The organism is Photorhabdus sp. CRCIA-P01, from assembly GCF_003545805.1.
GTDB lineage: Bacteria > Pseudomonadota > Gammaproteobacteria > Enterobacterales > Enterobacteriaceae > Photorhabdus > Photorhabdus antumapuensis.
This window is the reverse complement of sequence record NZ_NMQR01000013.1, coordinates 1-57671: the sequence shown is the minus strand read 5'-3', so window position 1 is coordinate 57671 and position 57671 is coordinate 1. Positions and strand designations below refer to the sequence as shown.

61 protein-coding genes and 3 pseudogenes (1 of these 64 running past the window's edge) are annotated in these 57671 nt (G+C 41.5%); 34 read left to right on the top strand and 30 right to left on the bottom strand.

Going from position 1 to position 57671, the window contains the following annotated elements:
* The 10 genes and pseudogenes from D3222_RS10275 to galE all read left to right on the top strand — a co-directional run.
* Positions 1-376, top strand: the 3' end of a protein-coding gene (locus tag D3222_RS10275) for a WavE lipopolysaccharide synthesis family protein (protein WP_118986071.1). The gene continues 656 nt to the left of window position 1, outside the view; the window shows 376 of its 1032 coding nt (coding positions 657-1032); its start codon lies beyond the left edge, outside the window; the stop codon is at positions 374-376.
* Positions 377-380: 4 nt separating this feature from the next.
* The gene (locus tag D3222_RS10270; RefSeq protein WP_118986070.1) at positions 381-1196 is read left to right on the top strand and encodes an ABC transporter permease; all 816 of its coding nucleotides are present in this window, start codon (positions 381-383) and stop codon (positions 1194-1196) included.
* Complete coding sequence (locus tag D3222_RS10265; RefSeq protein WP_118986069.1) at positions 1193-1915, top strand: ABC transporter ATP-binding protein; 723 nt, start codon at positions 1193-1195, stop codon at positions 1913-1915. The genes D3222_RS10270 and D3222_RS10265 overlap by 4 nt, the downstream gene beginning before the upstream one ends.
* Positions 1916-1931: 16 nt before the next feature.
* Complete coding sequence (locus tag D3222_RS10260; protein WP_118986068.1) at positions 1932-2570, top strand: hypothetical protein; 639 nt, start codon at positions 1932-1934, stop codon at positions 2568-2570.
* Positions 2567-3211, top strand: coding sequence for an HAD family hydrolase (locus tag D3222_RS10255; protein ID WP_118986067.1), 645 nt, complete (start codon positions 2567-2569; stop codon positions 3209-3211). Before D3222_RS10260 ends, D3222_RS10255 begins: the two co-directional genes overlap by 4 nt.
* Positions 3208-4272 (top strand): nuclear transport factor 2 family protein, encoded by a 1065-nt coding sequence (locus D3222_RS10250; protein WP_118986066.1) that lies wholly within the window; start codon positions 3208-3210, stop codon positions 4270-4272. Before D3222_RS10255 ends, D3222_RS10250 begins: the two co-directional genes overlap by 4 nt.
* A 104-nt stretch (positions 4273-4376) precedes the next feature.
* Positions 4377-5215 (top strand): IS5 family transposase gene (locus D3222_RS10245; RefSeq protein ID WP_255417026.1). Its coding sequence is split into 2 segments (ribosomal slippage): positions 4377-4719 and positions 4719-5215, totalling 840 coding nucleotides; the frame shifts between segments, so codons are not numbered across the junction.
* Between the two features lie 29 nt (positions 5216-5244).
* Positions 5245-5509 (top strand): annotated as a pseudogene (locus D3222_RS10240) (transposase); the annotation flags it as partial.
* 153 nt (positions 5510-5662) lie between these two features.
* Complete coding sequence (locus D3222_RS26695) at positions 5663-6775, top strand: acyltransferase family protein (protein WP_118986065.1); 1113 nt, start codon at positions 5663-5665, stop codon at positions 6773-6775.
* A gap of 231 nt (positions 6776-7006) precedes the next feature.
* On the top strand, positions 7007-8026 hold the full coding sequence (gene galE / locus D3222_RS10230) for a UDP-glucose 4-epimerase GalE (protein ID WP_118986064.1): 1020 nt from the start codon (positions 7007-7009) through the stop codon (positions 8024-8026).
* A 69-nt stretch (positions 8027-8095) separates the two neighbouring features.
* Here the strand turns inward: galE and D3222_RS10225 are convergent, their stop codons facing one another.
* Both D3222_RS10225 and D3222_RS10220 read right to left on the bottom strand, forming a co-directional pair.
* On the bottom strand, positions 8096-8242 hold the full coding sequence (locus D3222_RS10225) for a type II toxin-antitoxin system YafQ family toxin (protein WP_118986063.1): 147 nt from the start codon (positions 8240-8242) through the stop codon (positions 8096-8098).
* Positions 8236-8493, bottom strand: coding sequence for a type II toxin-antitoxin system RelB/DinJ family antitoxin (locus D3222_RS10220; RefSeq protein ID WP_118986062.1), 258 nt, complete (start codon positions 8491-8493; stop codon positions 8236-8238). Before D3222_RS10220 ends, D3222_RS10225 begins: the two co-directional genes overlap by 7 nt.
* Positions 8494-8670: 177 nt before the next feature.
* On the opposite strand from D3222_RS10220, the gene trmL reads away from it, so the two are divergent.
* Positions 8671-9159 carry a tRNA (uridine(34)/cytosine(34)/5-carboxymethylaminomethyluridine(34)-2'-O)-methyltransferase TrmL gene (trmL, locus tag D3222_RS10215; protein ID WP_118986061.1) on the top strand — a complete coding sequence of 163 codons (489 nt, stop codon included), beginning with the start codon at positions 8671-8673 and terminating at the stop codon, positions 9157-9159.
* Between the two features lie 600 nt (positions 9160-9759).
* On the top strand, positions 9760-10458 hold the full coding sequence (locus tag D3222_RS10210) for a class I SAM-dependent methyltransferase (RefSeq protein ID WP_118986060.1): 699 nt from the start codon (positions 9760-9762) through the stop codon (positions 10456-10458).
* Positions 10459-10681: 223 nt separating this feature from the next.
* On the opposite strand, the gene cysE is transcribed toward D3222_RS10210, so the two are convergent.
* From cysE to D3222_RS10185, 4 genes are all read right to left on the bottom strand, one after another.
* A complete protein-coding gene (cysE, locus tag D3222_RS10200) occupies positions 10682-11503 on the bottom strand; it encodes a serine O-acetyltransferase (RefSeq protein WP_118986059.1) in 822 nt (273 codons plus the stop codon).
* Between the two features lie 44 nt (positions 11504-11547).
* Positions 11548-12570 (bottom strand): NAD(P)H-dependent glycerol-3-phosphate dehydrogenase, encoded by a 1023-nt coding sequence (gene gpsA / locus D3222_RS10195; protein ID WP_118986058.1) that lies wholly within the window; start codon positions 12568-12570, stop codon positions 11548-11550.
* The gene (secB, locus tag D3222_RS10190; protein WP_118986057.1) at positions 12570-13046 is read right to left on the bottom strand and encodes a protein-export chaperone SecB; all 477 of its coding nucleotides are present in this window, start codon (positions 13044-13046) and stop codon (positions 12570-12572) included. Before secB ends, gpsA begins: the two co-directional genes overlap by 1 nt.
* Before the next feature lie 69 nt (positions 13047-13115).
* Positions 13116-13553 carry a rhodanese-like domain-containing protein gene (locus D3222_RS10185; RefSeq protein ID WP_118986056.1) on the bottom strand — a complete coding sequence of 146 codons (438 nt, stop codon included), beginning with the start codon at positions 13551-13553 and terminating at the stop codon, positions 13116-13118.
* Between the two features lie 356 nt (positions 13554-13909).
* On the opposite strand from D3222_RS10185, the gene envC reads away from it, so the two are divergent.
* The gene (gene envC / locus D3222_RS10180) at positions 13910-15217 is read left to right on the top strand and encodes a murein hydrolase activator EnvC (protein WP_118986055.1); all 1308 of its coding nucleotides are present in this window, start codon (positions 13910-13912) and stop codon (positions 15215-15217) included.
* A 4-nt stretch (positions 15218-15221) separates the two neighbouring features.
* Positions 15222-16133 carry a divergent polysaccharide deacetylase family protein gene (locus D3222_RS10175; protein WP_232832468.1) on the top strand — a complete coding sequence of 304 codons (912 nt, stop codon included), beginning with the start codon at positions 15222-15224 and terminating at the stop codon, positions 16131-16133.
* A 136-nt stretch (positions 16134-16269) separates the two neighbouring features.
* Here D3222_RS10175 and tdh read toward each other — a convergent pair whose 3' ends face one another.
* Both tdh and kbl read right to left on the bottom strand, forming a co-directional pair.
* Entirely contained in the window at positions 16270-17295 is a 1026-nt protein-coding gene (gene tdh / locus D3222_RS10170; RefSeq protein ID WP_118986053.1) for an L-threonine 3-dehydrogenase, read from the bottom strand.
* A 9-nt stretch (positions 17296-17304) separates the two neighbouring features.
* Positions 17305-18501 carry a glycine C-acetyltransferase gene (gene kbl / locus D3222_RS10165; protein ID WP_118986052.1) on the bottom strand — a complete coding sequence of 399 codons (1197 nt, stop codon included), beginning with the start codon at positions 18499-18501 and terminating at the stop codon, positions 17305-17307.
* A 233-nt stretch (positions 18502-18734) separates the two neighbouring features.
* Between kbl and rfaD the strand changes: the two genes are divergently transcribed.
* Genes rfaD through rfaC form a run of 3 tightly spaced genes read left to right on the top strand, consistent with a single transcriptional unit; the run spans position 18735 to position 21698 of the window.
* Positions 18735-19673 (top strand): ADP-glyceromanno-heptose 6-epimerase, encoded by a 939-nt coding sequence (gene rfaD, locus D3222_RS10160; RefSeq protein WP_118986051.1) that lies wholly within the window; start codon positions 18735-18737, stop codon positions 19671-19673.
* A 10-nt stretch (positions 19674-19683) separates the two neighbouring features.
* Complete coding sequence (gene rfaF, locus D3222_RS10155) at positions 19684-20733, top strand: ADP-heptose--LPS heptosyltransferase RfaF (RefSeq protein ID WP_118986050.1); 1050 nt, start codon at positions 19684-19686, stop codon at positions 20731-20733.
* Complete coding sequence (gene rfaC, locus D3222_RS10150) at positions 20733-21698, top strand: lipopolysaccharide heptosyltransferase RfaC (protein WP_118986049.1); 966 nt, start codon at positions 20733-20735, stop codon at positions 21696-21698. The genes rfaF and rfaC overlap by 1 nt, the downstream gene beginning before the upstream one ends.
* A gap of 351 nt (positions 21699-22049) precedes the next feature.
* On the opposite strand, the gene D3222_RS10145 is transcribed toward rfaC, so the two are convergent.
* The 4 genes from D3222_RS10145 to rfaQ all read right to left on the bottom strand — a co-directional run bounded on the left by D3222_RS10145 (position 22050) and on the right by rfaQ (position 26695).
* A complete protein-coding gene (locus D3222_RS10145; RefSeq protein WP_118986048.1) occupies positions 22050-23009 on the bottom strand; it encodes a polysaccharide deacetylase family protein in 960 nt (319 codons plus the stop codon).
* Positions 23010-23403: 394 nt separating this feature from the next.
* Positions 23404-24507 carry a glycosyltransferase gene (locus D3222_RS10135; RefSeq protein ID WP_118986046.1) on the bottom strand — a complete coding sequence of 368 codons (1104 nt, stop codon included), beginning with the start codon at positions 24505-24507 and terminating at the stop codon, positions 23404-23406.
* Complete coding sequence (locus D3222_RS10130; RefSeq protein WP_118986045.1) at positions 24504-25634, bottom strand: glycosyltransferase family 4 protein; 1131 nt, start codon at positions 25632-25634, stop codon at positions 24504-24506. The genes D3222_RS10135 and D3222_RS10130 overlap by 4 nt, the downstream gene beginning before the upstream one ends.
* Entirely contained in the window at positions 25631-26695 is a 1065-nt protein-coding gene (gene rfaQ, locus D3222_RS10125; protein ID WP_118986044.1) for a putative lipopolysaccharide heptosyltransferase III, read from the bottom strand. The genes D3222_RS10130 and rfaQ overlap by 4 nt, the downstream gene beginning before the upstream one ends.
* A gap of 229 nt (positions 26696-26924) precedes the next feature.
* Between rfaQ and waaA the strand changes: the two genes are divergently transcribed.
* Genes waaA through coaD form a run of 3 tightly spaced genes read left to right on the top strand, consistent with a single transcriptional unit; the run spans position 26925 to position 29458 of the window.
* Entirely contained in the window at positions 26925-28202 is a 1278-nt protein-coding gene (gene waaA / locus D3222_RS10120; protein WP_118986043.1) for a lipid IV(A) 3-deoxy-D-manno-octulosonic acid transferase, read from the top strand.
* Complete coding sequence (locus D3222_RS10115) at positions 28203-28976, top strand: glycosyltransferase family 2 protein (RefSeq protein WP_118986042.1); 774 nt, start codon at positions 28203-28205, stop codon at positions 28974-28976.
* On the top strand, positions 28976-29458 hold the full coding sequence (gene coaD / locus D3222_RS10110; RefSeq protein WP_118986041.1) for a pantetheine-phosphate adenylyltransferase: 483 nt from the start codon (positions 28976-28978) through the stop codon (positions 29456-29458). The genes D3222_RS10115 and coaD overlap by 1 nt, the downstream gene beginning before the upstream one ends.
* 75 nt (positions 29459-29533) lie before the next feature.
* On the opposite strand, the gene mutM is transcribed toward coaD, so the two are convergent.
* Complete coding sequence (gene mutM / locus D3222_RS10105; RefSeq protein WP_118986040.1) at positions 29534-30343, bottom strand: bifunctional DNA-formamidopyrimidine glycosylase/DNA-(apurinic or apyrimidinic site) lyase; 810 nt, start codon at positions 30341-30343, stop codon at positions 29534-29536.
* A 243-nt stretch (positions 30344-30586) separates the two neighbouring features.
* Between mutM and rfaL the strand changes: the two genes are divergently transcribed.
* The gene (gene rfaL, locus D3222_RS10100) at positions 30587-31804 is read left to right on the top strand and encodes an O-antigen ligase RfaL (RefSeq protein WP_198672783.1); all 1218 of its coding nucleotides are present in this window, start codon (positions 30587-30589) and stop codon (positions 31802-31804) included.
* 33 nt (positions 31805-31837) lie between these two features.
* On the opposite strand, the gene D3222_RS10095 is transcribed toward rfaL, so the two are convergent.
* From D3222_RS10095 to radC, 7 genes are all read right to left on the bottom strand, one after another.
* Positions 31838-33013 (bottom strand): glycosyltransferase family 4 protein, encoded by a 1176-nt coding sequence (locus D3222_RS10095; RefSeq protein WP_118986038.1) that lies wholly within the window; start codon positions 33011-33013, stop codon positions 31838-31840.
* The gene (locus tag D3222_RS10090; protein ID WP_118986037.1) at positions 32994-34112 is read right to left on the bottom strand and encodes a glycosyltransferase family 4 protein; all 1119 of its coding nucleotides are present in this window, start codon (positions 34110-34112) and stop codon (positions 32994-32996) included. The genes D3222_RS10095 and D3222_RS10090 overlap by 20 nt, the downstream gene beginning before the upstream one ends.
* Positions 34093-35115: a glycosyltransferase family 9 protein gene (locus D3222_RS10085; protein WP_118986036.1), complete on the bottom strand. Its 1023-nt coding sequence runs from the start codon at positions 35113-35115 to the stop codon at positions 34093-34095. The genes D3222_RS10090 and D3222_RS10085 overlap by 20 nt, the downstream gene beginning before the upstream one ends.
* A gap of 187 nt (positions 35116-35302) precedes the next feature.
* A complete protein-coding gene (locus tag D3222_RS10080; protein WP_118986035.1) occupies positions 35303-36424 on the bottom strand; it encodes a glycosyltransferase family 4 protein in 1122 nt (373 codons plus the stop codon).
* A 172-nt stretch (positions 36425-36596) separates the two neighbouring features.
* On the bottom strand, positions 36597-36764 hold the full coding sequence (gene rpmG / locus D3222_RS10075) for a 50S ribosomal protein L33 (protein WP_010847629.1): 168 nt from the start codon (positions 36762-36764) through the stop codon (positions 36597-36599).
* A gap of 11 nt (positions 36765-36775) precedes the next feature.
* Entirely contained in the window at positions 36776-37012 is a 237-nt protein-coding gene (rpmB, locus tag D3222_RS10070) for a 50S ribosomal protein L28 (protein WP_011148921.1), read from the bottom strand.
* A gap of 239 nt (positions 37013-37251) precedes the next feature.
* A complete protein-coding gene (gene radC / locus D3222_RS10060) occupies positions 37252-37944 on the bottom strand; it encodes a RadC family protein (RefSeq protein WP_118986034.1) in 693 nt (230 codons plus the stop codon).
* 195 nt (positions 37945-38139) lie between these two features.
* Between radC and coaBC the strand changes: the two genes are divergently transcribed.
* From coaBC to slmA, 3 genes are all read left to right on the top strand, one after another.
* A complete protein-coding gene (gene coaBC / locus D3222_RS10055; RefSeq protein ID WP_118986033.1) occupies positions 38140-39357 on the top strand; it encodes a bifunctional phosphopantothenoylcysteine decarboxylase/phosphopantothenate--cysteine ligase CoaBC in 1218 nt (405 codons plus the stop codon).
* Positions 39335-39793, top strand: coding sequence for a dUTP diphosphatase (gene dut, locus D3222_RS10050; protein WP_118986032.1), 459 nt, complete (start codon positions 39335-39337; stop codon positions 39791-39793). Before coaBC ends, dut begins: the two co-directional genes overlap by 23 nt.
* Positions 39794-39905: 112 nt before the next feature.
* Positions 39906-40505, top strand: coding sequence for a nucleoid occlusion factor SlmA (gene slmA, locus D3222_RS10045; protein WP_112877832.1), 600 nt, complete (start codon positions 39906-39908; stop codon positions 40503-40505).
* Between the two features lie 60 nt (positions 40506-40565).
* Here slmA and pyrE read toward each other — a convergent pair whose 3' ends face one another.
* Positions 40566-41207 (bottom strand): orotate phosphoribosyltransferase, encoded by a 642-nt coding sequence (gene pyrE, locus D3222_RS10040; RefSeq protein WP_118986031.1) that lies wholly within the window; start codon positions 41205-41207, stop codon positions 40566-40568.
* 85 nt (positions 41208-41292) lie between these two features.
* On the bottom strand, positions 41293-42021 hold the full coding sequence (gene rph / locus D3222_RS10035) for a ribonuclease PH (RefSeq protein ID WP_118986030.1): 729 nt from the start codon (positions 42019-42021) through the stop codon (positions 41293-41295).
* Positions 42022-42146: 125 nt separating this feature from the next.
* On the opposite strand from rph, the gene D3222_RS10030 reads away from it, so the two are divergent.
* The 3 genes from D3222_RS10030 to D3222_RS10020 all read left to right on the top strand — a co-directional run bounded on the left by D3222_RS10030 (position 42147) and on the right by D3222_RS10020 (position 43728).
* Positions 42147-43010 carry a YicC/YloC family endoribonuclease gene (locus D3222_RS10030; RefSeq protein ID WP_118986029.1) on the top strand — a complete coding sequence of 288 codons (864 nt, stop codon included), beginning with the start codon at positions 42147-42149 and terminating at the stop codon, positions 43008-43010.
* Between the two features lie 308 nt (positions 43011-43318).
* Positions 43319-43540 (top strand): type II toxin-antitoxin system Phd/YefM family antitoxin, encoded by a 222-nt coding sequence (locus D3222_RS10025; RefSeq protein ID WP_118986028.1) that lies wholly within the window; start codon positions 43319-43321, stop codon positions 43538-43540.
* A complete protein-coding gene (locus tag D3222_RS10020; RefSeq protein WP_118986027.1) occupies positions 43537-43728 on the top strand; it encodes a hypothetical protein in 192 nt (63 codons plus the stop codon). The genes D3222_RS10025 and D3222_RS10020 overlap by 4 nt, the downstream gene beginning before the upstream one ends.
* A gap of 27 nt (positions 43729-43755) precedes the next feature.
* Here the strand turns inward: D3222_RS10020 and D3222_RS10015 are convergent, their stop codons facing one another.
* Positions 43756-44706 carry a hypothetical protein gene (locus D3222_RS10015; RefSeq protein ID WP_118986026.1) on the bottom strand — a complete coding sequence of 317 codons (951 nt, stop codon included), beginning with the start codon at positions 44704-44706 and terminating at the stop codon, positions 43756-43758.
* Positions 44707-45019: 313 nt separating this feature from the next.
* Between D3222_RS10015 and D3222_RS26690 the strand changes: the two genes are divergently transcribed.
* The 3 genes and pseudogenes from D3222_RS26690 to D3222_RS26680 form a co-directional block, all read left to right on the top strand.
* Complete coding sequence (locus D3222_RS26690) at positions 45020-45538, top strand: DNA translocase FtsK (RefSeq protein ID WP_339367461.1); 519 nt, start codon at positions 45020-45022, stop codon at positions 45536-45538.
* Positions 45535-46035, top strand: a complete 501-nt coding sequence (locus D3222_RS26685; protein WP_339367460.1) for an FtsK/SpoIIIE domain-containing protein — start codon at positions 45535-45537, stop codon at positions 46033-46035. The genes D3222_RS26690 and D3222_RS26685 overlap by 4 nt, the downstream gene beginning before the upstream one ends.
* Positions 46036-46223: 188 nt before the next feature.
* Positions 46224-46361: pseudogene (locus D3222_RS26680) on the top strand (MarR family transcriptional regulator); the annotation flags it as partial.
* Here D3222_RS26680 and D3222_RS10005 read toward each other — a convergent pair.
* Both D3222_RS10005 and D3222_RS10000 read right to left on the bottom strand, forming a co-directional pair.
* Complete coding sequence (locus tag D3222_RS10005) at positions 46362-47579, bottom strand: MFS transporter (RefSeq protein WP_118986025.1); 1218 nt, start codon at positions 47577-47579, stop codon at positions 46362-46364.
* Positions 47580-47626: 47 nt separating this feature from the next.
* Complete coding sequence (locus tag D3222_RS10000) at positions 47627-48547, bottom strand: carbohydrate kinase family protein (protein WP_118986024.1); 921 nt, start codon at positions 48545-48547, stop codon at positions 47627-47629.
* Positions 48548-49436: 889 nt separating this feature from the next.
* Between D3222_RS10000 and D3222_RS09995 the strand changes: the two genes are divergently transcribed.
* A complete protein-coding gene (locus D3222_RS09995) occupies positions 49437-50204 on the top strand; it encodes a transferase (protein WP_118986023.1) in 768 nt (255 codons plus the stop codon).
* A 46-nt stretch (positions 50205-50250) separates the two neighbouring features.
* On the opposite strand, the gene fdhD is transcribed toward D3222_RS09995, so the two are convergent.
* A complete protein-coding gene (fdhD, locus tag D3222_RS09990; RefSeq protein ID WP_118986022.1) occupies positions 50251-51081 on the bottom strand; it encodes a formate dehydrogenase accessory sulfurtransferase FdhD in 831 nt (276 codons plus the stop codon).
* A gap of 181 nt (positions 51082-51262) precedes the next feature.
* Here fdhD and fdnG point away from each other — a divergent pair, with 181 nt between their 5' ends.
* From fdnG to fdoI, 3 genes are read left to right on the top strand one after another with little or no spacing between them, the layout of a single operon-like run.
* Positions 51263-54310, top strand: a complete 3048-nt coding sequence (gene fdnG, locus D3222_RS09985) for a formate dehydrogenase-N subunit alpha (protein ID WP_118986021.1) — start codon at positions 51263-51265, stop codon at positions 54308-54310.
* An 11-nt stretch (positions 54311-54321) separates the two neighbouring features.
* Positions 54322-55251 (top strand): formate dehydrogenase subunit beta, encoded by a 930-nt coding sequence (gene fdxH, locus D3222_RS09980; protein ID WP_118986020.1) that lies wholly within the window; start codon positions 54322-54324, stop codon positions 55249-55251.
* Positions 55248-55889, top strand: a complete 642-nt coding sequence (fdoI, locus tag D3222_RS09975; protein WP_118986019.1) for a formate dehydrogenase cytochrome b556 subunit — start codon at positions 55248-55250, stop codon at positions 55887-55889. The genes fdxH and fdoI overlap by 4 nt, the downstream gene beginning before the upstream one ends.
* 63 nt (positions 55890-55952) lie before the next feature.
* On the opposite strand, the pseudogene D3222_RS25920 reads toward fdoI, so the two are convergent.
* From D3222_RS25920 to D3222_RS09955, 4 genes and pseudogenes are all read right to left on the bottom strand, one after another.
* A pseudogene (locus tag D3222_RS25920) lies at positions 55953-56212 on the bottom strand (hypothetical protein); the annotation flags it as partial.
* Positions 56213-56382: 170 nt separating this feature from the next.
* On the bottom strand, positions 56383-56613 hold the full coding sequence (locus D3222_RS09965) for a hypothetical protein (protein ID WP_118986018.1): 231 nt from the start codon (positions 56611-56613) through the stop codon (positions 56383-56385).
* The gene (locus D3222_RS09960; protein WP_118986017.1) at positions 56610-57353 is read right to left on the bottom strand and encodes a hypothetical protein; all 744 of its coding nucleotides are present in this window, start codon (positions 57351-57353) and stop codon (positions 56610-56612) included. The genes D3222_RS09965 and D3222_RS09960 overlap by 4 nt, the downstream gene beginning before the upstream one ends.
* Before the next feature lie 27 nt (positions 57354-57380).
* Positions 57381-57671, bottom strand: a 291-nt coding sequence (locus D3222_RS09955; protein ID WP_157975314.1) for an integrase core domain-containing protein, incomplete at its 5' end; no start/stop codon positions are given.

The window sequence follows — 57671 nt, the reverse complement described above, 5'->3', positions numbered from 1 at the left end:
TCAATGTATTAGTAAGGTTAGAGGGGCGCCTGTTTATAACGGGAATGGGTGCTATAATGAACAGATAATACAATTATCTGAGAAGTATTATGTGAATAATTTTATTCCATTTTCTGCAGCCGAATTAAATTTCCATTGGCCGAAGCATAAAATCATTTACAATAGTAAAGGGCGATACAGTGTGTATACCACCAATGATTGGAAGTTTCTATATAATTATTATAATTTGAATTATTTTAGAATTAATAGGAAAGCTATTTATTTTAAAGCTGCTGTTACACGATTAATGTATTTTTATTTTTTTTTCAGGACATGGCTGCTTCAGATTCCGTTTGTACGTAATTTCGCTGTAAGAATGTTCCGTAAAAGAGGCTAGGTAAATGCCAAGAATTGTATCTTCGAAAAAGAGTAAAACTTCGCTCAGAGAGATAATTGACTCAAGATATATTATTTTGCAATTGGTGAAAAGAGATTTCTCTGTTCGATATAAACAAACATCATTAGGCTGGCTCTGGGCTGTCATTAATCCCCTTGCTAACTTTATTTTATTTGCTGTTGTTTTTGGTTTGTTAGTTAGAGTCCCTACACCAGAATATGCCGCACCCTATTCAGCTGTTCTAGTTGTAGGTATCATATACTGGAATTTTTTTTCAGCATGTATGAGTTCTGTTAGTGACTCGCTAATAAACAATATACATTTAATTAAAAAGGTCTATTTCCCTAGGATAGTTTTTGGCTTATCCAGTACCTTTGTAGCTGTTGTCGATTTTATTATTGCCTTTGTTTTTTTTATTCCGGTTTTGATTTACTTGAAGGTTAATATAAATATAACAAAACTATTGTTAATCACACCTGTTGCAGTATTTACAACCATTCTTTTTGCATGGGGACTAGGTTGTTTTATGTCTATTTTAAAGGTTAGATATAAAGATTTTAGACATTTTATACCTCTTTTTATGCAAATTCTTTTTTATATTTCTCCCATTGTCTATACTGCAAGTATTATTCCCGATGAATATCAATTCTATTATCAAATAAACCCTCTTGTTCATATTATTGAGCTAGCGCGTTATGGGTTCTTAGGAGGGAATGATGTACCGAGTATCGCAATTACCTTCACTGCATCAGTTCTGGTAGCTGTACTTGGGGGAATGTATTTTATCTATAATGAAAGGAAAGTGGTAGATCTCGAATGATTAGGTTCGACAAAGTATCTAAAATCTATGACACACATCGGAATCATGATTCCTTAAAAGATTTATTCTCATTCAGAAAAAATAGAGTTGATCGTGGAGAACAGTTTACCGCTGTAGATGATGTTAGTTTTCATATTGAAGAAGGATCTTCAGTTGGTCTAATGGGGAAAAATGGTGCAGGAAAGTCAACTATTCTGAAATTGATGACACGGATCATTTTACCAACCACTGGGAAAATATGCATTTGTGGTAATTTTTCAAGTCTTCTCGAGGTAGGAGCAGGGTTTCATCAGGATCTATCTGGATATGAAAATATCTACCTTTCTGGTGCGATCTTGGGGATGAGTAGGAAGCAGGTTAAGCAAAAGTTTGACGATATCGTTGAATTTTCTGAAATTGGCGAGTTCATCGAAACTCCGGTTAAATACTATTCATCCGGGATGTATTTAAGATTAGCATTCTCAATTGGTGTCAGTCTCAGTTCAGATATTCTTGTTATTGATGAAGCTGTATCGGTTGGCGATGCTAACTTTCAAAGTAAATGTATCAATAAAATAAATGAAATAAAAAAACAGGGTAAAACAATAGTATTTGTTAGCCATGATAAAAACCAAATTTCATCAATATGTGAAAAAGTTATAATTCTTGAACACGGGAAAAAGACATTTGATGGAAAAACCAATGAAGGTTTTGATTATTACGATAGTTTAATTGGTTGATGAATCGGAGATAAGTATGGAAATTATATCCCACCGTGGTTATTGGTTTTCTGAACGTGAAAAAAATACTGCAACCGCTTTCGAACGTTCTTTCTCACTAGGTTTCGGAACTGAAACAGATATCCGTGATTATAAAGGTGAATTAGTTATTAGTCATGATATCGCAAGTTCGGATTGTATTACCTTCAAAGAGTTTATTTCTATTTATAAAAAAAATATTGGTAATAATAACGGAACATTAGCTTTAAATGTAAAAGCTGACGGGTTACAAGAAAAGGTGAGATTGATCCTTGAGCAAGAGAATCTTTCAAATTACTTTTTCTTCGATATGTCTATACCTGATATGCTTGGGTATTTCTCTTTAGGGCTCTCAACATTCGCTAGATATAGCGAGTATGAGTCAATAAATTCTTTATATGATCGTGCTGAAGGGATTTGGCTCGACGGCTTTAGTCAAGATCTCGTTACCGCTGATCTATTAAATAAGTTTTTATCTTCAGGCAAAAAAGTTTGCATAGTTTCTCCAGAGTTACACCATCGAAACCACATTGAATCATGGAAGAAATATAAAACTTTCCCCCACAATCTTATTAGTGATCGAAATTTAATTCTTTGTACTGATCTGCCTGAAGATGCAACGGAGTTTTTCTTATGAATAAAAAAATTAAAGCTGTTATTTTCGATATGGATGGAGTACTAATTGATGCCAAGGATTGGCATTATGATGCCTTAAACAAAGCATTAGGTCTCTTTGGCCTGGAAATAACAAGGCAAGAACATTTAACTACATATGATGGTTTACCTACAAGAGACAAATTGATAATGCTAAGTAAAGACAAGGGATTATCGCCGTCTTTACACGGGTTTATTAATGAAATGAAACAGCAATATACAATGGATATTATTCATAACCTTTGCAAGCCAATGTTTCATCATGAGTTTGCGTTAGCTTCGTTACATAAGGAAGGATATAAGCTTGCTGTCGCTTCTAACTCCATAAAAACTTCCATTGAAGTTATGATGGAAAAGTCTCACTTATCAAATTATTTAGAATTCTTTATTTCTAACCAGGATGTTGTACAAGGCAAACCCGACCCAGAAATGTATAATCTTGCAATATCGAAATTAGGCTTAAAACCTCATGAATGTGTAATTGTTGAGGATAATGAAAATGGAATAAAAGCAGCAAAAGCTAGCAGTGCGAATGTGTTAGAAGTCGAAACTATTTATGATGTAAATTACGAGAACATCAAAAATTTCATTAATAAGATTGAAAAGCCAGAGGTGGAAAAATGATTAATATTATTATTCCTATGAGTGGGAAAAACTTATATGAAACCTCAAATGATTTCATCTACCCTAAACTTTTGACTGAAGTTTCAAACCGAACACTATTAGAATACTCACAAGAGATTTTTACGTCTCTACAAGAGAAATACAAAATTATATATGTCGCTCCAATTGAAAAACTGAATAAACTAAGTCTCAAAACCATAATCAATATAATCTCAAATGGAGAAGGTAAAATCGTTCCATTGCAAGGTATTACAAAGGGGGCAGTATGTAGCAGCCTTATGGCAATTGACGAGTTAAACCTTGATTCTGAGCTGATTATCGCGTCTGCTGACCACTATATAAATGATAATCTCCAGGAGATTGTCAATGATTTTCGTGCTAGCGATTCAGATTCCGCCGTTTTAACTTTCGAATCTGTCCACCCTAAATGGTCTTTTGTAAAAATTAATGATGAAGGTAATGTAGTGCAAGCCGCAGAAAAAAACGCAATCAGTCGAAATGCGATTGCTGGTTTATATTATTTTAAAAAAGCAAATGACTTCATTTCAGCTGCTAAAAACCTTATCAGGAAAGGTGGTACTATCGATGGTAACTTTTATCTTTCTTCTTGCCTTAATGAACTGGTTTTGATGGGTAAAAAAATAACGTGTAGGCCATTGGCCGATTCCGTTTATCATAATTTTTATGATGCTCATGCAGTAAAATCCTTTGAAATGAGTCATCGTAAAACAACCGGCCCGATACGTAGCTTAACTGAAGCTTACATTAAAGCATTTGATAAAAAATCATTACGTGAAGTGATGGAACTGTTTGATCGTAATGCTTCTCTGATTGATCCTGGCAATCATTTAATCGGTGACGATAGTATTCGAGAAATGTTGATACAGCTTTTCTCTTCACATAAGAAACTTTCCTTTGTAGCAAAATCCATTCTCACAGAAGCTTCAAAATCAATGATCGAATTTGAACTTACTTTGGATGAAAAAGTTTTCCGGGGCGTAGATATCATAGAATGGAATCCTAAAGGTAAGATTGTAACATTAGATGCTTACCTTTACTGATTAATACTTATACAATTTAATTAAATAGTCCAATTCTAGGCTGTGTCCCGCAATAGATTGAGATAGGATAATCATCTGGCTCTGACTTTCGGACAAAACATGTTATGGCTCGTTACGACCTTCCTGATGAAGCATGGGAGTTACTGCTCCCCTTATTGCCCCCTGAACATTCTCAACGGGCAGGACATCCTTATGTTGAACATCGCCGGGTTATCAACGGTATGTTTTGGGTGCTATGTTCCGGTGCCCCCTGGCGGGATTTACCCGAACGTTATGGTTCCTGGAGGACCGTCTATAACCGCTTTAATCGGTGGTCAAAATCAGGAATAATTAATCTCATTTTCAATAAGTTATTGTCAATACTGGATGAGCAAGATTTAGTTGATTGGTCCGCCATATCACTGGATGGCAGTAACATTCGTGCGGCACATTGTGCGGCGGGCGCCCAAAAAAACATCCCGATATCACCGGAGACCATGGCCTGGGTCGCTCTCAGGGTGGTTATGGTTCCAAAATCCATCTGGCGGTCGATGGAAAAGGACACCCATTGAATGTGGTACTCAGTGCCGGTCAATGTCACGAAAGTCAATATGCAATACGCCTGTTGGATGGTCTGGGTATTCAGCGTAAAAACGGTTTTATGAAACGGCGTTCAAAAGCGGTGATTGCTGATAAAGGTTACGCCAGCCACTCATTACGCAACCGGTTAAAACGTCAGGGAATAAAAGTGATAATTCCCTATAAATCAAACGAAAAAGCCCGAACAGATGGACGGGTTAAATTCGACCATGAAACCTATCGAAGAAGAAATGTTGTAGAAAGAGGTTTTGGTCGACTCAAAGAGTATCGTCGCATTGGCACACGTTATGAAAAAACCGCAAGAAACTATATAGCTATGGTGAAATTAGGTTGTATCCGTTTATTTCTTAAGACGATTATTTAATTGAAGGACACAGCCTAGAAGCCAAATGAGGAGAGCAGTATCCAGTGGTTACCCAATCTTGACGCAAAAAGTGGGTGAATCTGTCAGCGTATTTTCGTTATCCAGCTGGTATCAGAAAGGTGATTTATACCACCAATCATAGAATCAATGCGCCGCCAGTTCAGGAAGCTGACGAAAACCAAAGGAGCTTTCCCGAACGAAAAAAATTTGTTGAAGCTGCTTTATCTGGGGCTAATGAATGCACAGGCAAAATGGACAATGCCCATTCAGAGTTGGAATTTGACATTGTCCTAGTTAGCCATTTATTTTAACGGGCGACTGAAAACGTGATGACGCTGTAATATTTTTAACGTGACACAGAATTCTGAACGTTCTCGACAAATCACTAAAAAAATATATATCATTGCCACCCAATGAGCAATTAAATACATATATACAGGATTAATAATGCTCTTATCCATTCAATATCTTCGAGGTGCGGCTGCCATACTGGTGCTACTTGTTCACATGTCACCTATACTTGATGGAGTTTATACACAACAAAATATTGGCCATCTTCTTTTTGGTCAATTCTTTTTCGGCGTGGATCTTTTCTTTGTGATCAGCGGGTTCGTCATCTGCCTTTCAACAGAAAAAAATGAACATCATGGATGGTTAAAATACATTATCCGCAGATCCTTTAGACTTTACCCATTAATACTTATCTGCGTTGCTATCTGTTCGATGCTTGCTATTAAAATGAATATAACTGATTACGGTGAACCAAATCTTCATAACGTCATTAAATCGATATTACCACTTCACATCAACTACCTCTCACCCCCACCGTTCTTTGGTTACAATATATTAGCACCAGTATGGACTCTCAGTTATGAAGTGATGTTCTATATACTCTTTCTAGTTGCAATTATTATATCTCGCAAATATCGAGTGGTAGCTGGAATAACTCTGATATTCACGACTATGCTCGTGTTACAGTTAGTATTTTCAGGTTCGGTGTCTATAAATGCATACAGAACAATGAACTATCCAGAAGGGATTGAGAGACCGTTCATCGCTCTGTTATCGTCGCCAATGATGATTGACTTCATCTATGGTATGTTCGCTTACTTAATTCATAAACATGTAACGCTGCCTGTTTCAGAACTTATCAAGGTCTTGTTGTTATTTATATTCCTAGCATCAGTATGCGTACTTTGTTCCGGAGGGCTAATTCCATCAGGTAGTACTGCGCCACCATTTAAACTTCTACACGGACCCAATAATTGGGGAATAATTTCCTTCCTTATGGTATCAACCTTTGTACTGTACGAAAAAACCTTTGGTATCGATAAGTGCGAATTCATGAATATGCTTGGAAATATTTCGTACTCAGTTTACCTAACTCAGTTTATTTTGTTTCGGTTGCTTTCCGAGTTACATTTTTTCCGGAAAATTAGCGGATTCTCGAAATTTTTCTTTACTGGATTGATAATCATTTTTATATCGTACCTAACCCACTTATTAATAGAGAAACCATTTATAGCAATATCACGAAGGTTGATTAGTAAGATGAAGTAGAACTATTTTCACTTAATACTATAAGTTATAAAGGATTACTTATACTTATAAAAAACTCATTAGTATTAAAAGAATCTGTTGAATATTTAATACTAAATCCTGGAGTAAAGAAAAACATGAGAGTAGAAAAGAAAAAATTTACAAATGAAGATTTTTAACATAGAAAGTGTTATAAATAGGTACCTAGAAAACTTACATTAAATAGTGCACTCCTAATCTTTTACCCTACTTATGTCAATCCTAATCACCGGCGGAGCCGGCTATATCGGCTCACATACAGTATTAGCTCTTCTGGAAAGAGGAGCTGATGTTGTTGTTATTGATAATCTCTGCAATTCATCACCTGAATCTCTTCGTAGAGTTGAAAAACTTACTGGCAAATCAGTGAAGTTTTATCAAGGTGATGTACTTGATCTAAATTTACTGAATAAAATCTTCCAAGAAAACAAAATAGGCACAGTTATTCATTTCGCAGGTTTAAAAGCAGTTGGTGAATCTACCAGAAAGCCACTTGAGTATTATCAAAACAATGTCACTGGTACCCTAGTTCTGTTGCAGGCCATGCGTGCCAATGGCGTACATCAACTGATTTTCAGTTCATCTGCAACGGTTTATGGTGATCCTGAATTTGTACCTCTAACTGAAAATGCGAAAGTAGGCGGCACCACCAACCCTTATGGCACTTCTAAACTGATGGTTGAGCAAATTCTAAAAGATTTTGCCGCTGCCGAATCAAGTTTCAAAATCACCAGCCTGAGATATTTCAACCCTGTTGGTGCACACCCATCAGGTATGATTGGCGAAGACCCTAACGGTATTCCCAATAACCTATTACCTTATATCACTCAGGTTGCTATTGGTCGTCTGGAATGTTTATCAATTTATGGCAACGATTATCCAACCAAAGACGGTACCGGTGTTCGTGATTATATTCACGTAATGGATTTGGCTGAAGGCCATATTGCCGCTATTGACTATCTGGATAAACAACAATCTTATGAAGTTTTCAATTTAGGAACAGGTGCTGGCTATTCTGTACTTGAACTACTTTATGCTTTTGAAAAGGCATCAGGTAAAGATATTCCATATAAAATTACAGATAGGCGTCCTGGGGATATTGCTGAATGTTGGTCTGATCCGTCCAGAGCTCACAATATCCTTGGCTGGCAAGCAACACGTAATATTGACGATATGATGCGCGATAGCTGGAACTGGCAAAAGAATAACCCCAATGGTTTTCGCTCTAATTAAGGTATATGTCTACATTGTTTGATTCCTTAAAAGAAGTAAAATTCAGAATAAATCTGAACGACTACCTATTCAATATAGTTTCAATTCAGTATTTGTGCGCTGATAAATAAGCAAAATATCTGGCGCTCCGTGGCATTCAAGGTAGCCAATATATTGGCCTGCTAATGAATGTTCACGGTAACGCTCTGGTAAACAATCTTTAGCATTATTTACCATCCAAGATCACGCTTTAGTTCATCTATCGTATCAACTCGGTGAACACCTACGCCATTTTCCAGATCTCGAATAGCCTGTAATGTATCCTGATTAAGTTGCAGCAACTCAGCAGGTAATTCTGGCTCAACAGCCAGACGATTAACCACCATACGAATTATAGTGGAAAGACTCAGCCCTAAAGCTTTCGCATTAGCCATCGCCGCCGCTTTGGATTTAGGATTAACACGGGCACGTACAACAGTATCAGCCATAAGAAACCTCCCTCAATGTTTGTCTATATAATAGCCATATTGTAGCCACAAACAAATGAATATATCCGAGTGATAAGCAATCTCTGAAGGATTTTCCAACAGATAAACCAGAGATGAAATCCCCCTGCACCCCCTCCTGATTTCTGCTAATCTGTGCCCCTTGTTTCTGGGGGGCATATGCTAAACATCGTCTTATTTGAACCTGAAATCCCACCTAATACCGGTAATATTATTCGCCTTTGTGCCAATACTGGCTTCCAATTGCATCTGATTCAGCCTCTGGGTTTTACCTGGGATGATAAAAGGCTACGTCGAGCCGGACTGGATTATCATGAGTTTGCCAATGTTAAACAACATCATGATTATTTTGCTTTTTTAAAGAATGAAAAGTTAATAGAAGAATCTTCTGCTCGTTTGTTTGCTCTCACAACAAAAGGCACACCGGCACATAGTGCGGTAAGTTATCAAGCAGGAGATTATTTAATGTTCGGGCCGGAAACCAGAGGGCTACCACCTTACGTATTGGATAATATGCCGCCACAACAAAAAATCCGTATCCCAATGCTGGCAAATAGCCGCAGTATGAATCTCTCCAATTCAGTTGCTGTTGTCGTTTTTGAAGCCTGGCGACAATTAGATTATCAAGGCGCTATCATAAAAAATTAGTGTGTCATTAAATAAGCGTGACGAATATCGCTGCACTTTTTTACAATAACTCGACGCGTTATTTATCGTATCGCGGCAATTTTTTCTTCTTTAATGTGGGTCTGGTGCAGAGTAGTCTTCTACACTGCACCAAAACCAGGCAACCATTTTCATCATGTTCTCGGATGAAGTGTGGTACGTAAAACAATTAACCACGATGGTTATCAACTCAGGAATGTAGCAATCTGTCATCACAGGAGCATATTGAATGAGATGCATAAGCATTGGCATATTGCTATTTAAACCCAGCAGGTAAACTTTCCAGCCGCCAATACCATATCCGACAAAAGAATGGGTAGAGGACAATAGGAAGACATTAGATGTAGTTTTTATCCTGGGGTTTTCTTAACAAGTTTTTGAGTTAAATCATCGTTTATTACAGAGCGTAGGTGCTATGATTAGTATAGAATAACCATATTGGGGGATTTTATCTCTTCATAAATTTATTTAGATCACTAAAACCGGGCTAATTCCCTCAAATGATCTACTATTTAGATCATAATAATTTAATATAGTTAATATTAAGACAACTCATTTTCATTGATAGATATTGGTTACTCTATGAAAGCAAAAAACTCAAAAGAATTTCTCCAAGATGTCATAGAATGGGACATATATAATTGGAGACATGCCTTAAAATATTGGCAAGATAATTCTGGCTTAGAATTAAAATCAGCTAATATTCTAGAAATAGGAAGTGAACATGGTGGGTTATCATTGTGGGCTGCATTGAATGGGGGAAATGTTTTATGTACCGACCTAAATGGCCCTACAACAAAGGCATTGGAGAAACATAAGCGTTATAATATAGAAGATAACATTCAATATGAAAAATTGAGTGCATTGGATATTAAATATAAGAACCATTTTGATATCGTTATGTTTAAATCAGTATTAGGCGGCATCGGCTATAACTCAAACAAAACAGCACAAAAAGAGGCTATTAATCAAATATTTCATTCACTAAAAAAAGATGGTGAGTTTTGGTTTGCAGAAAATTTAGTTGCATCACCATTGCATAAATTTCTCAGGAAAAATTATATTAAGTGGGGAAATGCTTGGGGTTATGTCACCGTCAATGAAATGACAGATTATCTATCAGCATTTTCAAATGTTAATTATACAACTTTAGGATTCCTTGCTACTCTTGGTAGGAATGAATTTCAAAGAAAATTTTTAGGGGTGTTAGATAATAAAATTCTAAATAAAGTCGTTCCTAAACATTGGCACTATATTATAATAGGTGTAGCAAAAAAATAATTTATAGAAGATTAAATAAATTAAGTATGCCAGATCATATTTTCACATTTAATATGTGAAAATATGACGAAGATTATTAATACCTATACCTAATAGATTTCGAGTTGCAGCGCGGCGGCAAGTGAATGAATCCCCAGGAGCATAGATCACTATGTGACTGGGGTGAGTGAAAGCAGCCAACAAAGCAGCAGCTTGAAAGATGAAGGGTATATATTTCGAGAAATCAAATCCCATCACCATACTCAAAGCCGTGGTTGATACCATTAAAGTGCTGGTTCATATCCAGTGATGGCTTTTCGCTTTCTGGTTTACCGACAATACGGGCTGGCACTCCAGCAGCTGTTGTGTGTGGCGGAACAGAGCGAAGTACAACTGAACCCGCACCAATTTTTGCCCCACGACCAATTTCGATATTACCCAGTATTTTCGAACCTGCGCCAATCATCACCCCTTCCCTGACTTTTGGATGACGATCACCCCCTGTTTTACCAGTACCGCCAAGGGTGACGGATTGTAGGATAGATACGTCATTCTCCACTACCGCCGTTTCACCAATTACAATGCCTGTAGCATGGTCAAGCATAATGCCACAGCCAATCTTTGCCGCCGGATGAATATCAACGCCAAAAGACATCGAGATTTGGTTTTGCAGATAAATAGCCAGTGCTTTACGTCCTTCTCCCCATATCCAATGGGCAATACGATAGGCTTGTAGAGCATGAAACCCTTTGAGGTACAGCAGAGGAGTTGAATACTTATCTACGGCAGGATCACGTAGACGTACCGCTATGATGTCGCGGGCAGCAGAAACAATCATTTTTTGATCTGAGCCATAAGCCTCTTCTACGATCTCTCTAACAGCAATAGCCGGCATAATCGGCGTAGCCAGCTTATTAGCCAACATATAACTTAAGGCACTACCAAGATTTTCATGTTTGAGTAACGTTGCATGAAAAAAACTGGCTAACATCGGTTCACATTCAGCCAGCGCTCTCGCTTCTGTTTTTATGTTCTTCCAAACTTCGTCCAATTCCTCTAGCGACATATTTTTTACTCTCACATTTAGAACCTATCTCATTAGATTTTTATTCAAGAGCGCACGTCATCGCTCTCATCCTTTCTGGCTCTTCCTAATAATGCCTGAGCAGCTTCTTTCACATTTTTATTGCAATAGAGTATCTGATAGATTTGTTCTGCAATCGGCATTTCTACATTGGCACGATTAGCCAACGCACGTACTTCTTTGGTATTGCGGTAACCTTCAACAACCTGTCCAATCTGATATTGGGCTTCTTCGACACTAATTCCCTGCCCCAACATCATGCCAAAACGACGGTTACGTGATTGATTATCAGTACAAGTTAAGACCAAATCGCCCAATCCCGCCATGCCCATAAAGGTTGAAGGATCAGCACCAAGCGCTGTACCAAGGCGACTCATTTCCGCCAATCCACGGGTAATCAAGGCAGTACGAGCATTAGCACCAAAACCCATACCATCAGATATTCCCGCACCAATGGCAATCACGTTTTTTACGGCACCACCGAGCTGAACACCAATAAAATCAGGATTTTTATAAACCCGGAAGCTTTTGCCACAGTGGAATAATTGCTGAAGTTCATCGCCAAAAGCAGATTCCGTCGCGGAAATAGCAATCGCAGTAGGCAAACCAGCCGCTAACTCTTTAGCAAATGTTGGCCCAGAGAGCACCGCTAGCGGTATTTCATTGCCTAATATCTCACGGGCCACATCCTGTAGTAACCGACCGGTATCAGCTTCCAAACCTTTAGTTGCCCAGACGATACGTGAATCAGGCCGTAGATGTGGTTTTACCTGCTTCAGCACTTCACCAAACACATGGCTAGGTACCACAACAAGAATATCGCGGCTCGCTGTTAGTGCTTTTATTAGGTCTGTTTCAAGCAATAAACTATCAGGAAAGGAAACATCCGGCAGAAATTTCTGATTACAACGCGACTGTTGCAATGCCCCAACATGCTCTGGATTATGCCCCCAAAGTACAACATTATGACCATTACGAGCCAGCGTAATGGCTAATGAGGTGCCGTATGAACCGGCACCGATCACTGTCATAGAAACAGTACTATTCATTAAGCTTCCTGTTCAGTTTGTTCACCGCCCTGAGACTGTTCTGCCTGCTGTTGCAGGTAGTTCATGAACAGAGCGTCAAAGTTTACTGGAGCCAGATTCAGTTGTGGGAAGGTACCACGGCTAACCAAGTTAGTGATGCATTCACGAGCATATGGGAACAGGATATTCGGACAATATGCCCCCAAGCAGTGAGCGAGTTGAGTTCCTTCGATACCGTCAATAGAGAAAATACCCCCTTGCTGTACTTCACACAGGAATGCCGTCTCTTCTCCCAAAGCTGCGGTTACAGTCACACGCAGAACAACTTCATAAACCCCTTGAGCCAACTCACTGGAAGCTGTATCCAGATCCAGTTTTACTTCCGGCTGCCATTCCTGCTGAAACACTTGCGGTGCGTTTGGTGCTTCAAAAGAGATATCTTTGGTGTAAATACGTTGGATCTGGAAAGCCATTTCTGTATTGCTTTGTTCTGACATAATAATTGTTACCTTTAGATGTCCTTATTAAATTTTTTATGTGAATGTCACCATTCACGCCCAAAATGATTACTTTTTACCACACGCTAATGGCAAGTTTTCGCCTGTCCAACCCACCAAACCTTCTTTCAAGGAACATACGCGTTCAAAACCAGCATGAATAAGATTCTCTGCCGGCGTACGAGATTCAGTGCCATTCGCAGAAACAACAATTACAGGCTGCTTTTTATGTTTTTCCAACTCAGCAAAATTGTTGTCTTTAATTTCAGAGGGAGTCAGGTTTACTGAACCAATAATATGCCCTTTGCGGAAATCTTCACGGGAACGTAAGTCCACGACAATGGCTTCTTCTTTATTGATCAGATTAATAGCTTGCGCACGAGTTATCTCTTTGGTTCTAGAGAATAAACCTCTCGTTGTAGTCACAATAACGGCAACCAGCAGTGCAATCCAAATGAGGCTTAAGGTCATATGCTGGTTAATAAATTGCATGATTTCTTGCAGCATGGGGGCAAAAACTCCCGTTGGTTAATAACAAATATCTAAGGTTCCAGAGTATACCTTTGTGTTGCGTCAATTACAGCCAAATAGCACAAGCTCGGTGCAAATTTTGCGGAGAGTTTCGAGAAAAAATAAAAATACCCTAAAAATGGAACACGTTAAGTGCATTATCAGCATCTGTTCTGTCACACTGGATGCATGCAGGAATTTCAACGATAAATAGGCTAATATGTTTATTATTATCCGATTTCGATGTTAAGACAGCATCATCTGAAAGTGTAAAAAATCAGCGTAGCATCTGGTAACGCTTTGTTCATCATGAAATAATCTAGTGCATACAGTAGCAAGGTATATTTACAGAAATGGCTGACAACAAGGAAATGCATAGCCGTAATTATCGGCGCAATCAGAACTCACGGCGGAATAATATCTGTGCCTTATTGTTCTATGCTTTCCTGTTGGCTATTTTCAGCTTTAATACCTTTGCGAATCAAATTATCGCCAATAAAAATCAGCTGAAAGATCTCCAACAAAACATCGCGGAGAAAGAGAAAAGCGTGCAACAACAGCAGCAAAAACGGAGTTCTTTGCTAAATCAACTGAAAGATCAGGAAAATACCATTTCCAAAATTGGTCAATCTCTACACAACACCCAAACTCAACTCAGTAAGCTGAATAAAGAGATTACCGCTCTAGTCTCCAACATCAAAAAACTGGAAAAACAACAAAAAGCGCAACGAGATATGTTGGCACGCCAATTGGATGCTGCATTCCGTCAAGGGCAACATCAAGGGCTTGAACTCATGTTCAGAGGAGAGGAGGGTAAGAGGGATGAGCGCATACTCGCTTACTATAGCTACCTTAATCAAGCCCGTCAGGACACCATTGTTAAACTTGAGCAAACAACAGTGGATTTAACTGAACAGAAAAAACTCGAACAACAGAAACAGAAAGAGCAAAAACAAGTTCTGACTGAGCAACAACAACAGAAGCAGCAGATGGAAGTGGCCCGTAGCGCCCGACAAAAAACCCTAACTGAACTGGAATCCTCCTTAAAGAAAGACCAGAAAAATCTCGCTGAACTAAAACAAAATGAAACCCGTCTGCAAGATAAAATTGCCAAGGCAGAACGAGAAGCGAAAGCACGTGCTGAACGAGAAGCCAAAGAAGCGGCCCGTGTCCGTGCTCAGATTGCAGCGAAACAGAAACAAGCACAGCAAAAAGGCTCCAGCTATAAGCCAACTGAAGATGAACGCGCATTGATGGCACGTACCGGGGGCCTTGGCCGTCCGGCTGGTCAGGCAATCTGGCCTGTCCACGGTAAGGTGATACATCAGTTTGGTGAAGCGCTGCAAGGCGAATTACGCTGGAAAGGCATGGTGATTTCAGCCACGGAAGGCACTGAAGTCAAAGCGATATCCGATGGCCGGGTGCTGTTGGCTGACTGGTTGCAAGGCTATGGGCTGGTTGTCGTTATAGAGCACGGTAAAGGTGATATGAGTCTCTATGGCTATAATCAGAGTGCCCTGGTCAGGGTCGGCCAGCAAGTTCGTGCCGGACAACCTATTGCATTGGTCGGAAACAGTGGCGGTCAGCAGCAACCCGCACTCTATTTTGAAATCCGCCGTCAGGGAAGAGCGGTAAACCCACAACCGTGGCTTGGGAGATAATCAGGTGAGACAACGCAAGTTCGCAAAACGCATTGGTACTACCGCCCTATTACTTTTGAGCCTACAAGCCAGTGCTGCCCGTTTGGCTATCGTTATCGACGATTTTGGCTATCGTCCTCATAATGAAAACAAAATATTGCAGATGCCTGTTGCAATCTCTATCGCCATTCTGCCGGATTCACCACATGGCAGGGAAATGGCTGAAAAAGCATACAAACAAGGGCGGGAGATCTTAATCCACCTGCCAATGGCACCTTTAAGCAAACAACTGCTAGAACCGGATACTCTCCAACCAACCATGAGCAGTGAAGAAATTGACCGCATCATCCAGCGCGCAATACAAAAAGTCCCTTATGCTGTAGGAATCAATAACCATATGGGCAGCGCGATGACTTCGAGCTTACCGGGAATGCAGAAAGTGATGCGCTCACTGTCTGGTTATAACCTCTATTTTCTCGACAGCGTGACGATTGGCAATACTCAGGCAACAAAGGCAGCACAAGGCACGCCTGTACGCGTTATCCGTCGTCATGTTTTCCTGGATGATGTGCAATCAGAAGCAGAAACTCGCCATCAGTTAAACCGTGCAATTTCCATTGCCCGTAAGAATGGTTCCGCTATTGCTATCGGCCATCCTCATCCAACAACCATTCGCGCCCTACAACAGATGCTGCCAACGCTTCCCACTGATATTGAGTTAGTCAGCCCAAGTAGGTTGTTAAGTGGCAAACCTGTTGGTGATAATCACCATAAATGGGGCAAGCTGTGTGAAATAAAAGAATCACCCGTCACAGTTACCAGCCAAGATTATCTGGCCGTTATTGGCGATACTCTGGTTGATAATCCTATTGTGAATACGGTGAGTCGATACATTCAGAAACTGGCCGGAAATAAATCTCAGGATAAAACAGAATAGAAATTCATCTTAAGAAATGGCTAATTATTTTATTATTTCTATTGATCGATGATAGCTTGCAATATTGCTAATGCCTCAAATAGGCGCTCAAGAGCTAAAAGCGCCTATCAATTTTAGTGATAACTGACTCGGTCGGTTAATCCCAGTTCAGAATAACTTTACCAGACTGCCCTGAACGCATGATGTCAAAACCTTGCTGGAAATCATCAATAGAGAACTGGTGAGTGATAATGGGGGTCAGATCCAAACCAGACTGAATCAATGTAGCCATTTTGTACCAGGTTTCAAACATTTCACGGCCATAAATACCTTTGATAAACAAGCCTTTGAAAATCACCTGACTCCAATCAATTGCCATATCCGATGGTGGAATGCCCAACAACGCCACACGCCCGCCGTGATTCATGGTATTCAATAAGGTACGGAATGCCGCCGGTGCACCGGACATTTCCAAACCAACATCAAAACCTTCCGTCATACCCAGTTCCGCCATGACATCAGTCAGATTCTCCTGGCTAACGTTCACCGCACGGGTGACACCCATTTTACGTGCCAGTTCAAGGCGATATTCGTTAACGTCTGTGATAACAACATGACGCGCACCCACATGTTTACAGACTGCCGCTGCCATAATACCAATTGGGCCTGCGCCAGAAACCAGCACATCTTCACCAACCAGATCAAACGAAAGCGCGGTATGAACAGCATTGCCAAATGGGTCAAAAATAGAAGCCAGTTCATCAGAGATGTTATCTGGGATTTTGAACGCATTAAATGCAGGAATAACCAGATATTGAGCAAAACAACCGGGGCGATTTACCCCCACGCCAATGGTATTACGGCATAAATGAGTACGGCCACCACGACAGTTACGGCAGTGACCACAAGTAATATGTCCCTCGCCAGACACCCGGTCACCAATTTTAAAACCTTTTACTTCCTGACCAATCGCAACAACTTCGCCAACATACTCATGACCAACAACCATCGGTACAGGAATGGTTTTTTGCGACCAGTCATCCCAGTTATAGATGTGCACATCCGTACCACAAATCGCCGTTTTACGGATTTTGATCATCACATCATTGTGCCCCAACTCTGGTTTAGGCACATCGACCATCCAGATGCCTTCTTCTGCTTTTAACTTTGACAATGCTTTCATAGAGATGCCTTATGCAATTATATTTAATTGCTTACCAATTCGCGTGAACGCCGCAACCGCGCGTTCAATTTGCTCTTCCGTATGCGCTGCTGACATTTGTGTGCGGATACGGGCCTGATTTTTAGGGACTACCGGATAGAAGAAACCAGTAACATAAATGCCTTCTTTCAGTAATTCCGCGGCAAACTCCTGTGCCAATTTCGCATCACCTAACATGACCGGAATAATCGCATGGTCAGCACCCGCCAAAGTGAAACCTGCGGCTGTCATTTTTTCACGGAACAGGTTAGCGTTATTCCACAGACGATCACGCAATGCATCTCCCTCTTTCAGCATATCCAGCACCTTGATGGATGCCGCTACAATCGCCGGGGCCAGTGAGTTGGAGAACAGATATGGGCGTGAGCGCTGGCGCAGCCATTCAACAACTTCTTTACGTGCCGCAGTATAACCACCGGAAGCACCACCCAACGCTTTACCTAGTGTGCCGGTAATGATGTCAATACGATCCATTACGTCACAATATTCGTGAGTACCACGACCATGAGCACCAACAAAACCAACAGCGTGGGAGTCATCCACCATGACCATTGCATCAAATTCATCAGCCAGATCACAGATAGACTTCAAATCAGCAATCACACCATCCATCGAGAACACACCATCGGTTGCAATCACAATATGGCGTGCATTATCTGCTTTGGCTTTCTCTAATTGTACTCTCAGCTCTTGCATATCATTATTAGCATAACGATAACGCTTCGCTTTGCATAAACGGACACCATCAATAATAGAAGCGTGGTTCAGTGCATCAGAGATAATGGCATCTTCCGGCCCAAACAGTGTTTCAAATAGACCACCATTAGCATCAAAACAAGAAGAATAAAGAATGGCATCTTCCATACCCAAAAATTCCGCCAGTTTTTTTTCCAGCTCTTTATGAGTATCCTGAGTCCCGCAAATAAAACGAACAGATGCCATACCAAAACCGTGGCTATCCATTCCCGCTTTAGCAGCGGCAATAAGCTCAGGGTGATTAGCCAAACCTAAATAGTTATTTGCACAGAAGTTAATAACATGGCTGCCATCGGCTACAGCAATGTCAGCATTTTGTGCAGAAGTGATGATACGTTCATTTTTGAATAACCCCTCAGAGTGGGCTTGTTCTAATTGTTCATTAATTTGCTGATAAAATGATGCTGACATTTATTTTCTCCTGATTTATAAATGAAGGGTTGTGACACATTTTACTCATTGATCAGGCTACTGACGACACTATCAGGCAGATAATATTAACTTTGCTGTATCCGTCACGTCATGCAATCTGAATTACCATAATATTTCAGTATATTCCCCTGCTTAAGCTGCTGTCGTCATGGGTGTTAGATGTTATTATAGAAGCAATTTGCTTCATTAACCCGATTGTAGAGGTAAATCTAATGATCATTGTCACTGGCGGTGCTGGATTTATTGGCAGCAATATTATCAAAGCACTAAATGACGAAGGATATAAAGATATTCTGGTCGTAGATAATCTGAAAGATGGTACTAAATTCGCCAATCTGGCTGACCTGGATATTGCTGATTACATGGACAAGGAAGAGTTTATTGCCAGTATTCTAGCCGGCGATGACTTCGGTGACATTGACGCTATTTTCCACGAAGGCGCTTGCTCATCCACAACCGAGTGGGATGGCAAGTATATGATGGATAATAACTATCAATATTCAAAAGAATTACTGCACTATTGCCTTGAACGCGGCACTCCTTTCCTATACGCCTCCTCAGCGGCAACCTACGGCGGCCGCACTGATAATTTTATCGAAGAACGTCAATATGAGAAACCACTTAACGTTTATGGTTACTCTAAATTTCTGTTCGACCAATATGTCAGGGATATCTTGCCTCAAGCTGATTCACAAATTTGTGGTTTCCGTTATTTCAATGTGTATGGCCCACGTGAAGGGCACAAAGGTAGTATGGCGAGCGTTGCCTTTCATTTGAACAATCAAATCAATCAGGGACAAAACCCAAAATTATTCGCTGGCAGTGAAAGCTTCCAACGTGATTTTATTTATGTTGGTGATGCCGCAGCGGTTAATCTTTGGTTCTGGAAAAATGGCGTTTCCGGTATTTATAACTGTGGAACGGGTCGTGCTGAATCTTTCCAGGCAGTTGCCGATGCGGTGGTTGCATTCCATAAAGATAAATCACTCACTATTGAACACATTAATTTCCCTGAACATTTTAAAGGTCGTTATCAACGCTTCACGCAAGCGGATCTGACCAAACTTCGCGCGGCGGGTTATGATAAGCCATTCAAAACCGTTGCCGAAGGGGTAACGGAATATATGCACTGGCTTAATCAGGATAAGTAATCTACTCGCTATGAAAATATTGGTGATCGGTCCTTCGTGGGTGGGTGACATGATGATGTCGCAGAGCCTTTACCGGACATTAAAAGCTTTGCACCCTAATGCAGAAATTGATGTGATGGCTCCAGCCTGGTGCCGACCACTGCTGGACAAAATGCCGGAGGTCAATCAAGCATTAGCTATGCCATTAGGGCATGGCGCACTGGCATTAGGCGAACGCCGTCGTTTGGGAGTCGCCTTGCGTGAACGTAAATATAATCGTGCTTATGTGCTACCAAATTCTTTCAAATCTGCCTTGGTGCCTTTCTTCGCCAATATTCCTCTGCGCACCGGCTGGCGTGGTGAAATGAGATATGGATTGCTCAATGATATTCGTACATTGAATAAAGAAGCCTTCCCACTAATGGTTCAACGCTATGCCGCATTGGCTTACGATGCAAAACCTAGTTGTGCGACAGATCTGCCTCAACCATTACTTTGGCCTCAATTAGATGTCAGTGATGAAGATATTGCTGAATCCACTGCGGCATTCAATATTTCTGATCATCGGCCTATCATCGGGTTCTGCCCCGGCGCAGAATTTGGCCCGGCAAAACGCTGGCCGCATTATCACTACGCCGCATTGGCTCAACAGCTTATTACTAAAAAGGGATATCAAATTCTGCTATTTGGCTCTGCCAAAGATCACGAAGGTGGAGAGGATATTCGCAAAGCACTGACGGAAGAAGCCTGTGAACACTGCATCAATCTTGCCGGACAAACCTCTCTTGAACAGGCAGTCAATATTATCGCCGCCTGTGATGCCATTGTGACCAACGATTCTGGTTTGATGCATGTTGCCGCAGCACTTAATCGCCCCCTGGTTGCACTTTACGGCCCAAGTAGCCCAGATTTTACCCCACCATTATCCGATAAAGTGGAAGTTATCCGTCTTATTACTGGCTATCACAAAGTCAGAAAAGGTGACAGTGCACATGGCTATCATCAGAGTTTGATTGATATCCAACCAGAGCAGGTGACAACTTCCCTGGAAAAATTATTACAAGCGGAGAACCAGAGTTAATGCGGGTTTTACTGGTTAAAACTTCTTCTATGGGCGATGTCCTCCACTCGCTCCCTGCACTGACTGATGCAGAAAAAAACTTACCTGACGTCCGTTTTGATTGGGTAGTAGAGGAAGGTTTTGCCCAAATCCCTGGCTGGCACAGTGTTGTTGATCAAATTATTCCGGTTGCTATTCGCCGCTGGCGTAAAAACTGGTTTAGTCCAGAAAATCGCGCGGAACGCCGTTCATTCAAAGAAAAATTAAAATTACATCAATATGATGCCATCATCGATGCTCAAGGGTTATTAAAAAGCGCATTTTTGGTCACTCAATTAGCTTATGGCCCTAAACATGGTTACAACCGTAAAAGTATCCGTGAGCCATTAGCAAGTTTTTTTTATGATTTCTGTCATGCAGTCAGTAAGCAACAACACGCCGTGGAACGTATCCGGGAACTGTTTGCCGTCAGCCTGGGTTATACCAAACCGGCAGCACGGGGCGATTATGGGATTGCCCGTCATTTTCTGCGCCAGCATCCAGAAAATCAGGGTAATTATCTGGTTTTTCTCCACGCCACAACTCGCGATGAAAAACATTGGCCGGAGAGCCATTGGCGACAACTTATTGCTGAAATTCAGTCGACGGGTGTACGAATTAAGCTCCCCTGGGGCGCAGAACATGAATACCAACGTGCGCTAAGGTTGGCGAAAAACTTCCCTCATGTGGAAGTATTACCGAAGCTAACTTTGGCACAAGTAGCCCAAGAGCTGGCCGGTGCAAAAGCGGTTGTTTCTGTTGATACCGGCCTGAGTCACCTCACTGCCGCATTGGATCGCCCTAATATCACGTTGTTTGGTCCGACAGATCCAGGACTCATTGGCGGTTATGGCAAAGAACAAATATCTTTAAAAGCAGAGGATGGGAATATCAAAAGTATTACGCCATCGAAAGTATTAGTTCATCTTCAGAAAAATATTGGCTGATTAATTATTAAATCTGAGGCGTTTCAGGTAGACGACTAATTTTTTGGTCGTTAACTGAAAACAGATAATTTACAAAAATTTCCTTTAAATTTAATATTATTAATAATAATGAGTCCTAATTTAAACAAAATAATATATACCCAATAGATTTAGAGTCGCAGCGCGGCGGCAAGTGAACGAATCCCCAGGAGCATAGATAACGATGTGACTGGGGTGAGTGAAAGCAGCCAACAAAGCAGCAGCTTGAAAGATGAAGGGTATATTTAACACTTAACCTAATTTAGGCAGTATTATCTGCCCAAAATTAAGCGAATCTCTATTAATATATTTATGTTAATTCTATTTTATTAATCATGATGACGTCTTAAATTGATAATATTCAGCTAATGTCATTCCTCGAACCTGTGGCTGTAAGTAGTTAAATAGTGCCTCCAGATCCTGATAAAGTAATTCAATCTGTTCTTCATTTTTAAATGTCGGGCTACCACCAGGCATAAATTCAGATGAATGCAGCATAAATTCAACATAATCACAGCCTTCTGCTAATGTCTGCTGGACCACTTTTTTCATCTGTTCCAGATTGCCGCCTTTTGGCCTTAGCCAGTTAACAGATGGAGAACGCTGTTTCCCACGTAAGCTGTCATATTTCTGTTTAAGGAAATTCATCAACGGAGGATGTTTATATTGAATGCTCATAGGGACTTCCAGTAAAGGAGAATCACCTTCTTTAGCAATATTCTGCAAATCCATAAAATAGGCATAAGATGGAAAATAACGATAATCAGTTCCACCTTTACCATTAGGATCGCCTTCGGTAAAACGCCAATTAACCCGTGGTGTTACTGAACAATCGACTTGATAACCATATTCCACCAGCAATTCAGCATAATATTCATTAAATGCCCAACGACCTGCCCGATGACTTAACATTTTAATCTGTAGTTTGTCTTCCAATAATTTAGTCATGAGATCAATTTTGGCTCTGACTTGTTCTTTCGGAAATTCAATTAGATAAGGTTTATAACGCATATCATCGTCTGTAAGAGGAACAAGTGGTGGATTATTCCAGGCATGTAAATGCATACCAATTTCCCCCTGCCCTCTGGCAATAATATCTTTGGCAAATTCAATGTATAAATCATCCATTGCCATTTCATAGTTTGTTAACCAAACTGGCTTAAAACCAAAGCGCTCACATAAACGCTGAAATCTTGGTAAATAATAGGTGTTTTTTGTCGAGATCTGACCGTGATTTTGCCACAGGTCATCACCCTCAGTATCAATAGTGATAATAAATGCAGGTCGAGTCATCAGAATATGCCTACAATAGAATAAAATGATGCCTTTATAGTACGAAAATCTATAAAATAGTGCAATTATCCTATCATATATATAGCAGTTACATATCTCATTAAATCCTATATTCTTCATCTTTCAAGCTGCTGCTTTGTTGGCTGCTTTCACTCACCCCAGTCACATAGTTATCTATGCTCCTGGGGATTCGTTCACTTGCCGCCGCGCTGCAACTCGAAATCTATTAGGTATATATTTCATATCTAATCTTATCAATAAGAAACGTTATAAAATGAAATGCGAGATTTTTCGGAAAGTTTTTTTCTTCTATTAAGTTCTCCTAATTTCTGAGACTTTTTTCATTCATTAATTTATCTAAATAATCATACTCAACAAGCGCATATAACCACTCTTACTTCTTCATTAAGGATAGATATTTTGCCAAAATAATATCTAAATCAAACTTCTTATACATATCCTCTGTAATCACAGGCGGTTCATAATAGACAAACTTCATTTTCTCTGCGAACGAATCAACTGTCAGTGCTGATTTATATTTTTCCAACTCACCAACCATAATTTCATTAACGCCACCAGGACACATCGTGCTAACAATGGGAGTATCACAAATCAATGATTCAATCAGTACGTTACCTAATCCTTCACTGTCAGAACTCAAGACCACCGCTTTAGCTCCACGGATAACAGGTAATGGATTTTCAAGAAATCCGGTTAAAACAACTTTAGATTGTAGGTTTAAATCCACAATCTTCTGTTTTATCTGTTGAGTAATAGCCTCATCTCCGTGACCAACAATCAATAATTTACAGGGAATATTCGCTTTAACAAACGCTTCCAATAAACGATCATGCCGCTTAACCCGGTGAAATCTGCCAACATGTAATAAATAGGTCTCATCCGAATAGGGGTTATTTTGCAGAGATTTTTCTTTAATATCTGGGATATTGAAAGGATTATAAATCGTCACCATTTTATTAGGCGTAAGTAACAAATTATTTTCTAAATCTTTTCCTACCGCATCAGATACACAAATTAAATTCCGGTTATTGTATGTCCACTTGATTTTTTGTTTCTTGATCCAGCGAGATAATCCCGTTTTATTACCAAGATATGAGTTTGAAAATACGCCATGAATACAAAACCATACGTTTAATTCCGCTAATACTTTTGATCTCACGACAATGCGATCAGTTTTATGCAAGTTTGAGACAATCAACGAAGGGATTCCCTTGCGAAGAAAAACTTTTTCTAAAACTTTATCCATAGATTTAGCCCGACGGCAAATCTCAGTCTGTCTTCTAAAAGGCCCTTTGTAGCTATCAGCATCAATGATCAGTTCAATACCACCAGGCACTGAATATTCACACTTCTCTGCCAAAGAGAGCAGAGTAACAGCATATCCTCTCCGTTGCAGACCATCACAAAGCCGGATAGTGACATTTTCCGCACCACCTCCAGGTAATCCATCAATGATAAATAATATGTGTTCTTTCATGATGAGAGCACCCTTTCATATAATCCAATAAGCTGTTGTGATAAATGTTCCGGTGTATAACAGAGTATTCCTGTTCTCGCTAATTCTGACATTTTATTCTTCAAATGATCTGAAGGTGTATTCTGAATCGCTTCCGTAATATCTGAAATAGCCAGAGCATCACAGACAAACCCGTTATTCCCAGAGTTAACAAATTCAGCGCCACCACATGTCGTACTGGTTATTACCGGAAGTCCGCAAGCCATTGCTTCCAGTATCACATTTGGAAACGGATCATATAAGGTCGGTAGCAACAAACCATCGGCAAGCTGATAAAAAGGTAACGTCTTTTTTTGAACGCCCATAAACCTGATTCGTTCATTACATCCCAGTGAATTGGCTAACTGCTTATATTTTTTTTCTTCTTTATCCTGCCCTACAACTATTAAATAGGCATCAGTCGCATTCACTGCCTGAATCGCAGCTTTTAATCCCTTTCGCTCAAACCCCGAACCAACATAAACTAAACATTTAGCCTGTACGGGAAGGTTATGTTCTTTCCTTAATTGTATTCTCTGAGATTCCGTTGCCGGAAAAAATTGTTTATTGTCTATCGAATTATAAATAACCGATATTTTTTCCTCAGACAGCCCAAAATCCGTCATGACCTCCCTTTTTACCATTTCCGAGTTACAAATAACCATTTTTAATTCTGGTGCCGAATACATCTTTTGCTCAGCATCCATCACATAACGATGGTAACGACTCGTAAAAAGTAATTTGCTTCGCCAAGGAGATAAAACACGCGCACGCTGCTGTAACCAACGCTGATGAATGCCGTCACCCGCACGATAAATATCGCAACCGGCAATACGTTCATGACTCTGAACAAGATCAAATTGCTCTTTTTCCCATATTGTTTTGGCAGCTTTGGCAAATCCTCTCTCACGGCTGATGCGTCCCCATTTATGAGGATTTGCTAAATGAACATGCCAATCAGGATTAATGTCTCCCTGCCAGGAACGCGTAATAACGTTAAGCTCCAGATTTTCATTCCCTAAAGCTTGTAAGGCGCGGGAGACAAAACGTTCCGCACCACCATCCGGACGATATTTCTGCCGAACAATCGCAAGACGTACTAATTTCATAATAAATTTCTCCGGGCGGCAGCAATAACCATCTCACTGGGAATGACATTCAGATAACGTATATCCGTTTTAGTATCAATATCATCAGGATCAGGTAAATCACCATAATCACCAGCCCAAATAACTTCACCTTTCGCTTCCCACGGACGCCAGAATACTAATTTTGATGGCCCAAATAAAGCAATACCCGGTGTTTTTAACGCAGCGGCCATATGCATAGCAACGGAATCCATCCCTATGAATAAATTAGCCCCATCAATCAGCGCTGCAAGTTGAGGCAACGTTAATTGGCCGGCAAAAGAAATCACTCTCTCTTTTGGGCAATTTGATAAAATCTTCTCTACCATCTCTTCCTCCTTACGATCTGGCCCGGAGGTAACAACGATTGTCCAACCATCAGACTGTAATGCATTAATCGTTTCACTCATTTTTTTTTCATCCCAACATTTAAAAAACCAGCGGGATGTTGGTTGCACAACAATATACTTTTGATTTACACCATGCTTATCAAGAAGCACCAAAACAGCCTCTTTATCCTCCTGGCGGTAACTCATTGTCACTGTAGTGTTGATTAACGGAAGATTTAACGGCGAAAGAGCTGACAAACTTTGCTCAACAATATGCAAAAACTGACTATGTTCTGTCGGCACAAGATTTGTGAAACATTTTTTCCAAAACAGGCTGCGTCGTTTTGCTAAATCAAACCCAATACGCACTTTTGCGCCAGTAAATCGTGTCACAAATGCACTATACCATTGATCAGTAAGATTAATAACCAGGTCGTATTGACGATGTCTTAATCGTTTAAGCAATCTCCATTCATGACCCAAATGGGTTTTAATTCCTTGTTTCTTCCATTGTCTATCTATAAAAAATAGATTAGCCACAGCAGAAAAATCAGCCAATATTGGTTCGGTTTCTTTGTAGAGTAAAACATCAATTTCCACTGCGGGATAATTATCCTTAAGAGTATTAATAACCGGTGTAATTAATAATACATCACCATGATGTCGTAACTTTATTATCAGAATACGGTCAAATTGAGTTTGTAATTTACTCATTGCATTCCCAGTATAAAGATACAGATAAAAGAGAAAACTGCCGCAACTATGTGCAGAAGCTGCAAAAAATCCGCTCTACCTTCATATATAATAGAAGCACGATCTTACGCAAAAACCCTAATTTCCCTCTCCAATTCTGTTCAGATCCTAGAAGCCATACGCATTTTCATACTTTCTTTGAAGCAATGTGATACTATTGACGCTAATTTATATAAGTGAATTTGATAGAATGTTACTGCGTTTATATCAGGTACTTCTCTACCTTATCCAACCTCTGATTTGGTTGCGTTTATTGCTCCGCAGTCGCCAAGCCCCTGCTTACCGTCAGCGCTGGGGTGAACGCTACGGTTTCTGTGCCGGTAAAGTTGCCGCTGGAGGCATCCTGCTCCATTCCGTTTCCGTTGGTGAAACGTTGGCCGCCATCCCTTTAGTCAGAGCCTTGCGCCATCACTATCCTTTTTTACCGATTACCGTGACAACGATGACGCCAACGGGCTCAGAAAGAGTGCTTTCTGCTCTGGGAAATGATGTTAATCACGTCTATTTGCCATACGATCTCCCCGGTTCCATGGAGCGCTTTCTCAATCAAGTTAATCCAAAATTAGTCATTATTATGGAAACAGAACTTTGGCCTAATCTGATTTTCCAACTTCACCAACGTAACATTCCTTTGGTCATTGCTAATGCCCGCTTGTCTGCACGTTCCGCTGAGGGATATCAAAAAGTAGCGAGTTTCGTAAAAACAATGTTGCGCAGCATTACCTTAATTGCCGCTCAGAATCCAGAAGATGGTGAACGTTTTGTTGAACTGGGTCTAAAACGCTCTCAACTGGCTATCACTGGTAGTTTGAAATTCGATATCTCAGTAACACCTGAATTGGCAGCCAAAGCAGTGACATTACGGCGCCAATGGGCTGCTCGCCGTCCTGTCTGGATAGCCACCAGCACCCATGATGGAGAAGAGAGTATTATTCTAGATGCTCATTGCAAATTACTGAAACAATGTCCAAGTCTGCTGCTGATCCTGGTACCACGCCATCCTGAACGTTTTATTAAAGCTGAAGAATTAACAAAGAAAGCCGGGCTCAGCTATATTCTTCGCAGTTCTGATAAAATCCCTGACGCCAATATTCAGGTAGTTATCGGCGATACAATGGGGGAACTGATGCTGCTCTATGGTATTGCCGATTTGGCTTTTGTTGGTGGCAGCCTGGTTGAACGTGGCGGCCACAACCCGCTAGAAGCGGCAGCCCATGCTATTCCAGTGCTGATGGGCCCTCATACCTTTAACTTTAAGGATATCTGCACCAAGCTGAATCAGGCTAATGGTCTAATTACCGTTACGGACAGCCACTCTTTATTCACCGAGATCAACAGTTTACTGACTGACGAAGATTATCGTCTGTATTATGGTCGCCACGCAGCAGAAGTACTGCATGAAAATCAAGGGGCTCTTCAACGTCTACTTAAACTACTGGAACCCTATCTCCCACCTCGGAGCCACTGAATGAGTGACAAAAAACGTCTTTCCGTTGTCATGATCGCTAAAAATTCAGCGGATCTGATAGCAGATTGTCTGGCCTCAGTCCGTTGGGCTGATGAAATCATCGTTCTCGATTCTGGTAGTTCAGACGATACCTGCCAGATAGCACAGGCAATGGGTGCAAAAATATTCTCCAATACTCGCTGGCCGGGATTTGGTCGTCAGCGTCAGCTAGCTCAGCAATACGCCTCTGGCGATTATATTTTTATGATCGATACTGATGAACGCGTAACATCAGAACTCAGAGCATCCATAGAACAGGCTCTGGCACATATTGATAACAATAAAGTCTACAGTTGTGCCCGCCGGAACTTGTTCCTTGGCCGCTTTATGAAACACAGCGGCTGGTACCCAGATAGGGTTATTCGTCTCTACGCCCGTGATCGTTATCAATACAATGATAATCAAGTTCATGAATCTCTTGAAACTCATGGCGCTCCAGTCGTTATTCTGCAAGGAGATTTACTTCATCTTACTTGCCGTGATTTGATGGAATTTCAGAGAAAACAGCTAAATTATGCTAAAGCCTGGGCAGAACAGCGCTATGAACAAGGTAAACAGTGCGGTTATTTCTCAATTTTCAGTCACACTTTTGGCGCTTTCTTTAAAACCTGGCTGTTGCGAGCTGGCTTTCTTGATGGTAAACAAGGGTTAGTATTGGCTATTGTCAACGCTCAATATACGTTTAATAAATACGTCGCATTGTGGGAAAAGAGACAACAAAAGGGTAAAAATTGATGAAAACCAAAGCTATTTATCCCGGAACATTTGATCCTGTTACCTACGGTCATATCGATATCGTCACCCGCGCCGCAGATATGTTTGACCATGTTCTATTTGCTATCGCCAACAGTGCCAGAAAGAATCCTATGTTTACTCTGGATGAGCGCATTATCCTGGCAAAAGAGGTGACCTCACATCTGGATAATGTGGAGGTGGTAGGTTTCTGTGAATTAATGGCTAATTTTGCAAAAAAACAACAAGCAAATATTCTTATCCGTGGCCTTCGTTCAGTATCTGATTTTGAGTATGAATGGCAGCTTGCCAATATGAACCGCCACTTTATGCCCGAATTAGAGAGCGTTTTTCTGCTGCCATCACAAAATCTCTCGTTTATATCTTCATCCTTGATTAAAGATGTTGCTCTCCACGATGGCGATATCTCATCATTCTTGCCAGAACCTATCGCCCAGGCCATGCTAAAAAAGCTAGGCAAGTAATTTACTCCGTTCACTGGAGGCGGCACAAAGTAAGATATTCCCTATGCAACGCCTCCCGTGACTATTCAATATCAACTAATACTGACAGTGACGGCAAAAGAAAGTACTGCGCTGCCCAAGCTTAATATTCTCTATTTTTTCACCACAGATTCGGCATGGCTCTCCGGCTCTGCCATAAACAAACAATTCCTGAGCAAAATAGCCCGGTTTACCATCAGATTGCAGGAAATCTCTGAGTGTCGTACCACCCTGCTCAATAGATCGTTGTAGAACCTTCTTAATCGTTTCTGCCAGTAAATTAGCTTCACGCTCAGTTAAAGTATGCGCGGGACGATCAGGCTGAATATGAGCAGTAAACAACGCTTCATTCGCATAGATATTACCGACGCCAACAACCAGTTTGTTATCCATTAGCCAGGGCTTAATCAAGGTTTTTTTATTACTTGATCGGGTGTAGAGATAAGAACCATTAAAATCATCAGAAAGTGGCTCAGGCCCTAAATGAGCCAATACCGAACACCGTTCGAGGTCATCACTCCATAGCCACGCACCAAATCGTCTGGGATCGGTATAACGCAAAACCTTACCATCCGCCATCACTAAATCCACATGATCATGTTTCTCCGCAGGGCGCTCCTCCGGCAAGATACGCAAGCTGCCCGACATCCCCAAATGGACAATAATCCAACCATTTGCCAGTTCAATCAGCAAATATTTGGCCCGGCGTTGAATGCTAAGCACACGCTGGTCACTCAACTTCATAATTTCTTCCGCCACCGGCCAACGTAACCGACCATTCCTGACTACCGCATATTGGATCACATTCCCTACCAGATGTGGCTCTATTCCTCTCCGGCTGGTTTCTACTTCTGGTAGTTCTGGCATGGTAATAACTCCTAATTATGTATACCCGTTATCTTTCAAGTTGCCTCTTTGTTGGCTGCACTCACTCACCCCGGTCACATAGTTATCTATGCTCCCGGGGATTCGCTCCCTTGCCGTCGCGATCCATCTTGAAATCCATAGGGTATTATTGTTTCAACTCTATTGCATCTCAGCAGATTAAGATAATCTTTTCATGTATTATTTCCAACCAAACTCAACAAAAATGAAAGCAGATTGATGCATATGTTTAATATTAAAAGTCGTGATAAAAGGTCATTATGGAATTTATCCATCATTGGGATTTATATAGCCCTTGTTTATCTGCCTGATATAACGAGATATAAAAATCTGGTTATCGTGCTTATTGGTATTACAGCACTAACCTATCTGGTGACAGATTTCCGCCAAGTGATGCGCTCCATGCGTAGTTCGCTATTTCTATCCATACTGTTATTCATCGTAGCAATGTTCTATTCAGTAGCGATTTCCGTCGATCCCGCATTGAGTTTTCAAGAGATGAATAAACCTATCTTGAATGGGCTGTTATTGTTCAGTTTTACTTTTCCTGTTGTACTGTACAAAGAAGATAAAGAGAGTATTGCCAAGATGGTTCTGTATTCATTTGCCATTGGTATGCTGGCAATATGTCTAACTGATATTGGTAAATACATTATTAACTACAATAAAGGTGAAATGCCTTTTACCAACTTCAACCACAGAGAATTTTCTTACGGTTTTATTTTCTATTTTCCCGTCTTACTTTGTACTTGGGCATTGTGGAAAAAACATACCTTGGTGAGTTGGCTGATACTGGCTGTTGCTTGCGCTATCAGTCTGTTTTTGTTATTAGGTACCTTAGCTCGTGGCGCTTGGGTCGCCATTGCCGTCATCACTGCTTTTATCATCATCATTAATCGGGAATGGAAGCTGACCATAATAGCGAGTTTAATCCTTAGCTTTTCAATTGTGCTTTCTCACACTACGATAATAGCTAATGAAAATACTAAATTATTATTTTGGAAGCTTACTCAAACTGATAGCAGCCATCGTTATAAAAATGGCACACAAGGGTCTGCTCTTGAGTTGATTCAAGAAAACCCGATTAAAGGCTACGGTTATGGCAATAAAGTCTATCATAAGGTCTACAATGAACGAGTTGCTGACTATCCAGACTGGACATATCGCACATCCATTGGCCCCCATAATATCTTTCTGGCATTCTGGTTTGCCGGTGGAATCATCGGTTTGATCACAACCTTGCTGATGACTTTTTCAGCTCTGTACACAGGTAGCCATATTATTAGCCGTAACAATGGCGCAATAAAGCAGGCCAGTATTATTCTACTAACAGGATTTATCGGATTGTTTATTGTCCGAGGAGCCTTTGAAAATACCTATATCAATGAAATAGGTATTCTGTTCGGTCTGATGATTGCTCTATATAAACAGAAAAACGATTAACCAGATATCTCGGCTATATTATCAAACCGATTATTATGCAGAAATATCCTTTGATATTGTCTGCATAATAAGCTTCGCTCGCTGTTCCCAATTAAAATGCTCTGTCACCAACATTTTTGCATAACTGACTTGTGACTTAACTTTTTCTGGATTATCTCTTATTAACTGAATCTGTTGAGCAAAACTCTCCGCATTTTCACTGTCAGCAAAACTGACCGCATTTTCATCAGCTACATCACGAATCGAAGGAAAATCGGAGATAACCACAGGCTTATCCATCGCCATATATTCAAATAGTTTCAGTGGCGAAGTATAGCGACTGCCAATGCTGGTTTTGGTTAATGGCAACAGACAAATATCATTATCTGCAATTATCTGAAAACGTAATTTAGGTTGAATAAACCCAAGAAAATTGATTTTATCGCCAACCCCCATTTGCTGAGCAATCTGCCGTAATTGCTGAATTTGCCCTGGTTCACCACCAGCAATATTCAATACTGCATTTTCAAGGTAAGCCATCGCTTTGATCGCCGTAGGAACACCTTTCCAACGATGCAAGCTGCCCAAATAAAGGATCTGGGTTGGTAATTCACTGTAGGCTGATACACGTTTATCTAATGACATCGACTCGACTGCCAGCATATCCACACCATCTGGCGCAACAACTATTGGCGTGCTGACATTATATTCACTAATAATATCATCACTGAGTAACGACGTCAGAACGAAAATAATCCTGGACTGACGATAAACAAGGTGTTCAATTTCTCTCAGCTTCTGATATTTACGCTGATTTTTATTTTTACTTAAATCATGCGACTCTTTAAATGACTGGGCAAAAATCTCATGACTTTCAAAAAATAGCGGAATTTCTGGATGTTCACATAATAAATACTTTGCCATTTTCAGATTACGGGTGAAAATGGCACTTACCTCATTTCTCTTCAACCAATGGGAAACCTGGAAATAGAACATTTTTTGGGTATTGAACGGAAAATACCATTTACGCCGAATATTGCGTAAAGATATCAGTCTAGCTGATAGTGATAATGAACGTCCCAGTATCTCCTCAGCGGTATTTTTACCTTCAGGCGTAACCAGATATACGCAGGCTCCTTGGCGAGCAAACGCATCAACATTTTGCAAAATTTGCAATGATGCTACCCGATAATCAGGAACCGGATAGGGATCAATATAGGCAATCTTCATTATTTATCGCTTTCAGTAAACGATTTGCCGAATGCTCCCAGGTATACATTGTTTCAATCCGTTGACGAGCTGATTTTCCCATTCTTTGCCCCCTGTCTGGTTGACACAATAAAAAATTAACCGCATTGGCAATTGCAGAAGCATCCCCTGGCGTGACTAAAATACCCGAATTGTTTTCGTTGCCGACAACTTCAGGTATACCGCCGATATAACTGGCAATGACCGGTCTACCACACGCCATCGCTTCCGCAATCGTAATCCCAAACGCTTCATCACCAATACTTGGGAAAATCCCTGCATCACCAGCAGCATAATATTCAGGCAACTGATCATGCCCTACCGGTGGATGGAAGATGACCTGTTTTTCCAGCCGTAATGCCGCAACCCGCTTTTCCAGGCGTTTCAGATCTTCACCCGCGCCAATAATCAGCAATTTAACATCTTTATCCTGTAGCTGAGCCATTGCATCAATAGCCACATGCATACCTTTCCAGCCAACCAACCGCCCGGCAAAGGTCAGCAAAAATGTTTTATCACTGATCCCAAGACGAGTTCTGACAGAAGAGTCTATCGGCCTGAATTTATTAATATCAACACCATTGTAAATCACCTTCGGGAATTGTTTAAAATGGTGCTGAATCTGCCAGGCATTAAAATGGCTGCATGCCACCCAAGCTGAAATTCGCTTACTCAGTTTTCTATCACCCTTGAAGAAACTGGTGCCACCGCTCATATAGCAAAATTTAGTGCGGCTCTCTTTTAGCATCATTCGAGGCCAGAAAAAATCAAATGGCTTAGTCAGAATAATCCAATCAAAATCCTCAGTAACCACCGTATCGCGAGCATGGCGAGCAAATGAGTAGCGTTCAATAATACGTTGAAAACGTCGACCAATATTAATGACTTTCTCTCTGGGAATGAATGGAAAAGTGTGAACCTTGATTGCTCTTCCATTGAGTTCTGGCTGGACATCACCCTTGCCACCAAAAATATGGATCTCATGACCAGCATCAGTCAACGCTTTCGCAAGTTCCCAGACTGCCGTCTGAATACCACCGTAAGACATCGTTACCGTGACATCAACCAAACCTATTTTCATCTTTTCTTCCTGACGACTTAGTTTCTAGTAACTTTTGCGTTGCCTGCCAGACTTGTTCAACAGATATTGCAGACATCGGGTCTTTGCGTGTGGCTTGCATATAGTGAACCGGATGTTCAATAACCACCAAATGCGAATGCTGTTGAGGTGCCAAAAAGCGGCCTGGGTGGAAACTATGATACATAGCAACCATCGGGATACCTAATGCACCGGCTAAGTGTGTCGGCCCTGTATCAACACCAATGTACAAATCAAGTTGACTCATTATTGCTGCATTTTGTCGCATTATCAGTCTACCAACCAATGAAGTACACTTTTCAGCCCCTAACCTTTTTGCCAGTGACTGTGCAACAATTTTACCGTCAGTACTGCCTAATAACATAATATGCGCATGGGGATAACGGCTATAAATGTATTGCGCTAATCGATAAAAATGTTCAACCGGCCAGTCACGATAAGCTTTTGCCGGGAAACTTTGTAACTGAAAACCAATCAGGAGCTTGTTTTCTAAATGATACTGCCGTATAAAACCATCGGCAAAGTGTAACTCCTTTTCACTCACACAATAATTCAACCGCCAGTCATTCACCTCAACATCTACCGCGCTAGCAAGCATGGCCCGTTCCTGTTGAGCTGGCATCAACGTCTTTGGTTTTTCCACAGTCAGCCAATCAGATTGCAACGTGGACTTATCTGAAAATGAAACTGTTAAGCGTGATTTACGTTTCGCATACTGCAATAAAGGTTTATCGGCACTATATACTAAAGCCAGATCATAATGTTTACGGGTAAACCAACCACACCATTTTGCCTTACCTTTCGAAAAAGCAGTCAATTTATTGATATCACTTATATTTTCAAGGATCTGCTTAGTCCTTTTATGAGCCATGACATCAATATTCGCACCAGGCCATTTCTGTTTTAAAGCACGGATCACCGGCGTTACCAATAAGGTATCACCGAAACGTGCTATAACAATGACCAGAATATTCTTGATCTGCATAAGACAATTATCTAATTAATATGCCATAAAATTCAACAAAATATACAAAAAAACCATTTTGCATACGATTGATCGCAACAGGGTGATTTAACTAATAATCAACTTTAAAGTAGTTCAATATCAATAAGCTGACATTACCCAAAACCATAAACCAAAGAATAAGGATCAGAACAAATCTTAAAGAATGTTAATGTTTTTTACCTTTAATGCTGCGAAAAAAGATATTTTCCATTTTATCCAACATATTATCCATGCCAAATAAAGCCATTGCCCGTTCTAATGAAGAATGACTGAATTGCAAACGCTGTTCATTATTATGAATCAACAACTCTAAACTTTTCGTCAATAACTCTGTATTTCTGGGTTCCACGATATAACCCGTTTCGCCATCAACTACCGCTTCGGTAATTGCACCAACGGAGGTTGATACAACAGGTACCCCACACGCCATTGCTTGCATAATGCCTTGTGGCACGCCTTCATTACCAAAAGAAGGTAATGCAAATAAATCCATCGCATTCAAACAATCAGGAACATCCTGACGGTTACCTAAAAAAATGACACTGTTCGACAAACCTTCTCGCTTTACTAAAGGTTCCAGTGACTTACGTTGTGGACCATCACCAACAAACAAAAGTTGCCAATCGGGATATTTCTGGTGCAGCACTTTCCAGCTTTCCAACAGATAGCGATGCCCTTTCCAAGTTCTCATGGTCGCAACGACACCTAATGTCGGTTTATCTTGAATCCCAATCCGCTGGCGGCAAACTTTCTTATCTTCTGGTCGGAAACGATCTAAATCGATGCCGGTAGGCACTGATGTCATATGCTGTAATGGATAACGATTATTGGCATGCAGATGTTGGCGTAGTTTTTCACCTGTGGTCGCAATATGTCGGCACGCTTTCAGATACAACCAACGAGTTGATATTGAATTAGAAACATGAGTAGAAACATGCCTGGTTCTAACCATTGGCGGCATATGCCTTAATGTTGCACAAGCCGCAGCAACCAACCATGCGTCTGTCGAGCTATGTGTATTAATAACGTCAAATTGACGGCCTTCTTTTTTCAACCAACGGCGCATAGCAAGAAAGCAGGACAGCCGCTTTTTCTCAATAGGCAGGGCTATTGCTGGCACACCATAAGATTTTGCTTCACGGTAGATATTAGAACTAGGACAACAGATAATAACCACCTTGTGCCCACGTTTTATCATTCCTTGGGATTCCGTCAGAATTCGGATCTCCTGACCACCCCAACCACAAGATGATTCTGTATGTAAAATATTTAATTTTTCTTTAGCCATTTCGGTTTCATATCCAGCCTACCGGAAGGCGTTAGTATAGCGAAACAGCATCTTACGTCTACGAATAACAGGATATATATGAAATGTAGAGAAGAATCAGTGAATATCGGTTAAAACTCTTCAGACAACAAAAAACCCGACCTAAGCCGGGTTTTTATCAAATCAACCAAAATTATTTAATCTTGGCTTCTTTATACATAACATGCTGACGAACAACTGGATCAAACTTTTTCATTTCCAGTTTCTCAGGCATAGTACGCTTGTTCTTCGTAGTGGTATAGAAGTGACCAGTACCAGCCGAAGAAACTAGCTTAATTTTATCGCGAATACCTTTAGCCATTTTTCAGCTCCTTAGTACTTCTCACCGCGGGTACGAAGCTCAGCCAAAACTGCATCGATACCCTTCTTATCAATCACACGCATACCTTTAACAGATACACGCAGAGTTACAAAGCGCTTCTCGGACTCAACCCAGAAACGGTGGGAATGCAGGTTAGGCAGAAAACGACGCTTAGTCGCATTCAATGCATGAGAGCGGTTATTACCACTCATCGGGCGTTTGCCAGTAACTTGGCAGACTCGGGACATGTCTATTCTCCAAAAATCAAATCAGCTCGAGCTTTGTATTGGGTATGGCCGCCTCGTCAGGCTTAGGAGCCCATCTCAGCAAATTCCACTGAAAAGACTCACATTTACTCAGAAAATGTGCTGAGATAGGCTCTTCTCGCCAAACCAAAGATCCTCAAAGGTGGCGTAGTATACGCCCTCAATCGCTGACGCTCAAGTCCCGCACAACCAAAGATCCATAAGGATCTTGAAAAAGTTAGCTAAATCCATCCTCTCTCAGCAAATGAAACACAACATTGCCGACCAATAACCAGATGATCCAGCACTTTTACACCAACCAAATTACAGGCATCAATCACTTTATCTGTAACAATCTTATCTGCCAAACTTGGTTCTGCATGACCTGATGGATGATTATGGGCCAAAATAACGGATGAAGCATTCACCTTTATCGCCGATCGGACAATTTCACGAGGATGGACTTCAACTCTATTAATGGTGCCTTTAAACATCTCCTCATGACAAATGACTCGATTTTGATTATTGAGAAACAACACAACAAATATTTCCCTATCGCGCCCTGATAATAGGTTTTGCAAATACTCTTGAGTCACACTTGGACTACTCATAATATCCTCATGCATGAATTGGCTGGAAAAAAAACGCTTTGCCAGTTCTGCAATAGCCTGTAATTGTGCATACTTAGCCAATCCCATCCCTTTATGAGAACAAAAAGTGTCATAATCAGCAGAGAGTAAATGGTACAAAGACCCAAATTCTTTCAATAGAAATTCAGCCATTCGTAAAACAGGCAGTCCTCTGGTCCCGGTACGCAGAAAAATAGCCAGTAACTCAGCATCTGTCAGAGAAACCGAGCCATAAGCCAACAATTTTTCTCTGGGAGCTAAATTTGAATATATTTCTCCTGTATTTTCAGCGATATCAACTCCCATATTCATCTCCCTGCTCTGTTTCACCTGATGCAAACAGTATTCCATGCCTTAAATATAAGGGCGAATATCATATTCAAGAGCTGCGTAGCCGCTCGCAAACTTATCCTTTTTTACAATCAAAGCTCAGACTCTGCTCAACTCTGTAATCTCTTGTGATAAAATCTTGGCCTCTTGCAACTTAATATTCGGACAATCATGATGGCAGGACTTTCCGGCAAACAGATTGTGCTCGGTATCAGCGGAGGAATAGCCGCTTACAAAACTCCCGAGCTAGTACGTCGCCTGCGTGATCGCGGCGCACAAGTACGTGTAGTGATGACACCAGCAGCAGAAGCGTTTATTACACCCATGACGTTGCAAGCGGTTTCTGGTTATCCCGTTTCCGATGACTTGTTAGATCCGGCGGCAGAAGCGGCTATGGGGCATATTGAACTCGGTAAATGGGCTGATCTGATTATTCTCGCCCCGGCTACCGCTGATTTACTGGCACGCCTGGTAGTCGGTATGGCAAATGATCTCGTCACAACTGTCTGTTTGGCCTCCCCAGCCCCAATTGCCGCAGTACCCGCAATGAATCAACAAATGTTTCGAGCTCAAGCAACACAACATAATCTCAAGCGCCTTGAAGAACGAGGCGTTCTCCTGTGGGGACCGGACAACGGCAGCCAAGCTTGTGGTGACGTTGGTCCCGGCAGGATGCTAAATCCAATGGCGATTGTCGAACTCGCTGAACAACATTTTCAAGCAAGCCAGGACTTAGCTCACCTAAAACTTGCTATTACCGCCGGACCAACCCGTGAAGCATTGGACCCTGTCCGCTTTATCAGCAATCACAGCTCCGGCAAAATGGGGTTTGCTATCGCCCAGGCTGCGGCAACACGTGGTGCAGAAGTCACCCTGATCACTGGCCCCGTTAATTTACCGACACCACCGGGAGTCAAACGAATCGACGTCACCAGCGCTCTGGAAATGAACGAACAAGTACAGGCAGTAGCGGGTTCACAGAATATCTTCATTGGGTGTGCTGCGGTTGCAGATTATCGCGCTAAACAGGTTGCCACAGAAAAAATTAAAAAACAGGGTGACGAGATTACTTTTACCTTGATCAAAAACCCGGACATTGTTGCCAATGTAGCAGCAATGCAAGAAAACCGCCCTTTTGTGGTTGGATTTGCGGCCGAAACCCAGAATGTGGAAGAATACGCACGAAAAAAACTGAACCAAAAACATTTGGATCTGATTTGTGCAAATAATGTATCCCTTACTAGCCACGGCTTTAACAGCGATACTAATGCATTACATTTGTTCTGGCATGAGGGAGAAATCCGCTTACCTCATAGTAATAAGTTATTACTCAGCCACCATTTATTAGACGAGATAGTCAGACGCTATGATGAAAAAAATCGATGTTAAAATTCTTGACCCACGTATCGGGAAGGAATTTCCTTTACCAACTTACGCCACGCCTGGCTCCGCAGGTTTAGATTTGCGGGCTTGCCTTGACAAGGCGATAGAATTGGTTCCAGGACAAACTGAGCTTCTTCCAACCGGGCTTGCTATTCATATTGGCGATGAACAACTGGCGGCCGTTATTCTGCCTCGTTCAGGTCTTGGACATAAACATGGCGTCGTTCTGGGTAATTTGGTGGGTTTGATCGATTCTGATTACCAAGGTCAGCTAATGGTTTCCGTCTGGAATCGTGGTGATAAAGCCTTCATTATCCAACCCGGCGAACGTATCGCTCAGATGGTTTTTGTACCCGTCGTCCAGGCTGAATTCAATCTGGTGGAAGATTTTGAAGCCAGCAAAAGAGGCAGCGGCGGTTTTGGTCATTCCGGTCGCCAATAAATCTCTGTAAAACCTAATACCATTTAATATCATATTCTTTGCTCAAAATACCATTGAGCAAAGAATTACTGATTTGTTTGTTTTGCTGTTCTTAACAAAGGTCTTGTCAGACATGGCAGAAAACGAAAATACGAAGAAAAGAAACAGACGCGAGGAGATCTTGCAAGCGCTGGCGCATATGTTGCAATCCAGTGACGGTAGCCATCGAATCACTACCGCCAAACTAGCCGCCAACGTAGGCGTTTCTGAAGCTGCCCTATACCGGCATTTTCCTAGTAAAACCCGGATGTTTGACAGCTTGATCGAGTTTATTGAAGACTCATTAATTTCACGGATTAACCTGATTCTGCAAGATGAAAAAGATACCATAACTCGTATTCGCCTGATATTGATCCTGATTTTGGGTTTTTCAGAAAAAAACCCGGGTCTGACCCGCATCATGACAGGTCATGCCCTGATGTTTGAACAAAACCGACTGCAAGGGCGAATAAATCAATTATTTGAACGAATTGAAGTACAGATCCGTCAGGTTTTAAAAGAGAAAAAATTACGTGATGGGCAAGGTTTCAGTTATGATGAGTCGTTGTTAGCTTCTCAGTTACTCGCATTTTGTGAAGGGATGCTATCACGTTTTGTACGCTCTGAGTTCCACTATCGTCCAACACAGGAATTTGAAGCACGCTGGCCATTATTACTGGCTCAGTTACAATAAGTTATTCTACTACTCACCCCGCCCGTTATTGGGCGAGGGCTTTTTTTTGAAGCTTATCTATCAGATACCGTACTGTGCACGATAGGCTTTTACTGCACCCAGATGATCTTTCATCTCTGGCTGCTCCCCCAAATAATTAATCAAATCATTCAAGGTAATAATAGAAGACACTTTGCAACCATAATCCCTTTCAACTTCCTGAATTGCCGAGATTTCACCGTTCCCACGTTCCTGACGATCAAGACAAATCATCACGCCGGCAAGCGTCGCATTATGCTGCTTGATAATCTCCATCGATTCACGGATAGCTGTACCTGCGGTAATAACATCATCAACCAGAACAACATTGCCTTTAAGTGGGCTACCAACCAAAGTACCACCTTCACCATGATCTTTAGCTTCCTTACGGTTAAAACAATATGGCATATCAATATCATGATGCTCTGCCAATGCCACCGCCGTTGTCGTTGCAATTGGAATCCCCTTGTAAGCAGGCCCGAATAACAAATCGCACTGAATACCGCTATCCAACAATGCTGCTGCATAAAAACGCCCGATTAACGCCAAATCACGCCCAGTATTAAACAGCCCGGCATTAAAAAAATACGGGCTTTTACGTCCTGATTTCAGGGTGAATTCCCCAAATTTCAGTACCTGTTTTTTTAGCGCAAGCTCGATAAATTCGCGCTGATAGGCTTTCATTGGTGCCTCTCCTCTCTCTTGGTCATGGTTATCCGCCATACAACAGGCATAAAAAAGGCGACTATCACGTCGCCTGATCAACTTATTATTTTAATGCATTTTGTTTTAACGCATTTCTCTGCGCGTCAAAAATATCCTCTAATCCTCCCTTGGCAAGGGCCAATAAGGATAACAACTCATCATGACTAAATGGCTCGCCTTCCGCAGTGCCTTGCACTTCAATCATCCGGCCATCTTCCATCATCACGACGTTCATATCAGTTTCAGCGGCGGAATCTTCCACATATTCCAGATCACAACGACCTTCACCATCCACAATGCCAACAGAGACCGCAGCAACCATTGATTTCAGAGGACTCTCTTTCAGCTTACCTGCTTCAACCATTTTATTTAATGCATCAACTAGCGCGACACAAGCACCAGTAATAGAAGCTGTACGGGTACCGCCATCAGCCTGAATAACATCACAATCCAGTGTAATGGTGTATTCACCCAGTTTTTTCAGATCAACAGCAGCGCGTAGCGAACGAGCGATTAAACGTTGGATTTCCATCGTGCGCCCGCCTTGTTTGCCTTTGGCGGCTTCACGAGCATTTCGGGTATGAGTAGAGCGCGGTAACATGCCATATTCCGCCGTCACCCAACCCTGCCCCTGACCTTTCAAGAAACGAGGAACGCCTTCTTCAACGGAGGCATTACATAACACTTTGGTGTCCCCAAACTCTACTAGAACCGAACCTTCCGCGTGCTTAGTATAATGACGGGTTATAGTGATAGGACGCACTTGTTCTGCCGCTCTTCCTGTTGGGCGCATAGTGTTATCTCCGTTGTTAAATCATTATTGGGGGCGCATTATACGGCCTAACAGGGCTAATTCCTATCCTGCATCTACAACGAGCGTTATAATCTCTTAATCTTTTGTTTAAATGGGAACGAATCATGATCCGTAGTATGACTGCTTTTGCACGGCGAGATATCAAAAGCAAATGGGGAAATGCAGCTTGGGAACTGCGCTCGGTTAATCAGCGTTATTTAGAGACTTATATCCGCCTACCAGAACAATTCAGAAGCTTGGAACCGGTGATTCGTGAACGGATTCGTTCCCGTCTGACTCGCGGAAAAGTTGAGTGCAACCTACGTTTTGACCTGGACTCATGCACTCAAGGCGAACTTATCCTGAATGAAACTTTAGCAAAACAGCTAGTCAATGCGGCGAGCTGGGTCAAGCAGCAGAGCAACGAAGGTGAAATCAATCCGGTTGATATTCTGCGTTGGCCTGGCGTTATGGCAGCAGAAGAGCAAGACTTAGATGCTATCAGCACTCAATTATTGAAAGAGCTGGATACAACACTGGATGCCTTTATTCAAAGCCGTGAAGCCGAAGGCAATGCACTCAAAATTATGATTGAACAACGTTTGGACGCGGTGACCGAAGAAGTCAGTAAAGTTCGCCAACAGATGCCTGAAATCATGCAATGGCAACGGGAACGCCTGCAAACCAAACTAGAAGAAGCACAGGTACAGCTTGAAAATAACCGTCTTGAGCAAGAGTTAGTTTTACTGGCTCAACGTCTTGATGTGGCAGAAGAGTTAGAGCGCCTTGATGCCCACGTCAAAGAAACCCGCAATATTCTAAAGAAAAAAGAAGCCGTCGGCCGCCGCCTAGATTTTATGATGCAGGAATTCAACCGCGAATCTAATACGCTTGCCTCCAAATCTATCAACGCCGATATCACTAATTCAGCTATTGAATTGAAGGTGCTAATCGAGCAGATGAGAGAGCAGATTCAGAATATTGAGTAAGTTTTCATACTGACTCATAAAATCCAACGCATGTTTCTAGTGTACTTAAAAGAGCACTTATCAGGTTTTAAGTACACCTCTTGAAACGCCAGTGGATATAGCGGAAAACTCACAGACACACCAATTCGAACATGGATAAAGGAATGAAGAATCTTTGCTAAGAACCCGGACAGAACAAACTATACCTGTGCTAATTGTAAAATTTGTACAGCTATAGCAGTTCCATTATTGATGCTTCATCCTTTTGGCTGATTGAATAATATGCAATTTAAGTGTACGTTTAACATGTACATTTTAGGAGAAACAACATACGCACATATATATCAACCCAAGCCAGAGAGAATATTTCAGCTGTGTTGGACACAGCCGTCAACGGTGAGTCGGTTGAAATCACCCGTAGGAACGGCAGCGCTGCTGCGGTAATCAGCAAAGCTGAATATGAGGCTTATCGAAATGCTAAACTGGATGCCGAGTTTGATCACATTATACAGTGCCACGGACATACTGTAGAGGCGTTGACTGACCGATGATTTGGGTAAATGCGCAGGAAATTATCGCATTCCACGATCATATACTTCATCGTAATGGCATACATATCTTTAATAACGACAATACACTAGAAAATCTGATTGTAGATGCCGCTACTGGTGAGAAAAACGTTAGCCAGTTAGCGCAGTATTTACGGGAGCTGGTAGAAAATATTGACTCACTTAGCTAAGTAACCCTGTTTTTCCCGTACTTAAATTTAAACTTTCCTTTTAGGAAGAGGAGTGTCCACATTAATATCAATATAGTCTAAATTATCAACATAGAAATTAACATGCTCTTTGTTATTGGTTTTAGATCTAACTATTTTAGGCCGTCCATAAATAAAAACAAATGCTGTGGATTTTTGTATCTGTATTATTTTTGACAACCTCTTGATGACAAGTTTTTTTACATGATATTTATCTATTAGCTTTTGGGATATAAAACAAGTTGTTTGTAGTAATTCACCATGTGAGTTTTTTATCCTTTTTTTAAATTTAATACGATATCCTCTACCTTCATATTTATCAATATAAGCCCAACCATAATATATAATTCCATACTCTGGCAACAAATCTATTTTCTGCTCCCAAATACATTTAAATACCCCAGAATATGGTATATCCATTCCAGATATATTCAACTTCCTATTCATTAACGTATCATCCTTAATATACCTTATATAACGGCTTACGATAGTTCTAACTGAATAGACTTTCCCTATATTGCCGATTTCCTTCAGATTAAGAGCATATGACTTTGATAGATATTTATTCTGCTCATTTCCATGATTTTTATTATCATCCTTTTTCTTAGATTCATAATAACTATCCGGACGATGGAGTATAAAAGAATCAACTATCGACTTATCAAGTGTCTTTTTCTCCCCTTGCTTAGCATTTTCAATGACACTTAATATCTTAAGCGGAACTTTTCTCTCTATTTCACAATTAGGATGATGTTTACCATAAATGCGATAATGAGGAACTACACGCATGTTCTGCATATCTTCATCAAGATTTGCACAAGTAACCTGTGCAAAACAATTTTCGCCAGGACACATAAATAATTTTTTATTAGTAATTAATCCAGACCAATACAAATCATAAGCTCGATCAGGGTCGACATACTCATCTAATTCAATGCTATAAGCCACATCCAAAGACATATTTCATCACCATCGCACTATAATCATCCTGATAAGTTACCCCCAATCAGTTAAAAGATCTATAGTGTTGCTCTTATTTGAAAAAGCTACAACCCTCACTTCCCTAAGTACAAAAATCATGAATAATTAGCATAATTAACAAATATCAATTAGTTATGCTGTTAAAATTTACCATTGTCTCAGTAGCTACTTATTTTTAAGGTCATACCGACGAAGTGACTATACTTATTGTAAGAAATTTTTAAGCGACACAATATCTTGAATGCTCTCTAGATTATAGTAGAGTTTCCTGCATGCCAGAGCAGAGGAATTTATGCCTAACACTATGATAAATAAATTTCCAACATTTGATTTATTACTCTCTCCGCCTATAAGTGTACCTCAGGTAGCCGGTTTAGAACTAGCTAAAATGGCTGAAGCAATAGAGTCATGCCTGGCTGCTTATGACATCATGGTCAATGTAGAAAATATATCTCCAGGACCAACGTATATTCATTTTGATTTACTTCTAGCATCCGGCGTTAAAGTTTCCCAGATTATTAATTTATCTCACGATATAACACGCTCACTTTCTGCATCTGCTATACAGATTGTGCCAGTCATACCGGGGACACCCTATATTGGCTTAAATGTGCTTAGAAATTGTCGTGATACTGTCTATCTGCGTACTGTGTTAGATTACGCTCAATTTAAAGAAATCGATTCTCATCTGGCAATCGCTTTGGGCAAAGATATTTCTGGAAACCCCGTCATTACAACTCTGACTGATATGCAACACTTGTTAATCGGGGAGCTACAGGATCGGGTAAGTCTACGTTTATTCATGCCATGATTCTTAGCTTACTGTACAAAGCCACTCCTATAGACGTTCGCTTTATCATGATTGATACGAACATGTTGGAACTTTCAGTTTACGAAAAACTACCCCATTCACTAACAAGAGTCATTAACAATACGGAAGAGGCTGTTCACGCGTTACACTGGTTCCTCAATGAGATGAAGCGGCGTTGTAAACTGATATCAGCGCTTGGAGTACATAGCCTAATTGAGTATAACCAGCGTGTACAACAAGCAATAGATCTGGGACATCCTATCCCTAATCCTTTCTGGATCCCCTCTGATGGGTTACTTCTGCAAATTACTTTTAGCTTTTTATCGTTGTATGTCAGTAATAGCATTAAAAGGCGCATCGGGCTGCCATGTCATGTTTATATTTCCTATTTTTTTCGACATGTACTAGCAATATGTCGATGGAATCGACATACGGAAATCATAAGTCGAAAAATCAAGAAAACATCGACGTGTCATCAACAAACGTCGACATCATGAGCCATAAAATAGAACTACTCAGCCACCAACCTAATCTTAGCTGCTCTCCACGCCGTAAACAGCACCAGCAATATCTTTATCCCCATCTGATGAAACCTATAATATGCAAGTGAGCAAATGCGGCCAGCCAAAACCAAATCCCACCAAAGTCAGTGCAATCACGATGGGTATCATCACTTGCGAATGTCCAACTCATGAATGGAGCAACCCGTCTACAAGAGCGAGTCGAACGGCTGGTTGCTATAAGATACCGTGAAGGTTACATGGCGCAATGGTCATCTACCGAAGATGGCGCTATTTTGTTGGTAGAAAACCATTGCCCCATTTTAAACCGCTCTGCTACTTTCTCGGCTACCTTCTCCGTTAAAGATAAAAAATAGCCCGCCAGTCAGTAATATCAATCCACCAGATATCATCAAAAGAGTTTGAATATTAATATAGTCAGCAATTGGGCCAAACAACACCATACCTAATGGCAAAGAACAGGACAAAGCGATCTGAACTAAACTGAATACCCTGCCCATCATCTCAGGTTCGACTCTTTCCTGAAAAACTGCTGTTATCGGTGCGTTAAAACAAGGTGTTACCATGCCTAAAAAAACATTGAATACTAGATAAAGTGGGAACCAATAGGCATTACCAAGAGCGATCATAAATATGCCAAACAACGCGCAAGCTACCGCTGTTATACGCATTTTATTTTTATATTCACTCCAGAAAGAAATCAGCAATCCTCCTAAAACCGCGCCGGCACTAAATGTCATTTCATTAATGGCTAAACGCCACGGCTCTTCCCCAAATGTCCTATTAACTAATAAAGGTGTCAAAAATGCAGCCGGACTAATCAAAAAGCAGACACAAATCAAAAAAATCAAAAGATTTCTGATTAATTTATTCTCTTGCAGATAACGGAAACCCGCTAAGATTGCCTGAAATTTATTATCCGGCATGGAACCAGAAACAACTTTGGGAATAGGAATAAACGCAACAATACTAATGCCGATAATGGCAGTCGTTACGTCTACTAAAAAAATATTTTCCATCGAAGTCTGAGAGTACAAAAAGCCACTGATAGCTGGAGATGCCAGCATCATCAGTGAAGTCAAAGAAGCATTAATACCATTAACCCGTAGTAATTTCTCTTTCGGAACGAGTTGCGGAATAATAGCATTAACTGCCGGCATCTGGATGCCCGTTCCCAATGAACGGACAATCAGTGCGACAAATAACAGCTCAAGACTCTTAAATCCGAGCATAAAAGAGATAGCCAAGCCAAGCGTTACTAATGCAATTAACGCATCAGAGGCAATACTGAGCCACTTACGGTTATAAGTATCCGCCCAAACACCGGCAAATAAAGAGATCAATACCTGAGGAAGAAATGCACAGAGTACCGAAATAGCCAGCATTTCTCCCGATGAAGTACTTAGGGTGATATACCAGACAATAGAGAACTGGACAATGGAAGAACCTAGCAAAGAAATTGTTTGAGCTGATAAAAATAAAGCCGTTTTGCGTTTCCAACCCGGAAGTAATGCACTCATTTTAACTACGCCCCTTAAAATCCAAGAGGCGTAGTGCCTGAAAATAATTATTCAAACACAAACTCCTCTAGTTCTTTTATTGTTGGTGCACCAGCAGCACCAGAACGGTTGACGACAATAGCAGCAACACGATTGCCAAGTTCAACAGCATCTCTTAGCGACATTCCCTGCGATAATCCCGCAAGCATGCCGCCACTATGAGCATCACCAGCGCCGATGGTATCCACCACTTTCACTTTATAAGCAGCAACATATTCTGGATCACGATCAGACAGGCATATCCATGTACCCTGTGAACCTAACCGGCAGATAATAGTGATTTTTCTTTCGCTGGAATAACGGCTAGCTTGGACGACAGGATCACCTTCTCCGCACAATATAGCAACTTCATCACGGTTCAGTGTCAGAATGGTCCGGTCAGCAGGTAATGCATCAAGGAAAGCGGGAGCTATCTCTGGTAAACGTGGGCCAAAATCCAGCAATAACGCCTGCCCGGATGGTGACGCCAGTAACCAGTCACATAAAATCGCCGTTGATTTACTCGCCATGACATAACCACTGGAGTAGATATACCCCCTTTCCGGCAAAGCAATAGAAGAGAGCATTGCCTTACTCCAGTCAACTTCACAACCACTCACGGAGACAAAACTTCTTTCACCGTCTGGTTCAACCATTGCCAAACACCAACCATTATCAAGAGATGAATTGGCCAATGTGACCTCAAGCCCAAGGACCCGCATCTCTTTAGTTATCTGCTCACCCCAGCATCCGTTACCAACCGGTATACCATTAATCACAGGGATTTGCAGGCGGACCAAAGCCCGAGCAACATTAAAACCAGAACCACCAATCTGCCGATCAATTTCTTTAGCTTCCTGATCTGCTCCGCTACGAGGAAGCCTCGGTAAGCTAAGAACAATATCTCCCGCCGCCGCACCAATTACAGTAATCGGTAGTAAACCCGTCATCAGGCTCTCCTCTTACCGGCCCAAATATCAGCCATAGCCCCATCAAATTGAAAAAGAAACAGATAAATTGCTCAGGAAAGAGAGCTTGCAGCAATTATTGCTGAATTTATACACATAAGAAATATTTATACTTTAACATTAATCAAGTTCAATAAAAGTCAGCCTATATCAATTATGTGATACCAATGTGACTTATCGGTCATAGAGCGATGACAATCCCGGTGTGGAATAGTGACGCGTAACCATTGTCGTCAAGATATATGAAAACTCATGGAAAAAGTTGATGAATTCATGAAATTAGCCTCATGAGGAGAGCCAAAATGAACGAAAAAGCCAAATGTCACAATATTATAAAAAGTTATTTAATCGATAAAAGTATTAGCACGTTTCCGTCCGGCCGTATTTAAATGCGAAATGTGTTCAAAAGCTAACATTTTTATCTGATTACTACCCAAATACACTTTCATGACAAATAAAATAGCCCTATTGGGATAAACAGTGAGTCGATTTCATTGTATTTTCAGTGTAAAATAAATTTTTATAATTTTATATCCTTGATACGTCAATCAAGCGTATCATGATAAATAAAAATTTAAACAATATATTATAAATATATACCTAATAGATTTCGAGTTGCAGCGAGGCGGCAAGTGAATGAATCCCCAGGAGCATAGATAACGATGTGACTGGGGTGAGTGAAAGCAGCCAACAAAGCAGCAGCTTGAAAGATGAAGGGTATAAAATTTATTTACTTGGTTCTTAGTAACGATTACTTAAAGCATATTATTTATTTACATCCATCAATATTATTGCTGCTCTATATAATTGTAATTATTAACTAATGCATTATTTATCAACCCTACAAATTACCTTTACAGGAAATCACACCTTGAAAACACACATTATTATTCAATCCGCAAAACAACGACCTGATTTAAAAGGTGCCGCGGATGAACTTCTTTACAATAACTGGCCTTTATTTATGCTGAATACTTCAGCGGATGATGAAGGCTGGGATGAATTATTCGAGCCAGATTTCAGCCAATTCCAACAATTTGCTATTTTGCAACAAGGGAAAGAGCAGAAATTAATTGGTACTGCTAATTCGGTGCCTTTCCCTTGGGAGGGAGATTCATTAGAGCAACTGCCGGATAATGGCTGGGATGAAGTTTTTCACAGGGGTATGATTGCCCGTGGAAAAAAAGCAACAAAAATGTTGTCGGCACTGTCGGTAACGATATCTCCTGAATTTCGCGGCAAGAATTTGCCAACATTACTTATTGGTAGCTTAAAACAGGCGGCTATTGATGCGGGGCTGGAAGGGTTAGTTGTTCCTGTCAGGCCGACGTTGAAACAAAATTACCCATTGCAGGATTTTGTACAATACTGTGGATGGAAAAATGACAACAATGAACCTTTCGATCCTTGGATTCGGACACATTGGCGCCTGGGAGCAAAGATTATTCAACCGGCCATGCACTCAATGTATATAAATGCCACGCTTGATCAATGGCAGGAATGGACAGGAATGAAATTTCCGCAAAGTGGGCAGTATATTATTCCTGGAGGTTTAGTATCGCTAGAGGTGGATATACAACAACAAATGGGTTATTACATTGAGCCCAACTTATGGATGTTTCACAACTTGCATGTTTGATTTAGCATTATTGCGATAACTTTCATATTGCATATTTTTGGCTCATTTAACTTACTAATCTCTCAGCATGGGTATAAATAGTCGCTTTACCGGGTTTACAAAAACCAACCAAGGTTAAATGATATCGATCAGCAATTTCTACAGCCAATGAAGTTGCTGCTGAAACCGCAAATAAAATTTCAACACCACAGATGGCTGATTTTTGTACCATCTCATAACTAGCACGGCTGGATATCAGAACAGCGCCTTGCTGCCAGCCTGTTTTTGCCTTCATGCCTAGCATTTTGTCCAGTGCAACATGACGACCTACATCCTCACATCCTCCCAATAATTTACCTTCTGGATTGATCCAACTTGCGGCATGAGTGCAACCTGTCAATGCGCCAATATCTTGGACGTCAGTCAGTTGAGAGAGAGCATGGTCAAGATGGCTTAATGAAAAGGTTTGAGTGAAAGGCAACGGGGTGAGCGGGCGAAAAATATCAGAAAGTTGTTCTGTACCGCAGATGCCACAACCCGTTCGTCCCGCCAGATGACGTCTGCGCTCTTTTAAACCAGCAAAACGACGGCTAGAAAGTTCTATTTGCAACTCAATGCCGCCGTTACAATTAGGGATAATATCAATGCCACGAATCTCGTGCTGAAATTCAATGATGCCTTCGGAAAGCGAAAACCCAATAGCGAAATATTCGAGATCTTTGGGACTTGCCATCATTACGACATGCGAAATACCGTTATAAATTAAAGCAACAGGAACTTCTTCTGCGATCCAATCAGCTTTTAATATGTCGGGATCGTGTTTTTGTTGCACATTCGTTCTTTTTGCACCCTCAATCACACCAAATGGTAACAACTTCCCTGATTTAACGTTATACATTAGATGAGTTCCTAATAGTGTTACGACACAATAATTATACGGAAAAAAGAGTCTATACTATTTGTCAGGCAATAAATCTGATCCCGCTACGGAAAGTAGTTTTAATAAGAAAGAACACATTCGAAATTTTTCCCATGATGGAATGGGTATTGTTTAAAACAATGTGAGTGAGGAGATTCCCATGCAAGTCAGCAGAAGGCAGTTCTTTAAAATCTGCGCTGGCGGTATGGCAGGTACGACGGTAGCAGCGTTGGGCTTTGCACCAACCGCAGCCCTTGCACAAACGCGTAACTATAAATTGTTGCGAGCACGTGAAACCCGAAATACCTGCACATACTGTTCTGTCGGCTGTGGGCTGTTGATGTACAGCCTTGGCGATGGCGCAAAAAATGCGAAAGCAACTATTTTCCATATTGAAGGTGATCCTGATCACCCGGTAAACCGCGGCGCACTTTGTCCTAAAGGGGCTGGCTTGGTTGATTTTATTCATAGTGAAAGCCGCCTGAAATACCCGGAATATCGTGCTGCGGGTTCTGACAAATGGCAACGTATTACTTGGCATGAGGCATTTGATCGCATTGCTAACCTAATGAAAGTAGACCGTGATGCCAATTTCATTAAAACCAATCAAGAAGGCGTGACAGTCAATCGTTGGCTGACAACCGGTATGCTGTGTGCATCTGCTGCCAGTAACGAAACAGGTTATCTATCGCAAAAATTTAGTCGCGCTCTCGGCATGCTCGCCGTAGACAACCAAGCACGTGTCTGACACGGACCAACGGTAGCAAGTCTTGCTCCAACATTTGGTCGCGGTGCGATGACCAACCACTGGGTTGATATCAAGAACGCGAATCTGATCGTCGTTATGGGTGGTAATGCCGCCGAAGCGCATCCTGTAGGATTTCGCTGGGCAATAGAAGCCAAAATCCATAATAACGCTAAGTTAATCGTGATTGATCCGCGTTTTACCCGTACAGCATCCGTGGCGGATTTCTATACCCCAATTCGTTCTGGTACTGATATTGCTTTCTTGTCAGGTGTGATTTTATACCTGCTGACCAACAATAAGATTAATCATGAATATGTCGAGGCGTACACTAACGCCAGTCTGATCGTGCGTGAAGATTACTCGTTCGATGATGGTCTGTTCAGTGGTTACGATGCAGAAAAACGTCAATACGACAAAACCAGTTGGAACTATGCACTGGATGAAAATGGCTTTGCTCAACGTGATATCACGCTTAAGCACCCACGTTGTGTATGGAACCTGTTAAAAGAGCACGTTAGTCGTTACACGCCCGATGTCGTCAGTAATATTTGCGGTACGCCAAAAGAGGATTTCCTGAAAGTCTGTGAATATATTGCAGAAACTTGTGTTAAGGATAAAACCGCTTCTTTCCTATACGCACTGGGTTGGACTCAACACTCAGTTGGTGCACAAAACATCCGAACCATGGCAATAATCCAGCTACTGTTGGGCAATATGGGGATGGCGGGTGGCGGTATTAATGCATTGCGGGGTCACTCGAATATTCAGGGATTGACTGATTTGGGGTTGTTGTCGCAAAGTTTGCCGGGATATCTGACACTCCCCTCAGAGAAACAGGCGGATTTGCAAACTTACCTCCAGGCAAATACGCCAAAACCCATGCTGCCGGGTCAAGTTAACTATTGGGGTAACTACCCAAAATTCTTTATCAGTCTGATGAAGAGTTTCTACGGTGATAACGCCCATAAAGATAACGACTGGGGTTTTGACTGGCTGCCGAAATGGGACAAAGGTTATGATGTTCTACAATTTTTTGACATGATGTCGAAAGGTGAAGTAAATGGCTATATTTGCCAAGGCTTTAACCCAGTAGCTTCTTTTCCGAATAAAAACAAAGTCGTTGGTGCACTGTCGAAACTGAAATTCCTGATCACTATCGACCCGCTTAATACTGAAACTTCAACTTTTTGGCAGAACCACGGTGAATTTAACGAAGTCGATTCATCCAAAATTCAGACAGAAGTTTTCCGCCTGCCGTGTTGCTGTTTTGCCGAGGAAAACGGTTCAATTGTTAACTCTGGTCGCTGGTTACAATGGCACTGGAAAGGGGCTGATGCGCCGGGAGAAGCTATCGGTGATGGTGAGATCCTCTCTGGTATCTTCAAACGTCTGCGGGATATGTACCGTGCAGAAGGGGGAGCTTTACCAGAGCAGGTGCTGAACATGACCTGGGATTACTTCAACCCGGATAGCCCTACATCGGAAGAGGTGGCTCAAGAGAGTAATGGCCGAGCACTGGTTGATCTGATTGATGCTGATGGCAACGTCATAGTGAAACAAGGTCAGCAATTAACCTCTTTTGCGCAGCTACGTGATGATGGTACTACCGCTAGTGGCTGTTGGATCTTTGCTGGAAGTTGGACACCAGAAGGTAACCAGATGGCTCGTCGTGATAACGCTGATCCGTCAGGATTGGGAAATACGCTAGGTTGGGCATGGGCATGGCCGTTAAATCGTCGTATTTTGTACAATCGCGCATCGGCTGATCCCCAGGGTAAACCGTGGGACCCAAAACGTCAGTTACTGACGTGGGATGGTATTAAGTGGGGTGGTGTCGATACTGCTGATTACAGCGTGGCGGCGCCGGAAACGGATGTTGGTCCATTTATCATGCAACCGGAAGGTATGGCGCGTCTGTTTGCTATTGATAAGATGGCGGAAGGACCATTCCCTGAACACTATGAACCTTTTGAAACACCATTGGGGACCAATCCGTTGCATCCGAATGTGGTATCCAACCCGGCAGCTCGCGTGTTCAAAAGCGACTTTGACGCAATGGGTAAAGCAGATAAATTCCCTTATGTAGGAACGACTTACCGCTTGACAGAACATTTCCACTATTGGACAAAACATGCATTGTTGAACTCGATTATCCAACCTGAACAGTTTGTGGAAATCGGTGAAAAACTGGCGGAAAAGAAAGGCATCAAACACGGTGATACCGTCAAGGTTAGCTCTAATCGTGGTTACATCAAAGCGAAAGCGGTTGTCACCAAACGTATTCGTACCCTGAATGTACACGGTCGTGAAGTGGATACTATCGGTATTCCTATTCATTGGGGCTTTGAAGGGGCAGCGAAGAAAGGCTTTATTGCCAATACATTGACACCATTTGTTGGTGATGCGAACACCCAAACGCCTGAGTTCAAAGCGTTCCTGGTTAATGTGGAAAAAGTGTAAGGGGAAAAATTATGTCATTACAAACTCAAGACATTGTTCGTCGCTCTGCCACAAATTCTTTTACTCCTGCACCACGGGTGCGGGATGACCAAGAGAGCGTTGCGAAGCTGATTGATGTAACAACCTGTATCGGTTGTAAAGCTTGTCAGGTGGCCTGTTCTGAGTGGAATGATATTCGTGATGAAATCGGTTATAACGTTGGTGTTTATGATAACCCAGCGGATTTAACCGCTAAATCATGGACCGTGATGCGCTTCTCAGAGGTTGAAGAGAACGGCAAACTGGAATGGCTGATTCGTAAAGATGGTTGTATGCACTGCGCTGATCCGGGTTGCTTGAAAGCTTGTCCAGCCGAAGGGGCGATTATCCAGTATGCAAATGGGATTGTTGATTTCCAGTCTGAACACTGTATCGGCTGTGGCTATTGTATCGCGGGTTGTCCGTTCAATGTGCCACGGATCAATAAAGAAGATAACCGGGTATATAAGTGCACTCTGTGCGTTGACCGCGTTAATGTCGGTCAGGAACCTGCCTGTGTGAAAACCTGTCCGACCGGTGCAATCCATTTTGGCAGTAAAAAAGCGATGAAAGATTTGGCGGCTGAACGGGTGAGTGAGTTGAAAGGCCGTGGTTATGAGCATGCGGGCTTGTACGATCCTGATGGTGTTGGTGGTACTCATGTGATGTATGTGCTACACCATGCTAACAAACCACAGCTATATCATGGCTTACCGGACAATCCCGCTATCAGCCCGACCGTCACCTTCTGGAAAGGTATCTGGAAACCCCTGGCCGCGGTGGGATTTGCTGCCACATTCGCTGCCAGCCTCTTTCATTATGTGGGAATTGGACCAAACCGAGTGACGGAAGAAGACGAGGAAAATGCGCGTCGTGATGCGGAATCTTCACAGAAATCAGTCAATAGGGAGGAACAACGATGAAAGACAGGAAAAATATTATTATCCGTCACTCACCCGTTGAGCGAATAAACCATTGGGCGGTGGTACTCTGTTTTCTCTTTACCGCCATTAGTGGATTAGGATTCTTTTTCCCCTCTTTTAACTGGCTGATGAATATCTTCGGTACGCCTCAATTGTCACGGATTTTGCATCCATTTGTTGGTTCAGTGATGTTTGCTTTATTTATCTTTATGTTTTTCAGATATTTTAAACATAACTTTATCGACAAAGATGACATTGTATGGCTTAAAAATATCCATAAGATTGTAAAAAATGAGGAAGCTGGTGATATTGGTCAGTATAACTTAGGTCAGAAAGGGGTCTATTGGTCTATCAGTATTTTCCTGATATTGCTCGCTGTCAGTGGTGTTATTATTTGGCGCCCCTATTTTGCTGATCTCTTCTCTATTCCGATAATTCGAATTGCGCTTCTAATCCATTCAATGTCAGCTATTGGTTTAATCCTGACAATTATGGTTCACGCTTATGCAGCATTCTGGGTGAAAGGATCGCTTCGGGCAATGGTTGAAGGTTGGGTAACCCGTGGTTGGGCGAAGAAACATCACCCACGTTGGTATCGTGAAGTAATGAAACAGGAACAACAAGAAGAGAAACGTTAATACGTTTCGAATATAATCATCGAAGCAGGATCGTCATATCCTGCTTATCACTTTCCTATTTTAACCCCCAGTGCTGATACTTACGCTGTGGTGTTCGGTTTTAAAATCCGCTTTGTTTTTTATATCGCCAAAACCGAGAGTACCGGTATCGAGGGTGTTTTGTCTTTATCTACGGTACTGGCGATAACCGCGCCATCAAGCTGAGTATGTTCACCCACTTTTACTTGATAGCCTCCTTTGCCGGCAAACAGGCCAGTCTGCTCCTGCACGCTGTCAAAGTTGCTGTGGATTTTGTCGCGGCTGGCGCTGAGGTTCAATGAACCGCTTGGTTGCGGGCCGACAGTGACGTAACATGCCGCCTGCTGAGCCGCCGGTGCTGACACTCACCGGGCTGTTTATTATCCGGCTCGCTGAACAGGACTGACGGCTAAAAGGAAGCTCCCAGTTCTCAGTCCGGGAGCTTTTTCAGTATTATGACAACATCAAGTTTTTCCTAAGACCTTTTATATTGAAGATAATTTACCAAACAAACAACAGCACCTAGGAATATCCCCATAACAACACCGATACCAGATGCTTCAATAATATCTTTGTAACCAATGGAAAACGCACCAGTTTCAAAAAAAAGAACAAATTTAACTAACAGTTTTACCGCCATGACTGTGGTGAACACACCTATGCACAAAACTAAAGACCAAGATAAAAAGTAAATCATAAATTTCATTTTTTATCCTTAGAGTTTAATTCATCCATGACTACTTTATTTGCAGCTTCAGAACCAATGGCTCCCATTCCACTACCAACAATACCAGGAACAGGAGATACCAATGGCGGTGCTGATATATAAGGATTGATCACACTAAATCTTTCTTTAAATCCATTTGACCAAGAGTTAACTTTACCATCAAGGTAGTTAGTAGTTCCTGTTGCTAGCCCATACCCCACTGACGATCCCACAAACGCACCTCCCATCGGTAACCACGGTGAATTTCCATCAATTACGCTAGAAACGCCTGCTCCCAGTGTGTTAGTCGTAACTGTGCCCCAATATCCCATCCCAGCCGTTGCACCACCTGTTACCAAAGCTGTCCCGAAACTGGCATAGCTGAAACTTTCTTGGGGATTATTGTAGATGTTATAACTTTGCATCCCTAGATTGGCTAAGCCTGTAGTACCGACACCTATCGCCCGATTCGCAAGAGTTGTACTTCCAACCCAATTGGAAACGACAGGTGTTGCTGCCTTGCTTAACGCGGGTAAAGCAAGCGTAATCGTTGCGATTGCTGCCCGATGAATATTATTGGTTTTCTGCCATGTCTCGTAATTATCAATTACGGGCGTAAGCTGATTGAGACTATATTCTGCCAGCTTTCTACAATCGTCGTCACAACCCGATGATTGAGCAAGATTAATGAGATCTTTCTGTTGTTTTTCCAAATAATCTTTCGTGATCCTTGTTTCCAACGCTTTCCGTTGCTGATCTTGTAGCGGTCAAGAAATTCCGGACACCATTTTAGCCTTTTCCCATTGCTTCTCGTATTCAACGGGAGAAATGCCTCCATTAAAACTATGGGGGCGAATGTAATTATAATATCCACCCAGATATTGCGTGATATCTCTTATCGCTTCATGCATATCCTGATAGCCTTCTGGGGGAACCCATTCACTTTTCAGACTCCGGAATACCCGTTCCATCGGCGAATTATCATAGCAGCAGCCTCTGCGACTCATGCTTTGGATAATCTTGTTTCGCCAGAGTAAGCGGCGAAACTTTTTACTGCT

Coding starts and splice junctions, on each gene's coding strand:
- D3222_RS10270 (WP_118986070.1), top strand. CDS start 381: ATGCCAAGAATTGTATCTTCGAAAAAGAGTAAAACTTCGCTCAGAGAG.
- D3222_RS10265 (WP_118986069.1), top strand. CDS start 1,193: ATGATTAGGTTCGACAAAGTATCTAAAATCTATGACACACATCGGAAT.
- D3222_RS10260 (WP_118986068.1), top strand. CDS start 1,932: ATGGAAATTATATCCCACCGTGGTTATTGGTTTTCTGAACGTGAAAAA.
- D3222_RS10255 (WP_118986067.1), top strand. CDS start 2,567: ATGAATAAAAAAATTAAAGCTGTTATTTTCGATATGGATGGAGTACTA.
- D3222_RS10250 (WP_118986066.1), top strand. CDS start 3,208: ATGATTAATATTATTATTCCTATGAGTGGGAAAAACTTATATGAAACC.
- D3222_RS26695 (WP_118986065.1), top strand. CDS start 5,663: ATGCTCTTATCCATTCAATATCTTCGAGGTGCGGCTGCCATACTGGTG.
- galE (WP_118986064.1), top strand. CDS start 7,007: ATGTCAATCCTAATCACCGGCGGAGCCGGCTATATCGGCTCACATACA.
- D3222_RS10225 (WP_118986063.1), bottom strand. CDS start 8,242: ATGGTAAATAATGCTAAAGATTGTTTACCAGAGCGTTACCGTGAACAT.
- D3222_RS10220 (WP_118986062.1), bottom strand. CDS start 8,493: ATGGCTGATACTGTTGTACGTGCCCGTGTTAATCCTAAATCCAAAGCG.
- trmL (WP_118986061.1), top strand. CDS start 8,671: ATGCTAAACATCGTCTTATTTGAACCTGAAATCCCACCTAATACCGGT.
- D3222_RS10210 (WP_118986060.1), top strand. CDS start 9,760: ATGAAAGCAAAAAACTCAAAAGAATTTCTCCAAGATGTCATAGAATGG.
- cysE (WP_118986059.1), bottom strand. CDS start 11,503: ATGTCGCTAGAGGAATTGGACGAAGTTTGGAAGAACATAAAAACAGAA.
- gpsA (WP_118986058.1), bottom strand. CDS start 12,570: ATGAATAGTACTGTTTCTATGACAGTGATCGGTGCCGGTTCATACGGC.
- secB (WP_118986057.1), bottom strand. CDS start 13,046: ATGTCAGAACAAAGCAATACAGAAATGGCTTTCCAGATCCAACGTATT.
- D3222_RS10185 (WP_118986056.1), bottom strand. CDS start 13,553: ATGCTGCAAGAAATCATGCAATTTATTAACCAGCATATGACCTTAAGC.
- envC (WP_118986055.1), top strand. CDS start 13,910: ATGGCTGACAACAAGGAAATGCATAGCCGTAATTATCGGCGCAATCAG.
- tdh (WP_118986053.1), bottom strand. CDS start 17,295: ATGAAAGCATTGTCAAAGTTAAAAGCAGAAGAAGGCATCTGGATGGTC.
- kbl (WP_118986052.1), bottom strand. CDS start 18,501: ATGTCAGCATCATTTTATCAGCAAATTAATGAACAATTAGAACAAGCC.
- rfaD (WP_118986051.1), top strand. CDS start 18,735: ATGATCATTGTCACTGGCGGTGCTGGATTTATTGGCAGCAATATTATC.
- rfaF (WP_118986050.1), top strand. CDS start 19,684: ATGAAAATATTGGTGATCGGTCCTTCGTGGGTGGGTGACATGATGATG.
- rfaC (WP_118986049.1), top strand. CDS start 20,733: ATGCGGGTTTTACTGGTTAAAACTTCTTCTATGGGCGATGTCCTCCAC.
- D3222_RS10145 (WP_118986048.1), bottom strand. CDS start 23,009: ATGACTCGACCTGCATTTATTATCACTATTGATACTGAGGGTGATGAC.
- D3222_RS10135 (WP_118986046.1), bottom strand. CDS start 24,507: ATGAAAGAACACATATTATTTATCATTGATGGATTACCTGGAGGTGGT.
- D3222_RS10130 (WP_118986045.1), bottom strand. CDS start 25,634: ATGAAATTAGTACGTCTTGCGATTGTTCGGCAGAAATATCGTCCGGAT.
- rfaQ (WP_118986044.1), bottom strand. CDS start 26,695: ATGAGTAAATTACAAACTCAATTTGACCGTATTCTGATAATAAAGTTA.
- waaA (WP_118986043.1), top strand. CDS start 26,925: ATGTTACTGCGTTTATATCAGGTACTTCTCTACCTTATCCAACCTCTG.
- D3222_RS10115 (WP_118986042.1), top strand. CDS start 28,203: ATGAGTGACAAAAAACGTCTTTCCGTTGTCATGATCGCTAAAAATTCA.
- coaD (WP_118986041.1), top strand. CDS start 28,976: ATGAAAACCAAAGCTATTTATCCCGGAACATTTGATCCTGTTACCTAC.
- mutM (WP_118986040.1), bottom strand. CDS start 30,343: ATGCCAGAACTACCAGAAGTAGAAACCAGCCGGAGAGGAATAGAGCCA.
- rfaL (WP_198672783.1), top strand. CDS start 30,587: ATGTTTAATATTAAAAGTCGTGATAAAAGGTCATTATGGAATTTATCC.
- D3222_RS10095 (WP_118986038.1), bottom strand. CDS start 33,013: ATGAAGATTGCCTATATTGATCCCTATCCGGTTCCTGATTATCGGGTA.
- D3222_RS10090 (WP_118986037.1), bottom strand. CDS start 34,112: ATGAAAATAGGTTTGGTTGATGTCACGGTAACGATGTCTTACGGTGGT.
- D3222_RS10085 (WP_118986036.1), bottom strand. CDS start 35,115: ATGCAGATCAAGAATATTCTGGTCATTGTTATAGCACGTTTCGGTGAT.
- D3222_RS10080 (WP_118986035.1), bottom strand. CDS start 36,424: ATGGCTAAAGAAAAATTAAATATTTTACATACAGAATCATCTTGTGGT.
- rpmG (WP_010847629.1), bottom strand. CDS start 36,764: ATGGCTAAAGGTATTCGCGATAAAATTAAGCTAGTTTCTTCGGCTGGT.
- rpmB (WP_011148921.1), bottom strand. CDS start 37,012: ATGTCCCGAGTCTGCCAAGTTACTGGCAAACGCCCGATGAGTGGTAAT.
- radC (WP_118986034.1), bottom strand. CDS start 37,944: ATGGGAGTTGATATCGCTGAAAATACAGGAGAAATATATTCAAATTTA.
- coaBC (WP_118986033.1), top strand. CDS start 38,140: ATGATGGCAGGACTTTCCGGCAAACAGATTGTGCTCGGTATCAGCGGA.
- dut (WP_118986032.1), top strand. CDS start 39,335: ATGATGAAAAAAATCGATGTTAAAATTCTTGACCCACGTATCGGGAAG.
- slmA (WP_112877832.1), top strand. CDS start 39,906: ATGGCAGAAAACGAAAATACGAAGAAAAGAAACAGACGCGAGGAGATC.
- pyrE (WP_118986031.1), bottom strand. CDS start 41,207: ATGAAAGCCTATCAGCGCGAATTTATCGAGCTTGCGCTAAAAAAACAG.
- rph (WP_118986030.1), bottom strand. CDS start 42,021: ATGCGCCCAACAGGAAGAGCGGCAGAACAAGTGCGTCCTATCACTATA.
- D3222_RS10030 (WP_118986029.1), top strand. CDS start 42,147: ATGATCCGTAGTATGACTGCTTTTGCACGGCGAGATATCAAAAGCAAA.
- D3222_RS10020 (WP_118986027.1), top strand. CDS start 43,537: ATGATTTGGGTAAATGCGCAGGAAATTATCGCATTCCACGATCATATA.
- D3222_RS10015 (WP_118986026.1), bottom strand. CDS start 44,706: ATGTCTTTGGATGTGGCTTATAGCATTGAATTAGATGAGTATGTCGAC.
- D3222_RS26690 (WP_339367461.1), top strand. CDS start 45,020: ATGCCTAACACTATGATAAATAAATTTCCAACATTTGATTTATTACTC.
- D3222_RS26685 (WP_339367460.1), top strand. CDS start 45,535: ATGATTCTTAGCTTACTGTACAAAGCCACTCCTATAGACGTTCGCTTT.
- D3222_RS10005 (WP_118986025.1), bottom strand. CDS start 47,579: ATGAGTGCATTACTTCCGGGTTGGAAACGCAAAACGGCTTTATTTTTA.
- D3222_RS10000 (WP_118986024.1), bottom strand. CDS start 48,547: ATGACGGGTTTACTACCGATTACTGTAATTGGTGCGGCGGCGGGAGAT.
- fdhD (WP_118986022.1), bottom strand. CDS start 51,081: ATGTATAACGTTAAATCAGGGAAGTTGTTACCATTTGGTGTGATTGAG.
- fdxH (WP_118986020.1), top strand. CDS start 54,322: ATGTCATTACAAACTCAAGACATTGTTCGTCGCTCTGCCACAAATTCT.
- fdoI (WP_118986019.1), top strand. CDS start 55,248: ATGAAAGACAGGAAAAATATTATTATCCGTCACTCACCCGTTGAGCGA.
- D3222_RS09965 (WP_118986018.1), bottom strand. CDS start 56,613: ATGAAATTTATGATTTACTTTTTATCTTGGTCTTTAGTTTTGTGCATA.